Source organism: uncultured Sphingomonas sp. (genome assembly GCF_964244265.1).
GTDB lineage: Bacteria > Pseudomonadota > Alphaproteobacteria > Sphingomonadales > Sphingomonadaceae > Sphingomonas.
Genome location: NZ_CAXTHV010000004.1, coordinates 57,040 through 113,493, shown reverse-complemented (window position 1 = coordinate 113,493; position 56,454 = coordinate 57,040). Strand labels below are relative to the sequence as shown.

General features: G+C 66.0%; 50 protein-coding genes (1 of these 50 only partly in view). 20 read left to right on the top strand and 30 right to left on the bottom strand.

All coding sequences use genetic code 11. From position 1 onward, the window contains the following. The 6 genes from ACFE7K_RS02840 to ACFE7K_RS02815 all read right to left on the bottom strand — a co-directional run. Positions 1–681 carry the 5' portion of a hypothetical protein gene (locus tag ACFE7K_RS02840; RefSeq protein WP_375396646.1) on the bottom strand. Its footprint begins 684 nt before the window's first position, so only the first 681 of its 1,365 coding nucleotides appear in the window; its start codon is at positions 679–681; its stop codon lies beyond the left edge, outside the window. A 44-nt stretch (positions 682–725) separates the two neighbouring features. Then, positions 726–3,635: a TonB-dependent receptor domain-containing protein gene (locus tag ACFE7K_RS02835; protein ID WP_375396645.1), complete on the bottom strand. Its 2,910-nt coding sequence runs from the start codon at positions 3,633–3,635 to the stop codon at positions 726–728. A gap of 203 nt (positions 3,636–3,838) precedes the next feature. Continuing rightward, positions 3,839–4,795, bottom strand: coding sequence for an amidohydrolase family protein (locus ACFE7K_RS02830; protein WP_375396644.1), 957 nt, complete (start codon positions 4,793–4,795; stop codon positions 3,839–3,841). Then, on the bottom strand, positions 4,711–5,601 hold the full coding sequence (locus ACFE7K_RS02825) for a phosphate ABC transporter substrate-binding protein (protein WP_375396643.1): 891 nt from the start codon (positions 5,599–5,601) through the stop codon (positions 4,711–4,713). The genes ACFE7K_RS02830 and ACFE7K_RS02825 overlap by 85 nt, the downstream gene beginning before the upstream one ends. Before the next feature lie 118 nt (positions 5,602–5,719). Continuing rightward, positions 5,720–6,739, bottom strand: coding sequence for an ABC transporter substrate-binding protein (locus ACFE7K_RS02820; RefSeq protein WP_375396642.1), 1,020 nt, complete (start codon positions 6,737–6,739; stop codon positions 5,720–5,722). Then, positions 6,739–8,241: an MmgE/PrpD family protein gene (locus tag ACFE7K_RS02815; protein ID WP_375396641.1), complete on the bottom strand. Its 1,503-nt coding sequence runs from the start codon at positions 8,239–8,241 to the stop codon at positions 6,739–6,741. Before ACFE7K_RS02815 ends, ACFE7K_RS02820 begins: the two co-directional genes overlap by 1 nt. Before the next feature lie 131 nt (positions 8,242–8,372). On the opposite strand from ACFE7K_RS02815, the gene ACFE7K_RS02810 reads away from it, so the two are divergent. Then, on the top strand, positions 8,373–9,608 hold the full coding sequence (locus ACFE7K_RS02810) for a LysR substrate-binding domain-containing protein (RefSeq protein ID WP_375396640.1): 1,236 nt from the start codon (positions 8,373–8,375) through the stop codon (positions 9,606–9,608). A gap of 107 nt (positions 9,609–9,715) precedes the next feature. Further along, positions 9,716–10,444 carry an IS6 family transposase gene (locus tag ACFE7K_RS02805; protein ID WP_375396639.1) on the top strand — a complete coding sequence of 243 codons (729 nt, stop codon included), beginning with the start codon at positions 9,716–9,718 and terminating at the stop codon, positions 10,442–10,444. Between the two features lie 164 nt (positions 10,445–10,608). Here the strand turns inward: ACFE7K_RS02805 and ACFE7K_RS02800 are convergent, their stop codons facing one another. Genes ACFE7K_RS02800 through ACFE7K_RS02775 form a run of 6 tightly spaced genes read right to left on the bottom strand, consistent with a single transcriptional unit; the run spans position 10,609 to position 17,418 of the window. Further along, entirely contained in the window at positions 10,609–10,731 is a 123-nt protein-coding gene (locus tag ACFE7K_RS02800) for a hypothetical protein (RefSeq protein WP_375396638.1), read from the bottom strand. Then, positions 10,728–11,696 carry a fumarylacetoacetate hydrolase family protein gene (locus ACFE7K_RS02795; RefSeq protein WP_375396637.1) on the bottom strand — a complete coding sequence of 323 codons (969 nt, stop codon included), beginning with the start codon at positions 11,694–11,696 and terminating at the stop codon, positions 10,728–10,730. Before ACFE7K_RS02795 ends, ACFE7K_RS02800 begins: the two co-directional genes overlap by 4 nt. Further along, positions 11,693–13,303: an FAD-dependent monooxygenase gene (locus tag ACFE7K_RS02790; RefSeq protein ID WP_375396636.1), complete on the bottom strand. Its 1,611-nt coding sequence runs from the start codon at positions 13,301–13,303 to the stop codon at positions 11,693–11,695. Before ACFE7K_RS02790 ends, ACFE7K_RS02795 begins: the two co-directional genes overlap by 4 nt. 39 nt (positions 13,304–13,342) lie before the next feature. Next, positions 13,343–14,275 carry a VOC family protein gene (locus ACFE7K_RS02785; protein WP_375396635.1) on the bottom strand — a complete coding sequence of 311 codons (933 nt, stop codon included), beginning with the start codon at positions 14,273–14,275 and terminating at the stop codon, positions 13,343–13,345. Further along, the gene (locus ACFE7K_RS02780) at positions 14,268–15,125 is read right to left on the bottom strand and encodes a fumarylacetoacetate hydrolase family protein (protein ID WP_375396634.1); all 858 of its coding nucleotides are present in this window, start codon (positions 15,123–15,125) and stop codon (positions 14,268–14,270) included. The genes ACFE7K_RS02785 and ACFE7K_RS02780 overlap by 8 nt, the downstream gene beginning before the upstream one ends. A 28-nt stretch (positions 15,126–15,153) precedes the next feature. After that, complete coding sequence (locus tag ACFE7K_RS02775) at positions 15,154–17,418, bottom strand: TonB-dependent receptor (protein ID WP_375396633.1); 2,265 nt, start codon at positions 17,416–17,418, stop codon at positions 15,154–15,156. A 135-nt stretch (positions 17,419–17,553) separates the two neighbouring features. Between ACFE7K_RS02775 and ACFE7K_RS02770 the strand changes: the two genes are divergently transcribed. Further along, positions 17,554–18,462 (top strand): LysR family transcriptional regulator, encoded by a 909-nt coding sequence (locus ACFE7K_RS02770; RefSeq protein ID WP_375396632.1) that lies wholly within the window; start codon positions 17,554–17,556, stop codon positions 18,460–18,462. Between the two features lie 22 nt (positions 18,463–18,484). On the opposite strand, the gene ACFE7K_RS02765 is transcribed toward ACFE7K_RS02770, so the two are convergent. Further along, the gene (locus ACFE7K_RS02765) at positions 18,485–19,411 is read right to left on the bottom strand and encodes a 3-keto-5-aminohexanoate cleavage protein (protein WP_375396631.1); all 927 of its coding nucleotides are present in this window, start codon (positions 19,409–19,411) and stop codon (positions 18,485–18,487) included. A 250-nt stretch (positions 19,412–19,661) separates the two neighbouring features. Here ACFE7K_RS02765 and ACFE7K_RS02760 point away from each other — a divergent pair, with 250 nt between their 5' ends. Next, complete coding sequence (locus ACFE7K_RS02760; protein ID WP_375396630.1) at positions 19,662–20,891, top strand: MFS transporter; 1,230 nt, start codon at positions 19,662–19,664, stop codon at positions 20,889–20,891. Here the strand turns inward: ACFE7K_RS02760 and ACFE7K_RS02755 are convergent. Further along, the gene (locus ACFE7K_RS02755) at positions 20,888–21,460 is read right to left on the bottom strand and encodes a TetR/AcrR family transcriptional regulator (protein ID WP_375396629.1); all 573 of its coding nucleotides are present in this window, start codon (positions 21,458–21,460) and stop codon (positions 20,888–20,890) included. The genes ACFE7K_RS02760 and ACFE7K_RS02755 overlap by 4 nt on opposite strands. Positions 21,461–21,535: 75 nt before the next feature. On the opposite strand from ACFE7K_RS02755, the gene ACFE7K_RS02750 reads away from it, so the two are divergent. From ACFE7K_RS02750 to ACFE7K_RS02735, 4 genes are read left to right on the top strand one after another with little or no spacing between them, the layout of a single operon-like run. Continuing rightward, complete coding sequence (locus ACFE7K_RS02750; protein ID WP_375396628.1) at positions 21,536–22,219, top strand: glutathione S-transferase family protein; 684 nt, start codon at positions 21,536–21,538, stop codon at positions 22,217–22,219. Next, entirely contained in the window at positions 22,216–22,839 is a 624-nt protein-coding gene (locus tag ACFE7K_RS02745) for an NAD(P)-dependent oxidoreductase (protein ID WP_375396627.1), read from the top strand. The genes ACFE7K_RS02750 and ACFE7K_RS02745 overlap by 4 nt, the downstream gene beginning before the upstream one ends. A gap of 3 nt (positions 22,840–22,842) precedes the next feature. Then, positions 22,843–24,036, top strand: coding sequence for an MFS transporter (locus ACFE7K_RS02740; protein ID WP_375396626.1), 1,194 nt, complete (start codon positions 22,843–22,845; stop codon positions 24,034–24,036). A gap of 24 nt (positions 24,037–24,060) precedes the next feature. Further along, positions 24,061–24,702 (top strand): DsbA family protein, encoded by a 642-nt coding sequence (locus ACFE7K_RS02735; RefSeq protein WP_375396625.1) that lies wholly within the window; start codon positions 24,061–24,063, stop codon positions 24,700–24,702. 19 nt (positions 24,703–24,721) lie between these two features. Here the strand turns inward: ACFE7K_RS02735 and ACFE7K_RS02730 are convergent, their stop codons facing one another. Continuing rightward, complete coding sequence (locus ACFE7K_RS02730; protein ID WP_375396624.1) at positions 24,722–25,615, bottom strand: AraC family transcriptional regulator N-terminal domain-containing protein; 894 nt, start codon at positions 25,613–25,615, stop codon at positions 24,722–24,724. A gap of 137 nt (positions 25,616–25,752) precedes the next feature. Between ACFE7K_RS02730 and ACFE7K_RS02725 the strand changes: the two genes are divergently transcribed. Further along, entirely contained in the window at positions 25,753–26,508 is a 756-nt protein-coding gene (locus ACFE7K_RS02725; protein ID WP_375396623.1) for an SDR family NAD(P)-dependent oxidoreductase, read from the top strand. 22 nt (positions 26,509–26,530) lie between these two features. On the opposite strand, the gene ACFE7K_RS02720 is transcribed toward ACFE7K_RS02725, so the two are convergent. Beyond that, positions 26,531–26,938 carry a hypothetical protein gene (locus ACFE7K_RS02720; protein ID WP_375396622.1) on the bottom strand — a complete coding sequence of 136 codons (408 nt, stop codon included), beginning with the start codon at positions 26,936–26,938 and terminating at the stop codon, positions 26,531–26,533. Between the two features lie 142 nt (positions 26,939–27,080). Between ACFE7K_RS02720 and ACFE7K_RS02715 the strand changes: the two genes are divergently transcribed. The 5 genes from ACFE7K_RS02715 to ACFE7K_RS02695 all read left to right on the top strand — a co-directional run bounded on the left by ACFE7K_RS02715 (position 27,081) and on the right by ACFE7K_RS02695 (position 31,118). Beyond that, positions 27,081–27,683, top strand: a complete 603-nt coding sequence (locus ACFE7K_RS02715) for a TetR/AcrR family transcriptional regulator (RefSeq protein ID WP_375396653.1) — start codon at positions 27,081–27,083, stop codon at positions 27,681–27,683. 192 nt (positions 27,684–27,875) lie between these two features. After that, complete coding sequence (locus ACFE7K_RS02710; RefSeq protein WP_375396621.1) at positions 27,876–28,283, top strand: alpha/beta fold hydrolase; 408 nt, start codon at positions 27,876–27,878, stop codon at positions 28,281–28,283. A gap of 255 nt (positions 28,284–28,538) precedes the next feature. Further along, on the top strand, positions 28,539–28,682 hold the full coding sequence (locus ACFE7K_RS02705; protein ID WP_375396620.1) for a hypothetical protein: 144 nt from the start codon (positions 28,539–28,541) through the stop codon (positions 28,680–28,682). Beyond that, positions 28,679–29,941 carry an MFS transporter gene (locus tag ACFE7K_RS02700; protein WP_375396619.1) on the top strand — a complete coding sequence of 421 codons (1,263 nt, stop codon included), beginning with the start codon at positions 28,679–28,681 and terminating at the stop codon, positions 29,939–29,941. Before ACFE7K_RS02705 ends, ACFE7K_RS02700 begins: the two co-directional genes overlap by 4 nt. 394 nt (positions 29,942–30,335) lie before the next feature. Continuing rightward, positions 30,336–31,118 carry an SDR family NAD(P)-dependent oxidoreductase gene (locus ACFE7K_RS02695; RefSeq protein WP_375396618.1) on the top strand — a complete coding sequence of 261 codons (783 nt, stop codon included), beginning with the start codon at positions 30,336–30,338 and terminating at the stop codon, positions 31,116–31,118. Between the two features lie 27 nt (positions 31,119–31,145). On the opposite strand, the gene ACFE7K_RS02690 is transcribed toward ACFE7K_RS02695, so the two are convergent. The 7 genes from ACFE7K_RS02690 to ACFE7K_RS02660 all read right to left on the bottom strand — a co-directional run bounded on the left by ACFE7K_RS02690 (position 31,146) and on the right by ACFE7K_RS02660 (position 40,365). After that, positions 31,146–33,011 (bottom strand): flavin-containing monooxygenase, encoded by a 1,866-nt coding sequence (locus ACFE7K_RS02690; RefSeq protein WP_375396617.1) that lies wholly within the window; start codon positions 33,009–33,011, stop codon positions 31,146–31,148. Positions 33,012–33,125: 114 nt separating this feature from the next. Then, the gene (locus tag ACFE7K_RS02685; protein WP_375396616.1) at positions 33,126–34,403 is read right to left on the bottom strand and encodes an MFS transporter; all 1,278 of its coding nucleotides are present in this window, start codon (positions 34,401–34,403) and stop codon (positions 33,126–33,128) included. A gap of 68 nt (positions 34,404–34,471) precedes the next feature. Then, positions 34,472–35,656, bottom strand: coding sequence for a serine hydrolase domain-containing protein (locus ACFE7K_RS02680; RefSeq protein WP_375396615.1), 1,185 nt, complete (start codon positions 35,654–35,656; stop codon positions 34,472–34,474). A 37-nt stretch (positions 35,657–35,693) separates the two neighbouring features. Further along, positions 35,694–37,892: a TonB-dependent receptor gene (locus tag ACFE7K_RS02675; RefSeq protein WP_375396614.1), complete on the bottom strand. Its 2,199-nt coding sequence runs from the start codon at positions 37,890–37,892 to the stop codon at positions 35,694–35,696. Positions 37,893–38,012: 120 nt separating this feature from the next. After that, complete coding sequence (locus ACFE7K_RS02670) at positions 38,013–38,795, bottom strand: enoyl-CoA hydratase/isomerase family protein (protein ID WP_375396613.1); 783 nt, start codon at positions 38,793–38,795, stop codon at positions 38,013–38,015. Further along, complete coding sequence (locus ACFE7K_RS02665) at positions 38,788–39,225, bottom strand: Zn-ribbon domain-containing OB-fold protein (RefSeq protein WP_375396612.1); 438 nt, start codon at positions 39,223–39,225, stop codon at positions 38,788–38,790. Before ACFE7K_RS02665 ends, ACFE7K_RS02670 begins: the two co-directional genes overlap by 8 nt. A gap of 3 nt (positions 39,226–39,228) precedes the next feature. Continuing rightward, on the bottom strand, positions 39,229–40,365 hold the full coding sequence (locus ACFE7K_RS02660; protein ID WP_375396611.1) for a thiolase domain-containing protein: 1,137 nt from the start codon (positions 40,363–40,365) through the stop codon (positions 39,229–39,231). 179 nt (positions 40,366–40,544) lie between these two features. Between ACFE7K_RS02660 and ACFE7K_RS02655 the strand changes: the two genes are divergently transcribed. Continuing rightward, entirely contained in the window at positions 40,545–41,066 is a 522-nt protein-coding gene (locus ACFE7K_RS02655) for a hypothetical protein (protein ID WP_375396610.1), read from the top strand. A 7-nt stretch (positions 41,067–41,073) separates the two neighbouring features. Here the strand turns inward: ACFE7K_RS02655 and ACFE7K_RS02650 are convergent, their stop codons facing one another. Both ACFE7K_RS02650 and ACFE7K_RS02645 read right to left on the bottom strand, forming a co-directional pair. Then, the gene (locus ACFE7K_RS02650; protein ID WP_375396609.1) at positions 41,074–42,045 is read right to left on the bottom strand and encodes an acyl-CoA dehydrogenase family protein; all 972 of its coding nucleotides are present in this window, start codon (positions 42,043–42,045) and stop codon (positions 41,074–41,076) included. Then, on the bottom strand, positions 42,042–43,199 hold the full coding sequence (locus tag ACFE7K_RS02645; protein WP_375396608.1) for an acyl-CoA dehydrogenase family protein: 1,158 nt from the start codon (positions 43,197–43,199) through the stop codon (positions 42,042–42,044). The genes ACFE7K_RS02650 and ACFE7K_RS02645 overlap by 4 nt, the downstream gene beginning before the upstream one ends. A 94-nt stretch (positions 43,200–43,293) precedes the next feature. Between ACFE7K_RS02645 and ACFE7K_RS02640 the strand changes: the two genes are divergently transcribed. After that, positions 43,294–44,073 carry a TetR/AcrR family transcriptional regulator gene (locus tag ACFE7K_RS02640; protein ID WP_375396607.1) on the top strand — a complete coding sequence of 260 codons (780 nt, stop codon included), beginning with the start codon at positions 43,294–43,296 and terminating at the stop codon, positions 44,071–44,073. Between the two features lie 6 nt (positions 44,074–44,079). Here the strand turns inward: ACFE7K_RS02640 and ACFE7K_RS02635 are convergent, their stop codons facing one another. Continuing rightward, positions 44,080–44,520 carry a nuclear transport factor 2 family protein gene (locus ACFE7K_RS02635; RefSeq protein WP_375396606.1) on the bottom strand — a complete coding sequence of 147 codons (441 nt, stop codon included), beginning with the start codon at positions 44,518–44,520 and terminating at the stop codon, positions 44,080–44,082. Beyond that, the gene (locus ACFE7K_RS02630; RefSeq protein WP_375396605.1) at positions 44,517–46,157 is read right to left on the bottom strand and encodes an AMP-binding protein; all 1,641 of its coding nucleotides are present in this window, start codon (positions 46,155–46,157) and stop codon (positions 44,517–44,519) included. The genes ACFE7K_RS02635 and ACFE7K_RS02630 overlap by 4 nt, the downstream gene beginning before the upstream one ends. On the opposite strand from ACFE7K_RS02630, the gene ACFE7K_RS02625 reads away from it, so the two are divergent. The 3 genes from ACFE7K_RS02625 (at position 46,156) to ACFE7K_RS02615 (ending at position 50,628) form a co-directional block, all read left to right on the top strand. Continuing rightward, positions 46,156–47,727: an NAD-dependent succinate-semialdehyde dehydrogenase gene (locus ACFE7K_RS02625; protein ID WP_375396604.1), complete on the top strand. Its 1,572-nt coding sequence runs from the start codon at positions 46,156–46,158 to the stop codon at positions 47,725–47,727. The genes ACFE7K_RS02630 and ACFE7K_RS02625 overlap by 2 nt on opposite strands. Beyond that, positions 47,724–49,148: a malonyl-CoA decarboxylase domain-containing protein gene (locus tag ACFE7K_RS02620; protein WP_375396603.1), complete on the top strand. Its 1,425-nt coding sequence runs from the start codon at positions 47,724–47,726 to the stop codon at positions 49,146–49,148. Before ACFE7K_RS02625 ends, ACFE7K_RS02620 begins: the two co-directional genes overlap by 4 nt. Positions 49,149–49,383: 235 nt before the next feature. Further along, on the top strand, positions 49,384–50,628 hold the full coding sequence (locus ACFE7K_RS02615) for an MFS transporter (RefSeq protein WP_375396602.1): 1,245 nt from the start codon (positions 49,384–49,386) through the stop codon (positions 50,626–50,628). 303 nt (positions 50,629–50,931) lie between these two features. On the opposite strand, the gene ACFE7K_RS02610 is transcribed toward ACFE7K_RS02615, so the two are convergent. Next, positions 50,932–53,331 carry a TonB-dependent receptor gene (locus tag ACFE7K_RS02610; RefSeq protein WP_375396601.1) on the bottom strand — a complete coding sequence of 800 codons (2,400 nt, stop codon included), beginning with the start codon at positions 53,329–53,331 and terminating at the stop codon, positions 50,932–50,934. A gap of 305 nt (positions 53,332–53,636) precedes the next feature. Here ACFE7K_RS02610 and ACFE7K_RS02605 point away from each other — a divergent pair, with 305 nt between their 5' ends. After that, positions 53,637–54,560 carry an SDR family NAD(P)-dependent oxidoreductase gene (locus ACFE7K_RS02605; RefSeq protein WP_375396600.1) on the top strand — a complete coding sequence of 308 codons (924 nt, stop codon included), beginning with the start codon at positions 53,637–53,639 and terminating at the stop codon, positions 54,558–54,560. Between the two features lie 40 nt (positions 54,561–54,600). Here ACFE7K_RS02605 and ACFE7K_RS02600 read toward each other — a convergent pair whose 3' ends face one another. Next, entirely contained in the window at positions 54,601–55,365 is a 765-nt protein-coding gene (locus tag ACFE7K_RS02600; protein WP_375396599.1) for a class II aldolase/adducin family protein, read from the bottom strand. Positions 55,366–55,376: 11 nt separating this feature from the next. Further along, a complete protein-coding gene (locus ACFE7K_RS02595; RefSeq protein ID WP_375396598.1) occupies positions 55,377–56,417 on the bottom strand; it encodes a TauD/TfdA family dioxygenase in 1,041 nt (346 codons plus the stop codon). Positions 56,418–56,454: the final 37 nt, after the last annotated feature.

Sequence of the window (56,454 nt, the reverse complement as noted above, 5' to 3'; positions counted from 1 at the left end):
GGTCACGGGGTCATAGCCGTTGGCGGGAGCAAACATATCTAGTCGCTCGTCGCGCACCTTGCCCGCGATCGCGGGGTCGATGGCGCTCATCTGGTGGAACGCGCCCAGCGTCGCATCGAGAAAGACGATACCGTCCAGACGGGCAAGTCGCTCGAGTCCGCGGGTGGGGCATGGATAGATCTTCGCCGGGTCGGAGCAGAAGCCCGGCCCCTTCTCCGACACTCCCCCATACAGGCCGACGAGATGTCCGCCACCGCTGTGGCCGACGAGCACCACCTTCTCCACTCCGGCGAGCGAGCGCAGCCAAGTAACGGAGGCCGAAATGCTGGGAAGATATTCCTCAGGGTCGGCTTCGCCGTAATCCGCGTTTCCACGATAGTTCAGCATCAGCGTACGGTAGCCGCGGCTCGCCATTTCGCGTCCGAGCTCTGCGTTGAAATTGTTGCGGCTGGGATGCGTGAAGATCAACGTCACTCGCGGGTGACTGAGGTCGGCTGGTATGTAGAGCAGGCCCTCGCCCTGGCCCGGCAGTCGGACGTATTGGGTATGGTAAGCGGACGTGTCGACCGGCCCGGGCTTGACCGACCGAGAAGCGCCCCCGTCGTCCTCCTGTGAATGGACCGGCGCTGCGCCGAGGAGGAGCGACAACGCCGCCGCGATGAACATACCTGCCTCACGCATCGTGCTTTCCTCTCAAACGCTCCGATTCGCTCGGCAAGGGCTCATCAGATCTTGACGCGCAGACCTGCTACGAAGGACCGGCCGAGTGGATCATCGCCGATCGCCCAGCCGCCCATGGCGCCTGGCGTGGTGCTGCCCGGTGGCGCGGCGGGCGGCGGATCCTTGTCGAGAAGGTTCTGGACGTTGAAGAACAGTTCGCTGTCGCTTCCTCCAGCACGGAACCGATAGGAAAGGTTGAGGTCCACGTAGGTGACTGCCGCAACCTTGCAGCAAGCGACCGTGATCGTGTCATCGCCGCTCAGCCGGAGCGGATTGCGGTAACGCTCCTGCAGGTCGATGCGAAAGCCCTTGGCGACCTCCATGGACTCGGTCAGCGTCACACGCACCGACGGACTGGCGATGAGCGGTGCGGGACCATAAGCGGTGCCGCCCATGTCGATATTCGATAGGCCCGGCTGCGCATAGATAGTGTGGGGCTGCCAGGTGACGAAGCCCCGAAAGTTGAATGGCTTGCCAAAGATTGGTGTCCGGTATGCTGCTTCGACGTCCACACCCTTGGTGTTGATGCTGGAGATGTTGATGTTGTACTGCCGCCACGCGGTGACGATGTTGGCAGCCGTCCTATCGGTGTAGTTGAGCGGCCGGTCCTGCAGCGTACAATAGTTGCTCGTGCCACCGCTTGCATAGCAAGTCTGCTGGACAACCGAGTCCTCGCCCTTGACCTCGACAATCGCGTTGTCGACGCCGATGAAGAACGCATCGACCGTCAGGCTGAACCGGGGCAGCCAGGTCGGCTCGTAAACGAAGCCGAACGTCTTGGTATGGCCGATCTCGGCGATCAGGCTGGGATTGCCAGCGCGGAAGCTCGGCACGGTCGGCTGCGCACCGGTTAGCTGATCGACTGCAGTCGTCGACTGGACCGAGGCCGGCGCGAACAGATCATTGAGCGTCGGTGCGCGAATATCGCGCGAGATCGTCCCGCGCAGCCGCAGCGCCGGACTGAAACGCCAGTCGATACCGCCCTTCCACGTCCAATAATTACCGCTTGTGCTGTACTGCGTGTAGCGGGCGGCGCCGTTCACCGAGAGAGATTGCGCGATCACTGAGTCTCGTAGCAGCGGCACCTCGACCTCGGCCGCAGCCTCTTTCACGGACACGCTGACCTTCGAGCGTGGCGCAAAGGCATTGGCCCACAGCAACGTGGTCGCCCGGCAGTTGAAGCGCAGACCGGTGCAGTTCGCTAGCGTGTTGGCGTTGGCGTCAGTTTCGGATTCGAAGCTGGTCCGGCGCCATTCGGCCGAGAGCGCCGTGTTTACCGGCCCCGCCCAGGTATCAAAAATCCGACCCGAGACGGAACCGTTGATGTCGACCGTCTGCGAATGAGCAGTGTAATGCGTCGTGGTGAGAATGTAGTCGAGCGCCGCTTGACTAGCCGAGGTCGGGCCAAAGATGTTGAGCGGGACACAATCGGGTCGTGCGCCGGTCAATGCTGTGTTGCAGACGATCTGGCCGGTGGCGGGATTTACCACCGCGTCCAGTGCGGCCGAGAGCCGCTCATTATTGATGTTGTACGCAAAATTATTCTTGAGGGTGGTTCGGCCATAATTTCCAGACAAGTCCCAGCGCCAGCCGCTGATGCGGCCGTCGAAACCACCGTTCACTATGATCTGGTCTGATGAAATTCGCGGATGTAGCGTCGGTGCTTGGCTGAAGATCTTGCTGAAGCCGAAGGTTGTCTGGTTGGCATTCACCAGCTGCGTCCGATACGCAACAGGCAGGAAGGCGTTGTCGCGGCTGATCGTCAGGCCAGTTAGCGAGGGCCAATTAAAGCTCAGCTCGTTCTCCTTCTTGTCGCGCGCCGCCTGGAAGTGCGCACGGGTTGATCCGCCAAGATCGAGGTCGGCGCGGAAATAGGCTTGATCGAAGGTCAGCGGTGCAACCAGCGATGCCGATTGATAATAACCATCGCCGCCGACTTCGGCCGTCCTAGTCGAAGTTGGAGTGCCGTGGACGAAGGCGCTGAGAACACCATCGGTGCGAAACTGCTGACCGTTCAAAATGCCGCTGGTGACGAGCCCGCCGAACGTTGCCGAGTTATTTCGGACATTGGCGGTTAGAATGTATGGGTCGGCCGAGGTGCCGGTGCCGACCACCGCATATTTCCGGTTCCAGTCACGCGAAAAGCGGTCGAGGATACCGCGGGTATCGTAATGTTCGTAGCTGGCCATCACGTGCAGCCGACCGTCGAACAGCGTCGTCCCGCCGGCGATGCCGGCCTTCCAGTTCTTGTTGTCGCCGAGTTGAGTCTCGCCGGCCTGCGCTTGGAGCTTGATCCCGTTGAAATTGCGGTCGGGGATGAAGTTGACCACGCCGGCGACCGCATCGGAGCCATAAACCGCCGAGGTGCCGCCGGTGACGACCTCAACCCGCTGAATCAACATCTGGGGAATGATGTCGACATCGACGACACCGGTTATGGTGGTTGGCGCCACGCGCTGCCCGTCGAATAGGATCAGCGTTCGGTTCGCACCCAGATTCCGCAGGTTGAGCTGGTTCGACGCCGGGCTACCGGCCCCGGCAGCACCGGAACCGATCGGGTTCGACTGCTGACCGCGCGAGCCCGAGAAGACCGGCAAAGTGTTGAGGCCGTCGATCAGCGTCGTTGGGCGCGAGACGGCCAAGTCCTGCGCCGAGACCACCGTCACCGGAGTCGGCATGTTGTTACCGTTCGTCACGATGCGCGATCCCGTCACGACAACATCGCCGGTCGGGTCAGCCGACGGCGCGGACTCCCGCGCGTCCGCAGGCGTTGCAGTAGCGACGGGGGGCGACGTCTGCGCGGTTGCCGACGCCTCGACGCCCGCAGTGGGGGCCACCTGCGCCGATGCAGCAACCGGGCTTGCAGCAACGCTCGTGCCTGTCATCAGCACAGCCCATAACTTCTTGGTCGTCATGCTCTCTCCCCTACTGCGCTCGTCGACGCGTCATCTGCTTTCGACGGGATTGGCCATTCTGGCTCTGTTTTCTGCAAACGAAGGCGATGGCGTGCACCCGATCGGCACACGACATCATCTTGCACTCTTCTATAAACCGCTAAATCACACTTCGGGACTCAGCCCGTCATTCGATCTGCACTTCGGCATTCGATCTTGCGACTTTAGCGCTGGCGATCAGCCAATGCGGGATAGAGGCGCTGGGCCGTCCGGGCAAAAATCCAACTGCGATCGTCGTCAGACAGGCCGACGCAGGCCGCTTTCGCGCTCGCTATGATCTCGCTCAACGTGCCGGGGGCGGAGAGATAGTTCGACCCCCAGGCGATGCGGTCGGCACCGAAAACGCTTACCAGCCGCGTCATGAAGCCGACCGGTTCAGCTTCGCCCTTCACCATCGAGTCGAGCCCCGATCGCGTGTACTTCAGGTACAGGTTGGGAAAGCGAGCCAGATCGAAATAGCTGTCGGCGGCGCGATACGGCGCCCCATCGGCGATTGGCGGACGGCCTAGATGATCGATGAAGAGCCGCACCTCCGGAAAGCGCGCGAGGATCGTCTTGATGTGTTCGAGGCTTTCATCGCGCGCATTGACATTCGTCGCGACGGAAATGCCGAGTTCGGCGGCACATTCCCACGCTGGCGTCACCACCGGATCGTCTATCCGCAGCCAGTCTTTCGCCATCGTGCTGCCGCGCGCGTAAATGCGCATCCCCGTCATCCCTCGCGCCACCCAATAGCGCATCAGATCCGGCGCCTCGGGCGCGGTGACGTTGACCGAGAACACGCCGGTGACGCGGTCGCTCCGACCCGCGATTGAGTCGGCGACATAGCTGTTGTCGAAGCCGTAGGTCGTCGAGCTGTGGACGATCGCCGCCTTGTCGACTCCGGCCTCATCCATGGCAACGATGAGGCTTTCGATCGTCGCCGACCGTTCTTTGGACCAATCCGAGCGCTTTCCGCCGAGCGGATCGGGCGGATAGCGCTCGACGTCTGGCGAGGTGATGTGCGGATGTGTATCGATGATCTGCGAACTCATGGTCAGGCGCCCAGCCCTGCGGTGAGGTCGGTGAATAGCTCGTCGACAGTGAGGCGGTGGGGGATCAGCCGCTGCTCGAACGACCATTCGATTGCAAGCTCGAGTGCCTTGCGGTTCGCCTCGAGTCCGATCGGCGGAAAGATGTCGGGGAGCGCATCCGCCGCAGCCGCGCGGCTCTCCACCAACATGCGGAAGATTTCGCGCACCGCTTCGGGATGAGCACGAACAACATCGTCGTGCACCGTGAACATGTGGTTGATCGGCACGACGTGCTCGCGCTCATACCATTGCTTCGCCGCCGCCTTGGCATCCGGGATCAGCGTGGCGATGCGCGAATCTTTGGGCATGTCGCCGCCCATCATGATGGCGGTCAGTTCTCCGTCATAGAGAAGCTGCGGCAGATTGCTGCCTGCGGGAAGTCGCTGGCAATTGCCCGGTTCGTGGAATTCGGAAACGTGTGCGTCCTCGATGGTCATCCATGTGACCTTGTTTAGATCGACGCCATATTCATGCTGCAGTACGCCGCGAACCCACAGCCCGGTGGTCTGCGCATAGGTTCGCACGCCGACCTTCTTGCCTTCGATGTCCTTGGGGCCGATCGCGGCCCGGTCCGTGTCATAGGCGATGCAATGCTGCTGGAACCGGCCGGAAATCGGGATGGGGAGCAACGTCCACGGCTTTCCATACGCCTTGGCCTGCAGATAAGTGATGATGGCCAGCTCGCCCGCGTCATAGCCTTCACCACGCAGCATTGCCTTAAACGCGTTATTGGCGGCCTTCGGCCCGCAGAAATCGAGCTCTACGATAGGCGAGGTGACGCGCCCGTCCCGCATCGCCGCCGTGACCGGATAGTCGGCGAGGTTGGTGCGGAGCTTGAGCATAGTGGTGGCCATCGGACTGGTCTTCCGTGCAGCAGGCTTCCGCTTGCGCCACGGACCTATCCGCGAGGCAATCGAGCCGAGGTTACTTGTTAAACGCGAGCCGGTGGTTACATCCCGCCAGCCAGTTTCATTAGGTCTTGTTGAGCAACTTCAACGCATCCTTGGCAACCGATGCGTCGACCACGCGGTCATAAGGCAGGATCGATTTCTGAGCATCGAAGCTCATGTTGATCTTCTGCATGTAGGCCAGGCGGTCGGGCGATAGGATCAAGTCGGTGGCGAAAGGCTTCGCCTTTTGCAGGAAGACCCACTCGGCTTCGTGTTCAGCGTCCGGTACGCTCGCAAAGACCGACTTGCGCGCCTTGAGAAAGGGTTCATGCGCGCTCGGCTCGCTCAAAAATGCGAACAGCTTGGCATAAGCGGCGAGCGTCCTGACGATCTCGTCGCGCCGGGTCTCGATCGCGTGGAGCGATGTCCAGCCGGCCTGATAAGTGAAGTCGGGCAACTCTTCGGAGAAGTCGCCGTGCTCGACGAGATGCACCTTATACGCGGCCGCGTCCGGCACATAGGAGGCAGGGCCCGCTCCGGCGTCAACCGTGCCCGCCCGCACGCCTTTGAACACGTCGGTGTTCGAGCCAAGGTTGATGAACTTCACCGCAGCGACATTGACGCCGTATTTTCGCAGCGTCGTGACGGTCAATTGGTGGATCAGCGACCCGACCGCGCCGATGCCGACATTCTTGCCCTCCAGATCCTTCAGCGTGCGGACATTGTCCTTGCTGCTGAACAGGGCGAGCATCGGTCGAAGTGTGGCGGCGTTGATAATCCGGATGGGGGCACCACGCTCGACTGCGGGGAACACCTGCGCAAAGCCCGATATCGGCACCACGTCGACCGAGTTGCTGATCACGCTCGCCATAATCTTCGCGCCATCTGACACCGGGATAATTTCGGGGTGCAGCCCGAACGATTCCAGAAATCCCTGCTGCTTCATCAGCGCGCTCATCGTCAGGTTGAAGCTGCCGGATGCGCTGCCGATGCGAATGGCGCCGTCGCCAGCTTGCGAGCGTCGCCCGCACGCACTCGCCGCCAGTGCGGCAGCGACCCCGAACTGCGCGATGGCAATCCGGCGGTTGATTAACGGGCCCATCATAATCTCCGCGTCAAAGGCTTTAGCAGGGCGACAAGCTCGCCCAGGTCGGGAGCCCTGTCGATAGCGAGAATGAGGTCGCGGGCGCGGCTCGCGTTTGCCTTGCCAATGACTGCGTCCGCGAGATCGTGGAACTTGGCGTCGAGCTCGCGCTCGGTCGCGGGGTTCTGGATGGTGCCCGGCGGATACGGCATCTCGACTCTCTGCGTGCTGCCGTCGGCCAACGTCACTTCCATGTAGCAGCCCAGGATGTCGCTGCCCTTGCTGGTCAGCGCCGGGTCCTCGACCACCTTGATCTTTTCGATGAAGGCGAGCGCAACGGGATCGCGAAAACGGCGCTCCTCGAAATCCTCGATCCGCACGTCGCCGTCGATGATGGCGCGCGCAACGCAATAGGGCGCGCTGTGATCGGCGTGCTCGCGGGTGTTGATGGCGTGATCGAGAAAACCGCGCTGCTGGCTGTAGCCGAAGCTGCTGAGATAGAGCCGCACCGCGCGGACGTTCTCTGCCCGGACGCCCTTGTCGCGCAGCGCAAGCGCGGCGGCGATCGGCGCCTGCGACGTGCCGATGCTGGGCCACATCTTGAAGTTGCTCTTCATGATCTGGAAGTCGCCCGTTCGGGTGCGGAGCAAATCCTCCTTGAGCCCGCGACTTACAAGCGCGCCATAGCTGAATTCGCCGTCCATGATGGTCAGCGGATATTGCAGGCCCGCCCGGCTGAGCAGCGCCGCGAAGGTGCCGAGCCGCACCGCCATCGCTTCGGCCGCCCCCTTTGCCTGGGTCAGCTCGTCGCCGGCGCGCACCTCCGACAGTGTGTTGGCGTTTGATGCGGCGATCGCCATCGCATTGGCGATGCCTCTGGCGTCGAGTCCCAGCAGTCGCGCGGCGCAGGCGGCCGATGCATATTGCGCTTCGATCGAGGGCATATCGAAGCCGGTCCGCTGCGACGCATCGCGAATGCGGATATGAACGTCATAGCCGATCGTCAGCCCAAGGATCAGGTCCTTCCCCGACAGGGACTTCAGTTCGGCAACGGCAAGTGCTGCGGCGAGATTGATGCTCGGGTGATGAGGATAGCCGAGCGCGGCATAGTCGTTGAAATCAAGGTAGCGGATCTGCAGCGCGTTAACGAATGCCGCTTCGTCGCAGGAGGTCTTCCAGCCGGTGCCGATCACTGTCGCCTGAGGGCTGCCTCCACGGTCGCGAAGCACGCTGCGTAGTGCTTTGACCGGCTTCCCGTCGACAGCGCCGATGGCGCAACCGAAGGTGTCCAGCAACAGCGCCTTTGTCTTGAGTACAGTGGCTAGAGGTAGGTCCTCGTAGCGGGTCGCTGCGACCCAAGTACCCATGTCTTCAAGCACCGTGGGACCGTTGCGTTTCGCTCTCGCTGGCTTGACCTCGTTACCTGCTGCGGCTTGGGCAAGGGCGGGACCGGCGGCTGCCGCAAGCAATCCCGCGCCGCCGTGGCGCATGAACTGCCGTCTGGGTATGGCTTCTACCATCCGATCCTCAACCCCTAACACGCCCGGCTTTTTCGGACGTCCGCTTTTTCCGGCACACCTACCTTGGGGCACGCTTCGGAAATGCCCAACATCGTTCTATCGGTGAAATATAAGAATTAGAGAATCGTGGCATGTCTCCCTACGACCTGAATCTGCGTCACCTGATGGCGCTTAGCGCGATAAAATCGCTTGGCAGCCTTAGCCGCGCGGCTGAGGCAGTGCACCTTTCGCAGCCGGCACTGACGCAAGCGGTGGTCAAGCTGGAGACCATGCTGCAGCATCGGCTCTTTGATCGTAAGCGCGACGGCATCACTCCCACCGCAGAGGGACTTGAGCTGATCGAGCGCGTCGACCGCGCCGCCAACGAACTCGCGATGGCGTTTGCGCAGGCGCGCGCGGCCAATGCTGCACGGCGCATGCCCAACGAGCGCGCCATGCTGTTGCGGGTCAGTTTTACCCACCTGCGGGCGGTGATCGCCGCAGTGCAGGGGGGCAATTTTGTCCTAGCAAATCGCGAGACGGGGATCTCTGCCTCCGCCATCCACCGCGCCGTCCGAGATTTCGAACAGATTTCAGGCATGACGCTGTTCGAGCGTCGAGGACGGTCGGTGATCCCCACCGACGACGCACGCCTTGTGGCCGGCGCGGCGCGGCGGGCGGTGGCGGAGATTGCGGCGGTAATGGCCGACTTCGATCTGCGCCGTGGCGCGGCAGGTGGTCGAGTTTCGATCGGAGCGATGCCGGTGGTGCGCGCGCGGCTGATTCCCGAAGCCGTGGCGAGCTTTCACGCCGCGCAGCCGAATGCTGCGACCTCGATCTTCGACGGGCCATACAATGAATTATTCGCGCGGCTGCTGGGTGGCGAGCTCGACATGATCGTTGGGGCGCTTCGCCTCCCCAATCCATCGACGGATATCGTTCAGACGCCGCTCTACAAGGACCCCTTCGTGGTCGTCGCGCGCAGTGACCACCCACTGACGAACGCAACGCACTTCGATTTGCGCTCGCTCACCGCCTTTCCCTGGATCATGGCGGGTAAGACTGCGCCCAAGCGCGTAGCGTGGGAAAAGATGTTTAGAGAAGCGAACATCCCACTTCCGGTCGTAGCCGTCGAGTGCAGTTCGATCCTCGCCATTCACGCGCTTTTGCCGCAGGCCGATTGGTTAACGATCCTGTCGCCGGAGCAGGTCATTCGCGAAATTGAGGGCGGCCGACTAGCGACATTAGGGCCACCGCTGTCGGACGGTGCTGGCATGATCGGCGTAACGACACGCGCAGGTTGGCGTCCATCGTCACTCCAAGCGCAGTTCCTGACCCACCTGAACGCCAAGGTAGCCGAGCTGAAACGAGCGGGGCTGGAGGCTTAGCTTAACCGCAGATGGCGGAGTTCTGTCGGTCGTGTGCGCCAGCTGGTAAGCGGGCTCTTTCAGACGAAGTGCACCGGCTGGTAAGCGGACCGCATTAGGCGCACACCATGCCCCGCCCGCGTGAGCCTGCTAGCCCGTTCCTTCGCTTCAATTCGTCGCCCGAGGTCATCCGGCTGGTTGTGATGATGTACGTGCGCTTCCCGCTAAGCTTGCGCAACGTCGAGGACCTGCTGTTCGAGCGCGGCATCGACGTCTGTCACGAGACGGTGCGGATGTGGTGGAACAGGTTCGGGCCGATGTTCGCCGGCGAGATCAGGCGTCAGCGGGTAAGCCGGATGCGCGGATTCCGCCACTGGCGATGGCACTTGGATGAAATGTATGTGAAGCTCAACGGCGAGATGGTCTACCTCTGGCGAGCCGTCGACCAGGAAGGCGAGGTGCTCGAGAGCTTCGTCACCAAGACCCGTGACAAGGACGCGGCGCTTACCTTCATGAAAAAGGCGCTCAAGCGCCATGGCTCGCCGGAGACGGTGACCACGGACGGGCTGCGTTCCTACCGCGCCGCGATGAACGAGCTAGGCAATGCCGAAAAGCAGGAGGTGGGACGCTGGGCCAACAACCGGGTCGAGAACAGCCACCTGCCGTTCCGACGACGAGAGCGCGCGATGCTCAGGTTCAGGAGGATGAAGACACTCCAGAAGTTCGCCTCGGTCCATGCCAACGTCCACAACCACTTCAATCTCGAACGCCACCTCGTCGACCGCACCCCCTACAAGGAACGCCGCGCGCGGCCCTGGCAGCGTGGCAGCTGGTCGCGAGCTAGGCCCCCGCCCTAAAAGCCCGAGTACCAGCCTGTGGAGACGGGTTCGCATTAGACTGACAGCACCGCCAATCGGTCTGGTCTGCAAACGCTGCGCGGCTATTTATCGCTGAAACCCCGCAAAAAATGCGGGTCTGATGCCTGCCGGAAGGTACCGCAGAGAAAAGTCGGCCATGCCAATCAAGGCATCAGCGGCTGCGCGTGATAGAGGTTGGCGATCAGCGATCCGGTCGCGACCGCGATCGCGACCATGAGCATCCGCCCCGTCTTTTGGTCGGCCCGTTCGCTTGCCTGCGCGATCACCGCGGAACGATGCGGTGGTCGAGCACCCCGAAGACGGACTCTCCGGCAGCGTCGAACGCCTCGATCCGCACCCGCTCGCCGAAATCCAGAAATGGCACGGGCTCGACGCCCGCGATCGTGTCGAGCCCGCGGCGCTCGGCGATGCAGGCCGATCCGACCGTGGCGGCATCGGCGTTCGAAACCGTGCCTGATCCGAGCACGGTGCCCGCGCACAGATCGCGCGTCGCCGCCGCATGAGCGATCAGCCGGTCGAAGCCATAGGTCATTTCGCCGCCATGGGGTATGCCGAAGCGTTCGTCGCCCCGCGTGACCGTCACCGCCAGGTGGACGTGGCCGTCCGCCCAGGCCGGGCCGAGTTCGTCCGGCGTGACCGCGATGCCAGACAGCGCCGAAGGCGGCTTCGCCTGAATGAACCCGAAGCCGCCTTTCATCTCCTCCGGCCCGAAGGCACGCAGGCTCCAGTCGTTGAGCAGCAGCACCAGGCGAACGTGATCCAGCGCGTCGGCCGGCGCGGTGCCGAGCGGCACCCGATCGACGATCACCCCGAACTCTGCCTCGAAATCGATGCCGTCTTCGGTCGAGCGGAACGGTACGTCGCCGTGCGGCGGGTAGAACCGGTCGGACAGACCCTGATAGATCAGCGGCGGGTCGACAGGCGTGCGCCGCTCATAGCGCCACGCCTCGGCGAGGATGAAATTGTGCGCCAGGAACGCCGAGGCGTCGAGGAATTGGTAAGCGCGGGGCAACACTGCGGCGAGGCTTGCCGGATCGAGCGGTACAGCCCCGGCAGCGGTGCCGTCGTTGAGTGCGCGATATTGCGCGTCGAGCGCCGGCGCGACCGCGTCCCAGTCGTCGAGCGCCGTCTGCAGCGTGACTGCGGCCTCGGCCGGCACCGCGTGCGTCAGGTCGCGCGAGACGATCAGCAGGCGACCGTCGGCGCCCTCGTTGCGGCTGGCGAGCTTCATCGCGCGGTCACGCGCCTGAGCGCGGCGGTCGCTCCTTCGGCGTCGGTCCCATCGCCGGTCCACGCGACATGTTCGTCGGGGCGCACAAGTGTGAGCGCGTGCGGATAGAGTGCCGCGACCGCCTCGCTTTCCAGCGGCAGGACATCTAGCGGTATGTCAAGTTGCTCCGCCGCATCCCGGAATGCGGCAATATCGGCGCTTCCGCCCGAGCGGTCGAGCAACGTGAAGCCCTTGCCGAAGCGGTCGTACAGCGACACGCCCGGTGCAAGCCACAGATGCGGCGCCAGGGCGCCGGGCGCAGCGACAGGATCATAATCCTCGGCGGACGGCGGCGGCAGTTCCCCGTCGCCTGCGATGACCGGCGAGCCGCTATAGTGATAGCCGAGCACCATGCCGATGGTGTGGAACTCGCGCCGCTTCTGCCCCACCACATGCGGTGCCAGTGCGGCGCGCGCGGCGTCGCCCGCTGGCGTATCCGCCTCCATTTCGGGGCGGACCATGTTGGCGCTCAGCACCGCATAATTGGCGACCGATTCGTCGATCGTCCACTGGTGCACGCGCCGCCGCTCCCATTCGTAGCTGTCGAGCAGCGCACCGCCCGCCCAGCCGTGCAGCACCGCGTCGAGCTTCCAGCCAAGGTCGACCGCGTCGGCGATACCCATGTTCATGCCGTACCCCCCGAACGGAGGGTGCAGATGGCACGCATCGCCGGCCAGGAACACGCGGCCCTCGGAATAGCGGTCGGCGATCAGCTCGTGCGCATACCACGGGTCAACCGCAACCAGCCGGAAGGCGACCTCGCGACCGATCGTCCCGGCGATGAAGCGGTGGATTTCCTCGTCGTCCATCCCGCTTACGCCCTCGGGAAGCTTCTTGGCGGCGTACCACAAATCGCCGATCGGGCCGAGGATGCCAGGGCTGTCCTCGTTGATCGTCCAGTGCATGATCCCGCGCGGGCTCGGCGGATCTTCGTTCAGTTCGGGGATGTCGAGCACCATATTGTAATTGGCGCCGTAGGCATGGCGGCCGGTCATCGTCGCGCCGATCGCCTCGCGCACGCCGCTGCGCGCGCCGTCCGCTCCCACCAGGTATCGCGCTTTTATGATCGAAACTTCGCCGCCGGTGGTTCGGACTTCGGCGGTGACGCCGTCTTCGTCCTGCGTGAAGCCCACCAATTCGGTGCCGTAACGAAACGCGACCCCGGGGATCGCCTCGGCGCGCGTCTTCATCACCCGTTCGACCAGATATTGCGGAATCCACTCGCTCGGCTCGGAAAAGCGCGAATCGTCGGCGCATTCGTTGCCGCGGAAATAGATGTTGGGCAGCGTCGCGATATGATGGCCATAGAGCCGGGTCTGGAAGACGATGTCGGTCGGCAGGTCGGCGAGGATCGGCGAGGCGGCGCGGACGGCGTCGGCGATGCCCCAGCGCCGCAGATGCTCCAGTGAGCGCATGTTGAGCGTTTTGGCGCGCGGTTGCGGCCCGCGCGTGTCGTCGCGCTCGATCAAGGTGAGCGCATTGCCGCGCAGTCCGAGTTCGAGTGCGAGCGACAGGCCGACCGGCCCGCCGCCGATGACGAGCACGTCGGTGTCATAGTTCTGGTCCATGTCGGTTCCGTGACTTGCCAAAGCGCCGCGGCGCAGGGGTCAGTTGAGTGCAGTCTCGTAATTGCGCACGAAATCCTCGGGCGGGGGCGGACCCCATTGGTAAAAGGAATCCTCGCCCGGATGGTCGGCGCCGGGCCAGTCCATCGTCGCCGGGATGAAGTCCATGTCCGCCGAATATTCCGAATAGCTGCCCCACGGATCGCGGACATATTGGAAATAGTTGGACCCGAGCACGTGCCGGCCCAACCCCCAGCCGCGCGTGTAGCCCGCGGCCTCCATCTGCATTGCGCCCTGGCCGACTTCGGCGACCGTCGCGACGTCCCAACTGCAATGGTGCATGCCCGGCCCGTCCGAGCGGGCGAGCGCGACCAGATGATGGTCGCTGCCATAGGGGCCGTGCATGAACGCCACGTCGTCGCCGGAGCGGTCGGACAGCCGCAGTCCCAGGCGGCCGCCGTAGAAGTCCATCGCCTCGGGCACGCCGCCGGTAAACAGCGCAATGTGCGCCAGGCGTCGCGGGCGGACCTTGATGTTGCGGCTTCGTGGACCGGCGCCGCGATGCTCATGGAAACGCGCCGGCAGGTCGAAGCTGCTCTTAGTATCGGGGGAGGATTTCGGCGCGACCGAGATCTCGACCGACAGGCCGTCAGGCGCGCGGCACCAGATCGCGTTGGAGGCGGCATCGGGCTGCTCGACGCGCACGTCGGCCAGCCGCGCGGCGATCGCCGGCAGGTCCCGTTCGTAGAGGCCGAAGCGGATCGACAGCAGCTTCTTGGCCGGACCGCCCAGCACGTCGGCCCAGACATGGTCGTTGCCGGCGGTGCGCAGCAGCAGCCGGTCCTCGCGCCGCTCGACGTCGAGCCCGAACGCCGTGTAAAACCTCTCCGCCTCGGCCAGATCGGGCACGGCAAGCGTGAAGTGATCGAGCGAATGGACGCCGACGCGGGTCGGGTCGGGAGCGGCCTCAGGCATCGGCCACCACCGGATTGGAGAGGATGCCGATGCCCTCGATCTCGATCTCGCAGACCTCGCCCGCGCGCATGAAGCGCTGCGGCTTGCGCGCGCCGCCGACGCCGGCCGGCGTGCCGGTGATGATGACGTCGCCGGGCTCCAGCGCCATCGCCTCGCTGATCGAAGCGATCAGCGTCGCCACGTCGAAGATCAACTGGTCGGTCGAGGATTTCTGCATCACCTCGCCGTCGAGCCGGGTCTCGATCTTGAGTCCTGATGCGCCGGGGGGCAGCGCGTCGGCGGTGACCATCACCGGCCCGAACGGACCGGTGCCGTCGAAATTCTTGCCGATCGTCCATTGCGGGGTGCGCAGCTGATAGTCGCGAATGCTCGCATCGTTGAACGCCGCATAGCCCGCGACATGGTCGAGCGCTGCCTCCTTGGCGATGTAGCGCCCGGCGGTGCCGATGACGACCGCCAGCTCGCCCTCATAGTCCAGCGCGGCCGAGACGCGCGGCAGGCGGATAGGCGCGCCCGGCGCGACGACCGATGCGGCGAAGCGCGAGAACAGGGTAGGCACCTCGGGCACCGCCATGTTCGATTCGGCGGCGTGATCGGCATAGTTGAGCCCGACACAGAGGATTTTGCCCGGCAGCAACGGCGGAAGCAGCGTCACCTGGGCGGGATCGACCGGCTGTCCCTGGTCGCGCAACGCCGCGCCGGCGGTGGCCAGTGCATCGCCGCCGGCCTCGACCAGCGACAGCAAGGTGCCCGGATAGCCGGGCTGGCCCTCGACCACCCCGACATATCCGTCGCCCGAATCGACGGCGAGGCCGACGCCGGCCTGCGTGCGATAGCTCATGAACTTCATGATGATTCTCCGAGTGTCGAAAGAGGGATCAACGGCTGAACTTCAGCTGGATCATGACGGTCCGGCTCTCCTCCGGCACGCCGAAGACGGCACCGGGAATATTGGGCACTGCAGAGGCGAAGGAAATCGAGGTGGCGTTGGCGAGGTTGCGCCCGATCAGCGACAGCTCGACCCCCAGATCGCGGTCCTTGATCCCGATGCTGCCGTTAAGCGTGTCGAACGTCGGGCCGAACGGCACCGCTGCAGGATTCAGCTGGTGCGATATCGCCGAGCGGTGCGTGACGTCGCCGGCGATGGTCAGCCCGTAACGGTCGCTGAGCGACCCGTCGTAGAAGAACGCGGCCTTGCCGGCGAGCCGTGGGGAGCGAGGCATGCGATTATCGAGACCAGGCGTCTGGTCGAGGTTGCGCGTGCGGGCATAGGTTCCGTCGAGCGTGAAGCGCAGCGCGTGCGTCGCCTGCCACAGCGCATCGAGCTCGGCACCGTCCGAGGCGACGTGCACGTTCTGCACCACGAACACCGAGCCGTTGAACAAATTGTTCTGGAAGTTCTCGACGCGGGTGTGGAAATAGGCGGCGTTGAAGTGCCACCGGCGCCCCGGGCCTTCCAGCTTTAAGCCGGCCTCGATCGTGCGCGCGACCTCGGCCGCGTAGGGCGCATTGACGGGAATGGCGAAGTCGGAAAAGCCGCCGCCCTTGGTGCCCTGGCCCCACGATGCGTAGAGCATCAGCCGCGACGTGGGTTTGTACTGGACCGTCCCCGAGCCATCGAGCGAGGTTTCGGTGCGCGACAGGTGCGTCAGGGCATAGGGCGGATATTGGACGGTCGTGAAGCTGCCGGGGGTGATCAGCAGACGCTGCATGTCCACGCCCTTTGTCTCGCTCGTATAGCGAATGCCGCCGATCACGGTCAGCCGGTCGGTGAGCTTCAGGCTGGGCTGGGCAAACCCCGAGTAGGTATCGGTCGTCTGGTCGAAATAGGCCTGGAACGCGCCTTGCGGGTTGACCGGATAATGCACGCTTTCGAACAGGTCCTGGTACAGCTTGTTGTGCACGTAGAGCCCGCCGACCAGATACTGGAACGCGCCCCCGCCGCTCGACGACAGGCGCACCTCCTGGCTGATCTGGCTGCCGCGAATATACGCGCGGTCGTCGTAATAATTGCCCGGCGTATAGTCATAGTCGATGTAGCGCCGCTGCCTGAATTGCGAATAGCCGGTGATCGAAGTGATCGTGCCGAAGCCCAGGTCATAATCGATCGTGCCCGTCGCACGGTCGCTCCACTGACGCAGCCGTGTCGGCCCGTTGACGTTGTACGTCGCATAGTGGTTGTCGAGATTGGTCTCGTAGGCGCTGGCGTATCCCGCCGCCGTGAACAGCGCGAGGGCGGCGGCGTTGCCGACGATGAACTCGGCCGGAAGCCCGGTGTTACGCAGGAATTCGTGCGAGTAATTGGCGGTGACCGTCAGGGCGGACGCCGGCTTCCACACCGCCGTAACGCGCCCCGCACCCTCGTTGGTCTGGCGCGCATCGCTTTCCGCGGGGGCTTTCTGCACGCGATTGATGAGGTAGCCGCCGAGATCCTGATACTGCCCGGCGACGCGGATCGCGAGGTTCGAGCCGAGCGGCACGTCGACGCCGCCCGACAGCGTCGTCGAGTTGCGGTTGAATTCGTAGCCGGCGGTTGCGTCGACCGCGAAGCGGTCGCCGGGGCGGCGGGTCTGCAGCGTGATCGCGCCGAGGCTGGTATTCTTGCCGAGTACCGCGGCCTGCGTGCCCTTTACCACCTCGATCCGCTCGACATCGAACAGCGACGACAGGAAATCCGCGCCGCGCGCCGCATAGACGCCATCGACGAACAGCGCCACGCCTTGCTCGAACGACACCGGCCCGGGCGCAGTGCCGAGGCCGCGGATCGTCGCGTTGGCGGTGTTGTTGGGCGGACGCTGGATGATCACGCCCGGAACCACAGAGCCTAGCTGCTCGATGGTCGAGATGCCCGAGCGAATCAGCGTTTCGGCCGACACCACCGACACGGTCGCGGGCGTATTCTGGACCGAGGAGGTGCGTTTGAGTGCAGTCACCACGATATCGGCCCCGGTCTGATCCGCGCGCGCGACCGAGGTGCCGGACTGGCTGCCGGGCAAATCCTGCGCGCCGCGTGGCTGCGCCGGGCTGACGCCTTGTTCGGCGGGCGTGCTGTTGGGCGACTGCTGCGCCCAGGCCGGCACGGCGATTCCGGCAAGCGCGGTCGTCGCGACCAGCCGGGCGAGCGTCATCGAGCGAATGTGCATAACCTTCCACCTCTCCTGTTCCGCCTCGGATCGAGCGGTTGGCGATACCATCGGCAGTCGACGACCCGTTGACCAATTGATACCGATCGGCGTTTACATTCACGAAAACTATAGCGGGAGACGGTGATGGTGAACTTGCGGACCTTCGACCTCAACTTGCTGCGCATCTTCGAGGCGATCAACCGCGACGGCAGCGTTTCCAAGGCGGCGGACAATCTCGGGTTGTCGCAGCCGGCGGTCAGCAATGCACTGAACCGGCTGCGCCGGCACTTCGACGATCCGCTTTTCGTACGTACGCAACGCGGCATGGAGCCGACGCCCAAGGCCGAACAGCTGGCGCTCGCGGTGGACCGCGGCATGACGACGATCCGCGCCGGACTGAGCGCGGGAGTGAATTTCGAGCCGGCGCGGTCTGAACGGCATTTCACCTTGCTGATGACCGATGTGGGAGAAATTTCTTTCTTGCCCGTCCTACTCTCCGAAGTGCGCCGACATGCCCCCGGCATCGACGTCAGCGTCATGGAATCGGGGCTCGCGGGCTATGAGGAGTTGCTCGAGAACGGCATGGCCGATCTTGCGATCGGCCGGATCAGGCTGGCGGAGACGCTCTCCTCCGAACTGATCCACTCGAGCCCCTTCGTCGTCTTGCTCAGCCGTGCCCACCCCCGCCTCGGCACGGCACCCGATGGCCGACCGATGCTCACTTACGACGACTATCTGGCCGCGCCGCACGTGCTCGTCAGACCGCGCGGCGCCTCGGGGGATCCGATTCTCGAAGCGCTGGGTGCCGACGCGGCGAAGCGGCGCATCGGTTTGTCCATTCCGCACGCCACGGTACTGCCGATGATCATCGGCGATTCCGAGCTGATCGCCACGGTGCCGGAGGTGTGCGCGCAAAACCTGATCGCAAGCGGCAAGCTGTGCCAGGTCGACGTGCCGTTCCAGATCGAGCGAAACTTCGTCTACCAATGGTGGCACAAGCGCAATACGGCGGACCCCGGGCATCGCTGGTTGCGCGGCGTCTTTGCCTGCGCGGGGATCTAGCAGCGATCGCAAGCTGGCGACGCTAGGACGCCACCCGGTCGCCGCCTTTCAGCCCAAGCATCGCGCGCGCCTCGGCGGGGGTCGCGGGCTCGTGACCCATCTCGTGCAGGATGCGCACGATCTTGGCAACCTGCTCGGCGTTCGAAGCGGCAAGCGTGCCGCGCGCGATCATCAGGCTGTCCTCCAGCCCGACGCGGACATTGCCCCCCATCAGCGCCGCCTGGGTCAGGAACGGCATCTGGTGCCGTCCGGCCGCGAGCACCGACCATTGGTACGTCCCGCGCCCAAACAGCCGGTCGGCGGTCGCCTTCATGAACGTCAGATTCTCCAGGTCGGGGCCGATCCCGCCCATGATCCCGAAGATCATCTGGATGAAAAACGGCGGGGTGACGAGCCCGGCATCGACGAAATGCGCCAGATTGTAGAGATGCCCGACATCGTAGCATTCGTGCTCGAACTTGGTGCCGGACTCCCCCATCCGTTCCAGGATCGTGCGGATGTCGCGAAAGGTGTTGCGGAAGATATAGTCGTCGGAATTGACGACATAGGCCTGCTCCCACGGATGCTTCCACGCGGTGATGCGGTCGGCGGCCTGGAAGAACGCGAAGTTCAGCGACCCCATGTTGAGCGAGCACATCTCCGGCCGGAACCGGAGCGCGGCGGCGAGCCGCTCGTGCACGCTCATCGTGACCGCGCCGCCGGTGGTGATGTTGACGACGGCATCGCTGCGCTGCTTGATGACGGACAGGAAGCGGGCATAGACGTCCGGGTCGCCGGTCGGCGAGCCGTCCTCGGGATTGCGCGCGTGGAGGTGGATGATCGCCGCTCCCGCTTGCGCGGCAGCGATGGATTGCTCGGCGATCTGCTCCGGCGTGACGGGCAGCGCATCCGACATGCTCGGCGTGTGCGCCGATCCGGTCACTGCACAGCTGATGATGATCTTGGCCATGATTCCTCTCGCGCCACACCCCTCCCGGGTGCGTGTCGCCGACACCCGTGCCGTGCGGCGGCGGGCGAGACAAATCAACGCAGCGGCCCGACACCATTGATCGCCGAAATATCGCAAGCGGCATAGAGATTGCCTGCGGCATCATTTTCGATGATACATTGCCGGCGGCCGGGTGATTTGCTCAGCCGCCCCGTAGGCGCGACACCCGCATAGAGCCGCGCAACGACGCGGCGACGGAAGAGGATCCGGCATGCATCATCGACCGATTGCGCGGCAGGGCGACCCCGCCGCCATGTCGTCCGGCGCGGCGCCGGTCACGATCTTCCTGTGCTGCGCGATCGCCTTTCTCGATGGGGCCGATACCCAGGCGGTAGCGATCGCCGCACCACTGATCGCGCGTGATCTCGCGATCGGCCCCGGGGCGCTCGGCGTGATCTTTTCCGTCAGCCTGCTCGGCGCCGCGCTCGGCGCGGTCGGTTGCGGATCGCTGGCCGACCGTTTCGGGCCAAAGCGGGTCCTGCTGCTGTGCACCTTGTGGTTCGGCGGCTTTCAATTGGCAACCGCGCAGGTCGACGGCTATGCCCCCTTGTTCGTGCTGCGCTTCCTGGCGGGCCTCGGCCTCGGTGGTGCCGCGCCCTGCTTCCTGGGGCTAGCGGCGGCACAGGTCGCGCCGCGGCATCGGGCCCGGCTGCTGGGACTTTTATGGGGCTGTTTCCCGATCGGCGGTTTCGTCGGCGGCTTCGTCAATGGCTGGATCGTCGAGCATCGCGCCTGGCAGACGGTCTTCACCGTCGGCGGCGTCGCGCCGCTGGTCGTCGCCGCGCTCCTGGCGGTGCTGGCGAACGAGGCGCGGCGGGCCGTCGCGCCATCCGGCGCCGCATCGCCGCGCGGCGATCCCTTCGCGCTCTGGCGCGACGCGGCGCTGCGCCGCCGCATGACATTGTTGTGCTGCATCGGCTTCGGCGCGTTCGGAACGCTGGCCGGGATCGTCGTCTGGATGCCGACGATCCTGGTCGGCGCGGGTTTTCGTCCGGGGCAAGGCGGGGTGGCGCTGTCATGGAATGCGGTCGGCGCGCTGGTCAGCATGACCTCGGCCGGCTTCCTGCTGGAGCGCTTCGGTGCGCGCGTGCTCGCAATCGGCTTTGCGGCGGCGACGCTGCTGATGATCGGCCTCGGTCTGTCGCTGGGTTCGCTCGTCGCGGTGGCCGCCTGCATGGCATTGCTCGGCGTCGCGCTCGGCGTAGCCGCATCGGGTGGTATCGCGGCGACCGGCGCATCGCTGCCCGCTGCCTTGCAGTCGAGCGGACTCGGCTGGGCAATGGGCATGGGTCGGCTGGGGCAGGTCGCGCTGCCCTTGCTGATGGGTCTGGCGTTGCAGCGCGGTATCCCGGCAGGGTTGGTGCTGGCGGTGAGCGCCGCCCTGCCGCTGGCCGGCGCGCTCGCCGCGCTGCGGATATCTGCCACCGTTCAAAACCGCTAACCGCGCAGCAATGTCGCAGCCGCACGCTTGGCCGAACGTCCCGGCTGGGCCACACCTTTCAGGTATGCCTCGGTGACCGCACCGTCGAGCAGGAGAACGATCTGGTCGGCCAGCTCGGCGCGGTTCGCGCGGGTGTCGTTGATCAGCCCGAAGACATGGTCGCGGAGCGAGCTCTTGTAGGCGTGCACCAGCGCGTAGACCGGGCCTGACGGCTCCGCGGGCTGAAGGCTTGCGTGGATGAAGGGGCAGCCGCGATAATCCGGCTCATGTGACTTGCCATCGAGGTGGTCGAACACGGCGAGGATACGCTCTTCCTCGGATCGACCCTTGGTCTCCATCTCCCGCAATTCGTGCAGCGTCGTCTCCGCCAGCTCCGAGTAGACGGCCAGGATCAGTGCCTCTTTAGAGGCGAAGTTGTTGTAGAGCGTCATCCGCGCGACGCCCGCGCTGTCGGTCACGTCGTTGATGCCGACATTGGCCGCACCGCGCCGCATGAACAGGTCGCGGGCCGTCGCCAGCAGGCGTGTGCGCCCGGCCGGCTCGCGAGCCTTGGCATTCGATTCCGCCATTTGCGGTCTCCTCTTGATAAAGATCGTCCGAATATTAGATAGACCGATATACCTAGTTACTCAAGGAGGCCGTCGATGGCCGAGATCAAATTCTGGTTCTCTCCGGGTGCCTGCTCGCTCGCCCCGCACGTGCTGCTCCACGAGATCGGCGTGGCGTTCGAGGCGGTGACGACGAACGTGTTCGACGGCGCGCAGCTGACCGCGGCGTTCGCCCGCATCAACCCGAAGCAGCGGGTGCCGGTGCTCGCGCTCGACGGGCAGGTGATCACCGAAGTGCCGGCGATCGCCACCGCGATCGCCGACCTCGCCCCGGAGCGGCACTTGATGGGACGCACGCCGCTCGACCGCGCGAAGATCTATGAGTGGATGAGCTGGCTGTCGGGCACCCTGCACGGCCAGGGGTTCGGCGCGCTGTGGCGGCCCGAGCGGTTTTCCGACGATCCGGACGTTTTCGACAGCATCCGCGCCAAGGGCCGGACGATCATCGCCGACTGCTTCGACGCGATCGAGGGCAAGCTGTCGGGGCCGTATTCGACCGGAAGCGCCTTCACGGCCGCCGATCCGTACCTGCTGGTCTTCTATCGCTGGGGCAACGGCATCGGCTTCGACCTGCCGGCGACACACCCCCATTACACCGACTTTGCCCGGGCGCTCGTACAGCGGGCGTCGGTCGCAGCGGCGATGATCGCCGAAGGGATCGCCGATCAGGCGCTCACGGACGACCCCGCCACCCGTTCAACACAAGGAAGCATATCATGAAGATCGCCCTTATCGGCGCCACCGGCTTCGTCGGCAGCGGCATCCTGTCGGAGGCGCTGGACCGCGGCCACGACGTCACCGCGATCGAGCGTAATCCCGACAAGCTGCCGACGCATCGCAGGTTGAAGGGCGTCAAGGCCGATGTGGCCGATCGCGCGGAACTCGCGTCGCTGGTCGCCGGACATGATGTGGTGATCAGCGCGTTCAATCCGGGCAAGGACGCGAGCGGCACCGGCACGCGGTCGATCATCGATGCCGTCAAGCAAGCGGGCGTCGCGCGCCTCGTCGTCGTCGGCGGCGCGGGTTCGCTCGAGGTCGCGCCGGGGCAGCGCCTGGTCGACCAGCCCGAGTTTCCGGCGGAGTGGAAGGACGGATCGCTCAAGACAGCCGCGTTCCTGGAAGACCTGCGCGGCGAGACCGAGCTGAACTGGACCTTCCTGTGTCCGGCCGCGATGATCGCGCCGGGCGAGCGGACGGGCACATACCGCGTCGGCGGCGACCAGTTGCTGACGGGCGACGATGGCCAGAGCCGGATCTCGATCCCGGATTACGCGGTCGCCATGCTCGACGAGGTCGAAACGCCACAGCATCCCCGTCAGCGCTTTTCGGTCGCGTATTAAGCGATGACGGGCGCGGCCCCAACGCAGCGCACCTGGTCTCCGGGCGTCGTCCACACCGTGCTGGCGCTGGGCGGCTTCGCGATCGGCACCACCGAGTTCGCGACGATGAGCCTGCTGCCGGCGTTCAGCAAGGGGATGGGCGTCGATGCCCCGACCGGCGGCCACGTCATCAGCGCCTATGCGCTGGGCGTGGTGGTGGGGGCACCGCTGTTCGCGGTGCTCGGCGCGAAGCTGAGCCGGCGCAATTTGCTGGTGATCCTGATGGGCTGGTTCGCGCTGGGCAATGCGTTGAGCGCGTTTGCGCCGAGTTTCGGCGCCCTGCTCGCGTTGCGCTTCGTCACTGGCCTGCCGCACGGCGCCTATTTCGGGGTCGCCGCGCTGGTCGCGGCAGGGCTTGTGCCGGAAGCGCGGCGAACGGTGGCGATCGGGCGGGTGCTCACCGGGCTCGCCGTCGCCACGATCGTCGGCGTGCCGCTCGCCAATCTGGTCGGCCAGTGGCTGGGATGGCGCTGGGGCTTCGGGGTGGTGGCGGCGCTCGCGGCGCTGACGGTCGCGCTGGTGATGGTCGTCGTGGCCGCCGATCGGCCGGACAAGGACGCCTCCCCGCTGCGCGAGCTTGGCGCGCTCAGGAAAGCGCAAGTGTGGCTGACGCTGGCGATCGGCGCGGTCGGATTCGGCGGCATGTTCGCGGTCTATACCTATCTCACCGCCACGCTCTCGGCGGTCACCCACGCGTCGGCCTATGCCGTCCCGCTCGTGCTCGCGGTATTCGGCGTTGGCATGACGGTGGGCAATTTCGTCATCCCCCGCTTCGCCGATCGCGCGCTGATGCCCGTCGCGGGCGGGCTGCTCGCGTTCAGCGCGGTTGCGCTGGCGATCTATCCGTTCGCAGCCACGCATCTGTGGTCGATCACGATCGTGGTGGCGGCAATCGGCATCGGCGGCGCGCTCGGCGCGGTGCTCCAGACGCGGCTGATGGACGTAGCGGGCGACGCGCAATCGCTGGCGGCAGCACTCAACCACTCGGCGTTCAACACCGCCAACGCGCTCGGCCCCTGGCTCGGCGGGCTCGCGATCACCGCCGGCTACGGTCTGACCTCGACCGGCTGGGTCGGCTGCGGCCTCGCGCTGGGCGGCCTCGCGATCTGGGCGGTCGCGCTGCTCGTCGAACGCAGCGGCACATCCAGGTCTGACTGATCGATACCTTGAAAGGAACACGACATGCGCTCTCTCCTCTATCTTTACGATCCGCTGTGCGGCTGGTGCTACGCCGCCACGTCCGGCATCGCCCGTCTGCGCGCCGCGGGCGTCGTGGTCAGCCTGCGCCCCACGGGCCTGTTCTCCGATCCGGGCCGCGTGATGACGCCCGAGTTCGCGGACTATGCCTGGAAGAACGACCAGCGCATCGCCGCGATGACGGGGCAGACCTTCACCAAGGCCTATCACCGGCAGGTCCTGCAGGCACCGGGCACGGCGTTCGATTCGACCAACGCGATTCTCGCCCTGACCGCGGTGGCGATCGACTCGCCCGACGGTGAGGCCGATGCGCTGCGGGCCGTGCAGGAGGCGCGCTACGTTGCCGGCCGTGACATCACCGACATCGCAACGCTCGGCACGATCCTGACCGAAGCCGGTTATCCGGGCGCCGCCGCCGCATTCGACGCCCGCGCGGCGACGCTGTTGTCGGCCAACGCCGCCCGCCTCGCGGCGGGCCAGGCGTTGATGCGCGAGGTCGGCGGGTCGGGCGTGCCGACGCTGGTGATGGTCGATGGCGCCAGCCGGCGGCTGCTCGACAGCGACGCGCTTTATGGTCCGTCAGATGGCCTGCTAGCGCGATTCGCGGCGACACTTGCGCTCGCATAAGACCGAGCGCCGGTGCGGGTCAGGCCGCCGCCCTGGTACGCGCCTTCACCATCTTCAGGTCGCGCGCGGGCGGCAGGCCGAACATGCGCCCATAGTCGCGCGTGAATTGCGGAACGCTCTCGTAACCGACATCGTGGGCGGCACTGCCGATGCTGACGCCATCGGTCAGCATCATGCGCCGCGCCTCGATCAGTCGCAGCTGCTTCTGGAACTTGAGCGGCGTCAGCGAGGTGATGCTGCGAAAATGCTCGTGGAACGAGGACGCGCTCATCCCCGCCGCCTCGGCCAGCCGCGCGACGCGGAGCGGGCCGGCGAAGCCTTCGCGGATCACCGCGACCGCACGGGCAACGCGCTGCGCATGGCTGTCGGCGACGCCCAGGCTGCGGATCGCGCCGCCGTGGCGCCCGGACAGCAGCCAGAAATGCAGCTCACGGATCAGCTGTACCTCGAGCACCGGCCGCGACGCCGGGCGATCGAGCAGCCGCAACAGGCGCAGTGCCGCGTCCGCCACCTCGCGCTCGGTCGCGTCGACCCGCACCGGCGTGTCGGCGACGAAGGGCGCCGAACCCATCTCGACGACCAGCCCCTCGATCACGGCCGGGTCGAGGTCGATCACCACCGCGATATAAGGCTGGCCCGCGCTGGCCTGCGTGATCTGGCTGACGGTCGGCACGTCGGCGGTGATCAGCAGCGATTCGCCCGCGCCGAAATCGAACGCGCTGCCGCCCATGACGACCCGCTTGCGCCCCTGCCGGACCAGCGCGACCAGCGGGCGCGACACCGCATAATGCAACACGGTCGGCGCGATTTCGCGCAGGACCGTCAGGCCGGGAATCGGCGTGCGGGCGACCCCGTCATCGTCGGCATGGCTTTCGGCGTAGCGGCGGGCGCGATCGAGCAGCGTGTCGTCCATGCAGCGGATGTGGCCGTATTCGCGTCGGCCGGCAACGGGTTTGGAGGATCGGGCAAGAAGCGGCGAGGAACCGGCAACACGCAGGTCGCCGCATCCGCCATATTCGAAATATCGCACGACCAACCGAAGGACAGCCCGTGACCACCATCTCGCTCGTGACCGGAGCCAGCCGCGGGCTGGGCCGCAACACCGCCATCAGCATCGCGCGCCATGGCGGCGACGTCGTCCTGACCTATCGCACCAGCGCCGAGGATGCCATGGCGGTCGTGGCGGAGATCGCAGCGCTGGGCCGCAAGGCCGTCGCGCTGCCGCTGGACGTCGGTGACCTCGCGTCCTTCCCGGGCTTTGGCGAGCAGCTGCGCGACGCCCTGACGACCCTGTGGAACCGCGACAATGTCGATCACCTCGTCAACAATGCCGGCCACGGCGTCATGGCCAGCATATCCGAGACGACCGAAGCGCAGTTCGACGCGTTGTTCGACGTCCATGTAAAGGGCGTGTTCTTCCTCACCCAGGCGCTCGCGCCGCTGATCGCGGACGGCGGACGGATCGTCAACATCTCGAGCGGCCTGACGCGCGTATCGTTTCCTGGCTTCTCCGCTTATGCCGCGGCCAAGGGCGCGGTCGAGATTCTCACCGTCTACATGGCCAGGGAGTTCGGCAGCCGCGGCATCACCGTCAACACTGTCGCGCCCGGCGCGATCGAGACCGACTTCCTCGGCGGCGCGGTGCGCGACACTCCCGATTACAACAAGGGGTTCGCCGATATGACCACGCTCGGCCGGGTCGGCACGCCGGACGACATCGGGCCGATGGTCGCCAGCCTGCTCGGCGCCGACAATCGCTGGATGACGGCGCAGCGCATCGAGGTGTCGGGCGGGCAGACGATCTGACGGCAGTGGATATGCGTATACGTTATAGCTGCGATGCCAGCTTGCCCGCGCGTTGCGGTGCCGCGATCAGTTGCTCGACCAGTTCGGGCGTCCACTGGACATATTCGACGACGGCGCCGTCCCGATGACGCGCATACATCATGCGGCCGGTCGGCACCGCGGCGATGTCCTGGGTGATCTCCGCCCCGGCGTCGACAAGCAGCGCCCGCGTCTCGTCGATGTCGGTCACGATCCAGGGACCGAGGCTGCCCCGGATCGGTGCCAGCGCATCGTCCGTCCCGCCGACGATGAGCACATCGCCGATTCCGATCAATTGCCACGGATCGAAGCGGAAGCGCAAATGCGGCTCGCTCGCGTGCAGCGGGCGCAGGATGCGGAGCGTTGCCTCCGCATCGTTGGTGAAGATGCGGGTATAGGTCTTGAGGATCATGTCGGTTCTCCAGCATGGCAAAGCCGCAGGCCTGTGCGGGTGCGAGGCCGCCGCGCCGTTGCCACTGGTGCTTTTCCTGATTGCTATCGTTCGCTAAAGAACATGGCGACAGCGCAGGTCAAGAGGTTATTTAGTGAACGATATGGATTTACGGGGGAAGTCACGCGGAGGACGACCGCGCGGCTTCGATCGCGACGCCGCCGTCGCCACCGCGATGGCGCTGTTCTGGCGGCACGGCTATGACGGCGTGTCGATCGGCGATCTGACCGAGGCGATCGGCATCGCCCCACCCAGCCTCTACGCCGCCTTCGGCAGCAAGGCGCTGCTTTATGGTGAGGTGCTCGACCGCTACGCCACCGGCCCGGGCGCGCTGGACCTGTCGATCCTCGACCAGGCGGCCGACCTGCGGGACGGCGTCGGCGCGGTGCTGGCCGCAGCGATCGCATCGGTATCCGCCAGCGGGCAGGCCTGCATGATCTTCAACGGCATGCTGGCCTGTCACCGCGACCACGACGCGCTCGCCCGCGACCTCACCGAGCGCCGTGCGGCATTCGAGAGGCAGTTGCAGGACAAGCTCGGTCGCTGGGTCAAGCCGGCGGAGGCAGCGTCCCTAGCGCGCTATATCGTTGCCGTCATGCAGGGCATGTCGGTCCACGCGCGCGACGGCGCCACGCTCGCCGAGCTGGCGAGCATCGCCGATCATGCCAAGGCTGCGCTACCGCCGTCGCCACATCATTTGGCATGAACAGGCCATCCCTCCCTCGCGTCGCTGTCGTCGACCGATATCGCAACATAAAAAGTTGCATGAGACAGGATAGTCGCCTGTCGGGTGTGCTCCACATCCTGATTCACCTTATCGAGGCGGAAGCGGCGATCCCTTCCGAAAAGCTGGCGTTGGCGATGTTATCTGCGCGCCGGATCGGGCGCGACGACGATCGTGCTGCTGCACGGCTGGCCGCAAAGTTCGCACGAGTGGCGCCGCGTCATGCCGCTGCTGGCGGATCGCTTCACGGTCGTCGCGCCGGACCTGCCGGGGATCGGCGGACCGGCCGGGCCGGCGGGCGGCGCGGCGGCACCGGTCGCGGCGTTCGGGAAGGCGGCGCTCGCCATAATGACACGGCTCGGCCGACCATGGCGCTGGTCGCGACCGGTCCAAAGTGGCGGCCGTCGAATGACGCGGGGACCGCAGGTGCGAGCAGCGCCGGCGCTCACCCTCGCCATCGGCGCGGCAAATCCCCGCGCTGTCGCTGATCTTGCGTTTCTCGGCGAAGTCGGTCTTCACCAGCATGGCGACCGCCTTGGTCACGCGGTTCCCACCCCGGCGCTGCTCTCCGCCAGAGGGTAGAGGCTGCCGCGGTCGCGGTGGGCGGCGGTGGCGTGCAGGATGGATGCAGCTCGTTGAGCTTGGGCATGAGGGCTCTCCAAATGCAGTTGGAGGCGGAAAGCGCGCCGCCTTGCAGACGCGGAGGAGCGGAATTCCGCTAGAGAATGGCCGCTTTTCTAGGCCGGCGCCAGCCCGCCTTTTACGCCGCCGATGCGCCGTGACGAAACGTGCTCCATCAGATGGCGCCCCCGCCGCCCATCCGCCGGGTTGCACTCGATGGAATTTGCCAGCATCGACAGGGTTGTGGAGAACGAAACCAACAAGCACGACAACATCGTGAGCAGCGGCGTATATGACATCTACAACGAGCTGCGCCTGATCGGCACACGCCCGAACCTGCGCCATCGCCCCAGCGAATGACACCTGATCGAACTCCGCAAGAAGGGCGCGCCAAACGCGGCCCGCTTATCAGCCGCCGATGGCTGGTCGTGCTCGCCGCCGCGGTCGGCATCTCGGTTTCCTCGGTCAACACCTATTCGCTCGGCGTTTTCGTGCGTCCGCTGGAGGCCGAGTTCGGCTGGAGCCGATCCAACATCATGTTGGGGTTGACCATTTCCGCGATCGCCGGGACGCTATTTGGACCACTGGTCGGCCTGATGGTCGACCGCGTCGGGCCGCGACGGATCGGCATCCTCGGTGTTTTCGCTTATTGCGTCACCACGGCGCTGCTGGGGTTGGCGACCAGCTCAATCTTTAGTTGGTGGGGATTGTGGGTGCTAGTCGCCTCCACCGCCGCCCTCATCAAGCCCATGGTATGGACGGCGCCGATCTCGGCCTTGTTCGACAAGGATCGCGGACTGGCGATGTCACTCGCCCTCGCCGGTACCGGCCTTGCCTCCGGCTTTGCGCCATTATTGGCGGAAACCCTGATCGACAGCATCGGTTGGCGTGAGGCCTATGCCGTCATCGGGCTTGGCTGGGGGCTGGTCGCGCTGCTTCTGCTGGTGCCTTTCTTTCATGGCGACGATCACGGCCGCCGCGCGACCCGAACATCGATTTCCACGTCCGCAAGTCTCTCCGGCCTGACGGCGGGCCAGGGTTTCCGCACGAGCTGGTTTCTCAAGCTTTTCCTGACCACGCTGCTCGCCACCATGCTGATCATCTCGATGATGGTGAACATCGTGCCGATGATGCGCGACGGCGGCCTGTCGTCCGGCACCGCCGCGCGGATCGCCGGCATCGCCGGGCTCGCCTCGATCATCGGACGGATTTGCACCGGGCTGCTGCTGGACCGCGTGCACGGCCCCTGGATCGGGGGGGGCGTGCTGCTGCTGCCCGCCATCGCATGTGCCACGCTGCTGGCTGCCGGGGTGCAGGTCTGGTCGTCCATCGCCGCGGTGATCCTGCTGGGGCTCGCGATCGGCGGTGAGCTCGACATCGTTGCATATCTCGCGTCGCGCTATTTCGGGCGGCGTAGCTACGGCACGCTGTTCGGCGCCATTTCCAGCATGCTGAGTGCGGGCACCGCCATTGGCCCTCCGCTCGCCGCCTACGTGTTCGACCGGAGCGGCAGCTACGCGATCTGGTGGTGGCTGATGATCCCGACCAGCGTCACCGCCTCGCTTCTAGTGGCGTCGCTCGGCCGCTACCCTGATTATGAGCAGTCGCCCTGCCCATGAAAGCCGTCGGTTACGCGCTGACGCAGCACCGCCGTCCGAAGAACTCGAGTGCCTGATCGCGCGGGCAGGGAGCGGCAGAAAGCGGATGCTCGTTCCGCGCCTCTCGCATGGCGAGCCGCCGGCGATGCCACTCGCCCCACAACGCGCGCTAGGCTCGACGGAGACAGGCGCGCATCGCGACCGCAGCCCGACATTACCGATTTCGCGCCTGCAGCCTTGTCGACCCGACGACGTCTCGCCCAGTCCGGCGGCACCATGGGGGTGCGATCGTCATGCACCCAATCGCAGGACGCGCGGCGGCGTCGCCTGATCCTGCGCGACAAGTATTCCGCTGCCCGCGACGACGGCTCCCAACAGTCTTGTCGCTCCCGGCGCGGTTCGCCATCGTCGTGAAATGATGGTGACAACAAACCCCACCCCTCTGCGCGACTTGTCCGCGCTCGGCTTCCGTCGGCGGGAGCTGGTGGTGGTCACGGGCGCCGGCAGCGGGATCGGCGAGGCGACGGCACTGATGGCGGGCGCATCGGGCCTCGCGGTCGCGGCGTGGGATGTCGACGCCGCCGCCGCCGAACGGACCGCGGCGTCCATCCGCCACAGCGGCGGCATGGCGATTGCCGCGGCGGTCGACGTCGGTGAAGACCGCGCGGTGGTGGCGGCGTGGGACACGTCGCAGGTGCTCGGCCCCTGCCGCTACCTGGTCAACAATGCCGGGCCGTCCGTGAAGACCATCGGAGCGTTCGAGCAGCTGCTGTCACTTGCGGTGGGCAGCGTCGAGCGGGTCACGCGCACCTGGCTGGAGCGCCATGCCGATGCCGCTGCCGCCGTCGTCAACCTCGCCTCGACCGCCGGCAATTTCCACGGCGCGGGTACATCCCCCGCCAGCCAAGCGTTCTACCCGGCGGCAAAGGCGGCAATCGCCGGCTATACCCGTTTCCTGGCGACGCGCTACCGCGGCATCCCGCGCGCCAACGCGGTCGCCCCCGGCTTTACCCTGACACCGCGCACCGCGGCGAGCGTCGACGCGCCCAACATCCGCGACGCCATGACCCGGATCCCGATCGGCCGCCCGGGTACGGCAGAGGAGATCGCGGCCGCGATCCTGTTCCTGCTGTCGCCGGCCGCCAGCTACGTCAACGGTGTGCTGCTGCCGGTCGACGGCGGGTGGATCACCGCCTGACGCGGTATGCCGGCCTCGGCACCGCCGTCAGTTCGCCGGCTCGCGCGACGCGGTCAGCGCGAGGCCCGGCAGCTCGCCCGAGGCGCGCCAGTCCGCCAGCACCCTGAAATAGGCTGCCGCGCCCTTACCGTAACCAGCGCCGCGCCTAGCCAAATCGGTATTGATCTGCCCTTCGAGGTTGAAGATGCCTGGCGTGCAGCTTTCGAGGAAGTCGGCGTTCAGACGCGACAGCTCGATGATCGTCCGGACCCACTCGGCTTCGCCCTCGGCCGTCACCTCAACGCGCTCGGCCCCGCGCTCCTGCGCGGTGCGCAGGACGTAGGCGACCTGCGTCGCCTGCTCGTCGAGCAGATGCGTAAAGTTGGCGGGCAACGCCGCCTGCACGAACATGAGGAAGAACAGGTTGGGGAAGCCATGAACGAAGATGCCATGCATGGTCGACATCCCGCCGCCCCATTTTTCCGACAGGGTGAGCCCATCCTTGCCGATGATCTCGTAACCGGTGCGGCGGCGGAACGTGGTGCCGATTTCAAAACCGCTCGCGAAGATCAGGCAGTCGACCTCATATTCGACGCCGCCGACCACCACACCGCGTTCGGTGATCCGCTCGACACCCCGTCCGTCGGTATCGACCAGCGTCACGTTGTCGCGGTTGAAGGTCTTCAGATACCCGTCGTGGAAACAAGGCCGCTTGCAGAACTGCCGGTAATAGGGCTTGAGCAGCTCGGCCGTCTTCGGGTCTTCCACCGTGCTCTGGATACGGCGGCGCAGCTGTTCCATCTTCGCGAAGTCGGCGATCTCGATCCGCTGCGCGTCAAGTGTGCTCGCGGCGCCCGCGTCGAGCTCGCCCGCGCCGCCGCGCAGGGTGGAGCGGAGCAGGCTGGCGATGATCTCCGTCCAGCCGTCGTTGACGAGATCGCGATCCACCGCCTCGCCCGACGTGATGGCGTTGAAGTTCTCACGTCGTTCCTTCTGCCACCCCGGCGCAAGGCCTCGGGCCCAGCCGCGGTCGGTCGGGCGATCGTTGCGCACGTCGATCGAGGAGGGCGTGCGCTGGAAGACATAGAGGTGCTTCGCGCTCGCGCCGACGTGCGGGATGCATTGCACGCCGGTCGCACCCGTGCCGATGATGCCCACACGCTTGCCGGCCAGACCGTCGAGCCCGCCCTCGGGTCCGCCGCCCGTGTAGTCATAGTCCCAGCGACTGGTGTGGAACATGTGGCCCTTGAAGCTCTCGACGCCGGGTATGCCGGGCAGCTTGGGCTTGTTTGCCGGGCCGTTCGCGACCACCACGAAGCTTGCCCAGATCACATCGCCCCGGTTGGTCGATACGCGCCAGCGTCCGCGCCCCTCATCCCAGCGCGCCTCCGCCACATCGGTCTGGAGCAGTGCCCGGTCGTACAGCCCGAACTGCGTCGCGATGCGCCGGCAATGCTCCAGGATTTCGGCCGCTGGCGTGTACTTCTTGCGCGGCATGAAGCCGGTCTCTTCCAGGAGCGGCAGGTAGATATAGGATTCGACGTCGCACGCCGCCCCAGGATAGCGATTCCAATACCAGGTGCCGCCGAAATCGCCGCCGCGTTCGATGACACGGATATCGTCATATCCCGCCTCGCGCAGCCGCGCCGCCGCGAGTAGCCCGCCGAAGCCGCCGCCGATGATGACGACGTCGTTCTCCTCCTCGAGTGCGCCACGCTCCAGCCGCTCGACATAGGGGTCTTCCAGAAACGCCGCGAACTCGCCCGTCAGCTCGACATACTGCTTGTTGCCGTCGGCCCGCAGGCGCTTGTCGCGCTCCTCGCGATAGCGGCGGCGGAGCATATCTGGATCGAATTCCAGCGAAACCGGGCTCTCGCCTTGGTCCAAGACTACCGCCGTCAGATCGACCGCCATTCGCCTCTCTCCTCTCAGCTTCGGTACTGCCGCCGACGTCGGCCGTGGGTCGATACCGATCGCGCAACCGTTTTTCTGGAACGCGCTATACTTTTTAGGAAGCCCCCCGGTTTGTCAATCTTGCGATAAATCGTTACACCCCTGCGCGTAGACGGCGCTCTGCCGCACCGCCGCGACGCGCGCTAGCGCCAGGCCGATCAGCGAGGTCGCTACCAGCACGACCGCGATCGCCTGCCGCACCATCTTCTCGTCGCCGAACACATGGTCGGTGATCAGCGCGATGCAGAGCGGACCGAGGCCCGATCCGATCACGCTGGCGACGACCTGGTACATCGCCATGGTTCGCCCGCGCGCGGTCGTCGGCACGCTCTCCGGCAGCACGGCGAGGGCGGAGGTCGCGAGAAACGTCGTCAGAAGGATGCAGGCGGCGTAGGCGAAAAGGGTCGGCGCGAAGGCCGTGAGGCTCGCAAGGGTCAGCCCCACGAGGATCTGCGCCGCAAAGGCGAGCATGACGAAATGCAGGCGTCCGCGATCTCGACGGGTGCGCGCCATCGAGTCACTGATCCAACCGCCCAGCACCGGGCCGAGACCGCCGATCAGCAGGTGCATGAGTCCGAGCGAAATGCCTACGTGGCTCGCACGCATATCGTATTCGCGCATCATCATCGTCGCGAGCCAGGCGCCGCTGCCGTAGGCGGCGAGCAGATTGAGCCCGAACGCGCCGAGCAGGCAGGCGACGATCGCTCGTCGACCGGCGAGCACCCGGCCGATGTTGTCCGGCTGGACGGAGGCGGGTGCTGCCGCGCCGCGCCGCGTCGGCTCACGCGCAGTCAATACTAGCGCCGCGACGATGAACCCGGGCAGGCCTACCGCAATATACGTCAGCTGCCAGGGCGCGAAGGATTGCAGCGGCGCCGGTCGCGCCTGCTCGAAGCCATCGAGGAGTATGCCGCCGAGGCCGGTGGAAGCCGCGATGCCGAGGCTGCCGCCCGCCAGCAGCAACCCCATGACCCGTCCGTGCAGCCGCTGAGGAAAGCAGTCCGCGACGATCGACACGGACGCGGGCAGCAGGCATGCCTCGCCGACGCCGACGAGCGTGCGGGTGGCGAACAACCAGCCATAGCTGCTCGCGAAGCCGCTCAGCACGGTCATCAGGCTCCACCCCGCGACGCCGAAGGCGATGATGTTGCGACGGTTGAGGCGATCGGCCAGCCGCCCGATCGGATAGCCGGCGAGAAGGAAGAACAGCGAAAAGGCGAGCCCCTGCAAAAGGCTGACCTGCACGTCGGTTATACCGAAGCTCGCCTTCAAGGACGGAACGAGCAACGCCATGATGTTGCGGTCGAGATTACCGAGAACCCAGGCCAGGACCAGGACGACGACCAGCCACACCTGCCACGGCGCAATCCGGACCGGCGGCTCCGCAGTGTCGGCTGCCGCGGGCGGCACGATCGAAGAGATCATGCAAGGTCGTCCAGTGCTTGATAGACGAGCTGCTTCAGTCTTCGCCGCAGCGGGTGCGCCGGACGAGCCATCGTCTGGGTCATGAAGACACAGGTCAGCCGTTGCGCGGGATCGACCCAGAAGTGGCTGCCTGCAGCGCCGCTCCAGCCGTAATTGCCCGCTGTCCCCGGTGTTTTCTCGGCAACCGGATCGATCACCACGGACCCGAAAAGATTGAAGCCTATGCCGGCCGCGAACGGCTCGCCGAGGATCGGCCGTCCGAACGCGCCGAGCTCCGCGCCACCCGGCAGATGGTTGGCGGTCGCGAAGGCCATCGTCGCGCGGGAGAGCAGCCGTACGCCCTCGACCGTGCCGCCATTGCACAGCATCCGCGCGAAGCGGCAATAGTCGTCGAGCGTCGATGCGAGACCGGCGCCCCCATAGCAGCCCGTCGGCTCTTCCAGGATGCGCGCGCCGGCGGCGGCTTGCAGCGTCAATCCGCCATCGCGGAGGTAAAGCGAGGCCAGCCGCCCCGCCTCGCTGGGCCGAACCTGGAACCCCGTGTCGTTCATCCTCAGCGGCGCAAGCAGCCGCTCGGCTACGAACGCGCCGAATTCCTGGCCGCTCAGCACCTCCACGAGGCGGCCGAGCACGTCACTTGCGACCGAATAATTCCACGCGGCACCTGGGCCGAACAACAGCGGCATCGTCGCGATCCGGCGGCAAGCGATCGCCAGCGGCAACGACTGCAGCCCTGCCCAATCGAGCCCCGCTTCACGATAGAGCGCATCGACCGGATGTTCGGCCGCCGCCGCGAACGTGAGGCCGGCGGTGTGGGTGAACAGGTGCCCGACGCGGATCGGCTCGGTGACCGCCGCAATGTGATCGTGCGATGTGCTTTCGACGAACCGACGCGCGCCCGCGAATTCGGGCAGATAGGCCGACAACGGATCGGCAAGATCGAACGCCCCCTCTTCCCATAGCATGAGCGCTGCCGTTGCCGTGATCGGCTTGGTCATCGAATAGATGCGCCAGATCGTGTCCTCGCAGACTGGCGCGCGCTGCTCCAGCGAGCGCAGGCCGAAACCGCTCCGATGGACCAGCGCGTCCTCGTGTGTCACCGCGACCTGCCAGCCGGCAAGCTCGCCTCGCTCGACGCACCCCCGGAGGTATGCGTCGAGTCTTTCGAAGCGTCCCGTCACGCCCGCAATCGACCTCTTTTGAGGATGATGCGATACGTCAAAAGTTGAACCCGAAACGTGCACCGATCTCACGCGGGCGAGCATAGGCGCCGGAGAATCCTGCCGTGGTGGCACCGCCGCTGGTCAGGTATTTGCGATCGGTAAGGTTACGGCCGAAGACGCCGATATTATACTTGTCGTTCGGCGCGCGCCATGTCGCGGTCGCATTAAGGATGAACAGACTGGGCTGACCGAACCGATGGCCGGGGATCCACTCGAACCGCGTCTTGTAATAGCCATTTGCATCCAAGTCGAACTTGCCGCCACCCAGATCGATGGTCTTTCCGAGTCCGAAGTTGGCCGTCCATCTGGGCGAATATGGCATTCGGGCGCCGGACAGATCCGTGACGAGCTGTGTAGCACCCAACCCGTCGGCGCGCGGAACATAATCGATGGCGTTCGGAAATCGCGAGTATTGCGCGACCGGGAGGTAGCTTACGCCGAGATTGGCGCGTGCGCTGCCGCCAAGCCGTGCATCGGCCTGCAATTCGCCGCCGCGAGTCTTGGCACTGGCTGCATTGAGCAGAATGTTCGTGCCGAGTGCGGGATTGAACGTATTGAACACCGTCAGTTGGATATCATTATATTTATAGTCGAATGCTGCCAGCGTGACGTCGAGCCACGACAATGGACGATCCTTCAGACCGATTTCCCATGCTCCGAGCGTTTCCGGCCGCACCGTGGTCAGCGGCACCGTACGGACCGAGCCGTTGAACTGCCCGCTCTTGAACCCCGTCGATCGCGTCAGATAGATCATGCCGGTGTCGTTGTATTTGAAACGAGCCGTTGCTCGATAGCTGACGTTATCGAACGAGAGCTTGCCGTTGGACGGCCCCAGCGCGACGTTGAGCAGATTGGACACAGACGCGGTCTTGCTCTCGCTCGTGTAGCGCAGGCCGCCGATCAGCGTGAGCCGCCCGATGTCGAGATTGGCCTCGCCGAAAACGGCATTGCTGGTCGTGTTGACGAACGCGCCGGTGTTGGAAGTCACCACCGGTGGGCCGAGCACGGTGCGCACGCCATTGGCAACCGCGCTCAACGGCGCGCTGCTCAAGCCGCTATACGGTGTTTTCGCCCCGGCGTTATAATAGAAATAGCCGACGATCAGGTTGAACGGCCCGCCGAACTTGGTCGATCCGATCACTTCCTGGGTGGTGACGTTCTGGATTCCGTCCGCAAACGAGATCGTCAGCGGCAGGTTCGTCCGATCGACGTCGAAATTGTAGCTGAGCTCGACGCGTCGGGTCGAGGTGGTGGACTCCAGCCCGAATCGTCCCAGGTCCCATGTCACGGTGGCAAAAGCGGTGGTCGAGTTGGAGCGCTGGAACCCCTCGAAGTCGAGGGACGTCGTCAACGGCTCCGTGGCGACGACGACGCCGGCAACGTTGCGGAAGCCGAGCAATCCCTGCTGCGGCACGGTGGTCAGCTCCTGCGAGCTGCGCGTCTTGCTGCGCTCGAAGCCGACGACGGCCTTCAGGTCCGGCGTCGGTTGCAACAGCAGCTTGCCGCGGATGTTGAAGCTGCGCACGCGTGCCAGCTTGCCACCGTTCCAGGCGGGATTGATGTTCCGGACATAGCCGCCGTCGTTGTAGAAATAGCCGTTGAGGCTGACGGCCAAGCCTGGCGCAATGCCGGTCTCGCCATAGGCACTGACCTCGGTCGCATCGAGCCGCGGACCGTAGGAGACCATTCCGCGCAGCGCCGGTTCGGAGCCGGGGTCGCTGGTGATGATGCGGATCGCGCCGCCCGTCGCGTTGCGGCCGAAGAGTGTTCCCTGCGGTCCCTTGAGCACCTCGATACGCTCGATGTTCATGAGGTTGAACGCGTTGGCGCCGGGGCTGGATTGGTAGACATTGTCGACGTAGATCGCGACGTTCTGCTCGTCCCCCGAACCGCCGCCGGCGAAGCCGCCGATGCCGCGGATCGTCGGGCGGAACTGAAATCCCGAATTCTGTGTGACGATTCCGGGGGTGACCTGTTGAAGGTCGCGCGTGCTCAGCAGCCCGGCGCTGGCGATCCGATCGGCGGTCACGACGGAGATGGAGATCGGCACGTCGCGCAGCCGCTCCTCGCGCCGTTGAGCGGTGACGACGATGTCACCGCTGGCGCCGGTATCCTCGTCCTCGGTCCCGACGCCGTCGCCCGATGGCGGCTTCTGCGAGTCTTGCGGGGGTGTGGCGACATTTTGCGCGATCACAGCCGTTGGCGCAATCAACGCCAAACACGCAATCGGTGCTGTCAACTCACGCATCTGAACGTCCTCCCACCTTGGTTGTTGTGTTCTTGGATGTGCTTCGGCCGCCCCGGTCCGGGCGGATCATGGTCGCGGCCACGCGTTGCGGAATATCGGCGCGCGCTTCTCGGCGAAGGCGCGCGGCCCCTCGTGGATGTCACCGGAGAGCAGCACCCGGTGCGCCACGGCCTCGTAAAGCCCCTGCTGCTCCGCGAGCATCAGGTCGCGCCAATATTTGAGGATCTTCTTCGTGCCCCAGACAGCCGTCTGGGAATTGGCCGCGATCGTCGCCGCCTTGCGCAGCGCCTCGTCCATCAGCACCTCGGGTGCGACCAGCTTCTGCACCAGCCCGAGCCGATAGGCATCCTCGGCCGGCAGGCGGTCGCCGGACAACAGCATATCCATCACCGCACCGATCGGCATCAGTCGCGGCAGGACACTGACCGCGACACCGGCGATCACACCCAGCTTCACTTCCGACAGCCCGAACCAAGCGTTGGTGGAAGCGATGCGGATGTCGCAGGAGATCGCGATCTCGCACCCACCGGCAACCGCCAGGCCGTTGACGGCGGCGATAATCGGCTTCTCGCTGTCGGACAGGCCGGCAAGATCAGGCCAACCGTGAACCGGGAAGCGCGTGCCTTCCTCGACCTCGACGGCCATATTCTTGAGGTCTGCGCCCGCGCTGAACGCCTTCTCGCCCGCCCCGGTCACGATCCCGACATACTGCTCCGGGTCGGCATTGAACGCGCGCACCGCCTCTGTCAGATCGGCCATCATCGCGCGAGTGAACGCGTTGTGCGCCGCCGGGCGGTTCAGCGTGAAGATCGTTGTGCGCCCCTCGCGAGCGACCACAATGTCAGACATGGGCATTCTCCCCGCCGGCCGCCGGTACGAAGCGATAGAGTGTCCAGCCCTCGCCGGCGTCGTAGAACTCGATCTGGACGGCCATGCCGATGCACACCGCCGCGGGCGCACACCCGGTCAGATTGGCGATCATGCGCGGCCCCTCGGCCAGCGCCACATGGGCAATGACATACGGTATGTCGGCCTGGTAGGCGAGGGTCGGCCCCCGGTGCACGACGGTGTAGGTATAGACCTCCCCGCGCCCGGACAGCGGCTGCCACTCCCATTCTTGCGAGCCGCAGCGCGGGCAGATTTCGGTCGGAATGAAGCGAAGGTGATCGTTCGGGCAGCGCTGCACCAGCAGCAGGTGCTCGCGCAGCCCGTCCCAGAACGGCCGGTGAAGCGGGGGAAGGTCGCCGGGCGGCAGAAAACGACGGTCGAGCTCGCTCATCGCTCAGTCCCTCGCCAGCACGGCGGCGAAATGGTTCTGGAACACGCCGCCCATGCCGTGGACATAGCCCAGCCGTGCGTCGTCCACCTGCCGCGCGCCGGCAGTGCCGCGCAGCTGTTCAACCACCTCGATCAACCCGAACGTGCCCGACAGACCTGCATGAGTGCAGGACAGATAGCCGCCGCCGGTGTTGGTCGGCAGCCGTCCGTCGATCCGCAGCGCGCCACCCGCGACGAACGGCCCGCCCTCGCCCTTGGCGCAGAAGCCGGCATCTTCCAGACCGATCACGACATTGATCGTGAAATGGTCGGAGATCGACACGACGTCGATCTCGTCACGCACAACGCCCGCCATCCGGAAGGCCGTGTCGGCGGCAACCCCGCCGTTGAAGGTCGTGAGGCTCGGCAGCGAGCCCGGGTCGAGATAGGCGTGAGCCTGCCCATAGCCGAGCAACCGGACCTTGGGCCGGGTGCGGTCGACGCGCTCCGCCTCCGCCACCACCACGCAGCCGGCACCCTGATTGACGATGCAGCTGTCCAGCAGATGCAGCGGCTCGGCGATCATCCGCGACGCGAGCACATCGTCAACGGTTATCGGCCCCTTCGGGCCCATCACCGCGTGGGGATGCAGCGTCGCGCCGAAGCGCTGGGCGACGGCGACTTCGGCGAGCTGTTCGGACGTCGTCCCGAAGTCGTGCATATGGCGCATGGCGATGGCGGCGTGGTCCGCGACGCGGGTGGTCCCCCACAACCATTCGTAAGGCGTTCCAAGTTTCGCCATGTGGAGAATGGCGGCGTTGCGGTCGGCGCTGGTATAGCCGCTGCCCTGGCCCGCACTGACCGTCGGCAGGATGATGACGTCGGCCACGCCGTGCTCGATGGCCCACACGGCGAGACCGACGCCGGCTGCCGTGCTCGCGGCCCCGACGGCGGTCGAACTCTGGAAGCGAAGCGGTCGCCCGAGCAGGTCCGCCATCGCCGCGCCCGGCAACCCGGCGCGGAGACCGACGCCTTCAGGCGCGGGGCCAATCAGGCCGTCGATATCCGTCAGCGTGAGCCCGGCGTCGGCGACCGCGCCCTTCGCGACCTCCCAATATACGTCGGGCTGCGACCGCTGCGACAGATCACCCTGCGGCGTCATGTAGACGCCTGCGATGACCGCCGATCGAGTGCCGAATCGTCCCACCATCTCTCCACTGCGCTATCCGCCGCGCTTAGGAAGAGACTGACACTGCCGGCATGAACTTGCAATGCGTTCCGGTATTGTGAGAGAAAAGATTTCATCCACCTTTTAAGAGGCGGCGCGGAAAGCGGAATTGTATGGAAGATCTCACCATTCAACTCGGCTTCGGCCTCATGCCCGGTGGCCGCAGCTACGAGGTGGCACCGCGCCCGCAGCCACCGCACTGGACGCACGCCGGCTTCTTCTACGGCGCTGAAACCTCCCAGGATCCTACGGCGGTAGCCGGCGGTGGCGGGCTAAGGCTGAGCGCGCGACCACGCACACCGCCGATCGGGCGGGTCGATGAGAATGACGCTCTGTGGCTGGTCCTCACCAATCCGGTGGCGGGCGCCGAGGATGCGTTCAACGACTGGTACGACCATCGCCACATCCACGACGCGCTGGCGGTGCCCGGGTTTCGCTCGGCGCGCCGTTATCAGGTGTTGACCATCGCGGGAGGATCGCAATCCTATGGCTATGTCGCGCTATTCGGCATCGACCCTGTCGATCCCGACGCGGCGATCGCCGAAGCGCGTGGCCGTGCCGGCACCACGCTGATGCCCAATCCCGGCTATCTCGCGCCGGGCGCTCTGACGGTGACATTGCGGCCGCTCGACTGACGCGACATCATTCCGCCTCCACGCCAGCCGGTGGGGGGAATGCGAGCAGCGCGGCGAGGTGCGTCGATCGGCCGCCGACGGTACGCGCCATCAGGTGCGCCCTTTTTAGAAATACATGGACGTCGCATTCGGCGGTGAAGCCAATGCCGCCATGGACCTGGATCGCCGCTTCGGCATTCTCGATTGCGGCTGCGATGGCGGTGGCCAGCGCTGCCGCCACTTGGAAAGGCGCGGCGTCAGGCGTGCAGGCGATCGTGGCTCCCGCGAGCTTGACCTGGGCTTCGGCGGCATAGGCGCGCAGGCCCATGTCGGCACAGAGATGTTTTACCGCCTGGAACGCGCCGATGGGCTGCCCGAACTGCTCGCGCACGCCGGCATAATCAACTGCCAAGTCACGGCACGCGGCCGCCATGCCGGCGAGCATGGCTGCGATCAGCAGCAGCCCGCGCTCGGCGGGCACGCGCGAGACGATCCGGCCGAGGTCCAGCCGTCCGGCCTCGATCACAACCTGATCGTCCAAGGAGTCGACCGGCCGGCCTTCAAACGCTGCCACCGGCATCAGCGAAATCGCCTGCGGTTCGAACAACAGCAGATCGGCCGCACCTGTGCGGTCGACCGCGAAAAATCGCCCACCGCGGGCCGGAAACGCCAGAGCCGCGCGACGGCGGCCTGCTAGCAGCTCGGCACACACCTCGGGAGCGGCGATGGCGGCGGCTAGCGTGGTCGCCAGTGCGGTGACCGGCGTCAGGTGGCGACCGGCGAGCAGGTGCAGCAGCACCTCTTCGGCGACACCGAGGCCCAAGCCGCCCCGCTGCTCAACTACACCGACGCCGAACCAGCCCCAGTCCGCCAACGCGGCGTGAACGTCACCGCCATGCGCGCCGTTGCGCAGGCGTGACACGGGCGCGCTCGCCTCCAGCAAGTCCGCCGCGCTCTCCACAATCTGCCGCTGCTCATTATCGGCGCGCAGGTCGATCATGCCGCTTTTCCCTGACGCGGCAGACCGAGCACCCGCTCCCCGATGATATTGCGCTGGATCTGCGACGTGCCGGCGGCGATGGTCAGCTTGAAGTCCTCAAGATAGCGGCGCGGCCACTCGTCGAACGCTTCGCGATCGAGCGCCTCGGGACCGAGCACATCCATCGCCAGCGCCGACGCGCGTCGGCCGAGCTCGGCGAGACACAGGCGGATATACGATCCCTCCGCGGGCGCGGAGTCGCGGGCGATCAGCAGATGGACCATCGCCTGAAGCGCCGCTGCGTCGGCGCGCGCCTGCGCCAGCCGTTCCCCAAGGGCGCTGCCGTCGAGCGCGGGCAGCGCGGCGCGCGCATAGTCAATCAACTCGTCGATGCGCCGCGCCGTCTCGATCGCGACCGGAAAAGACGCCGCGCCGCGTTCGAAGCTCAGCAGCGACATGGCGACGTCCCAGCCGTTGCCGAGGCCGCCGACGACGCTCGACACCGGCATGCGAACCTCGTCGTAGAATACCTCGCAGAAGTCGGTGCCGCCCGCGATGTTGCGGATCGGCCGGACGTCGATACCGGGCAGCGACATGTCGCAAATGACGAAGGTCAGGCCTCGGTGGCGTCGCGACCCAGGCTCGGTGCGGATCAATAGCTCCTGATAGGAGGCATACAGTGCGTAGCTGGTCCAGATCTTCTGTCCGGTGACGACGATCTCATCGCCCTCCACCACCCCCCGCGTGCGGATGCCGGCAAGGTCCGATCCCGCGCCCGGCTCGGAAAAGCCCTGACACCAGATCGCGTCTCCGCGCAGGATACGGGGAAGGTGAAATGTCTGCTGATCCTCCGTGGCGCGCGCGATCAGTGTCGGGCCGGCGTGTTGAAGCGCCACGAAGAAGCTGTTGCCGGTGTGGTCGGGCGCGCCGGCGCGCGCGGATTCCTCATACCAGATCAGCTGGCGCGACAGCGGCAGGCCGCGTCCGCCATAGCGCTCCGGCCAGGCAATGTGACCCCACCCTGCGTCGAACTGCCGCCGCCGCCACGCAACGTCGTAGGCACGTTGGGCGTCGCCGGTCCGGTGTGGCCGTCGCTCACGCGGAATGCTCGCCTCCAGCCAAGCACGCGCCTCGGCCCGGAAGACGACGTCCTCAACCGTTTCGCCAATCCGCACAATCCTCGCTCCTGCGGAAGCGCCACCAACCGCGCCCGATAAAATGGAATGCCTTCCAATCTTGCTTATTTGCCTTTCGCGGTCAATTGGTCAAATGCTCTCTCATTCCTGCCGGGAGCAGGGCGACGTGCCGGAGAGCCGGATGAGCAGGCGCGAGCAGGCAAAAGCGGGGCGACGCTCGCGGATCGTCGCGGCGGCGCACAATCTCATCTCTGAAGCAGGCGTGGATGCCCTGTCGATGAAGCAGGTCGCCGAGCGCGCGGGCGTCAGCCTGTCCACCGTCTACAATCTCTTTGATTCCAAGGAGGCGGTGCTGACGCAGGTATTCGTCGACACCTTCGTCCTGTACCGTGAGCTGGTGTTCGAGCGCGCCTCGAATGATCCTTTCGAACTTCTGTTCGAGTCGGTCGACATCGCGGCCGAGTTCTACGAAGCCGAACCAGCCTTCTATCGCTCCATGGTATGGCTGGTAGGCAAGGAATCGGCCGTCAAGCTTACCATTCAGCAGCCGCGCCTCGAATTCTATGCCGACATGGTGCAGCGGACCATCGATGCGGACCTGCTGCGACCGGGAACCGAGCCGCGGCTGGTCGCGGCGCTCATCTCGCCGCTCTACAGCCTTGCCTATCAGCTGTGGGCGGCCGGAACGGCAAGTATCGACGAATTCTGCATTCGGGCAAAATTCGGAATGCTCGTGGCACTGAAGGCCTTTGCTCGTCCGGAAGCGCTGCCGACATTTGATGCCCTAGCCCAACCGCTCGAGAGCTGGCTGGTGGCGCAGCTCGGCGTCAGCCGTGCGCGGCGGGGGATCGTCCCGCTCCAGCGGCTGCGCGACGCGCGAGGCGAAGCGGTCGCCGCGATGGCGGACTCGTAAACTCCGTCATGTCGACGACGCCCGTTTCGAGCCCGGCGAATGCTCAACCCGCGTGCGCTCCAGCCGCCGAGAGGTGATGAGCCAGGCGCCATCGCGACAGGCGTAGGTCTCGTGATAAAATCCCCAGCCGTGTAGCCAGTGCTCGTCGCCATCCTGCAGCCAGTAACGCCGGTCCTCCATCGTCCAGCTGCCGCTCGCGATCTCGTCGGAGCGGATGGCGATGTCGGGACTGTAAACGTGGTGGATCGACGTAACCCCCGCCGTTTCCGCGCGCAACGCCGCCATCATCGCATCGCGGTCGCCCGCGTCCTTGAAGAAGTCGGAGACGTGCTCGGGTGCATGGCAGGCCTGATATGTTTCCCAGTCGCGGGCGTCTAGCGCGCGGACCCGCCGCGCGACCAGCCGCTTGATCTCCTCGATCGCCAGCAGCCGTTCGAGTTCGGTCATCGCCGCTCTCGCGCTATGCGGACGCCGACCGCCTCGCGATCCCATGCGTCGGCTCCGATCCCCACCTCGCGCAACAGGTGCTTCATGACGCGGGCACTTGGCGTACGCGGCAGATCGACGACGAAGCGGAGGTAGCGCGGCACCATATAGTGGGCCATCCGAAGACGAAGGTGCTCGATCAGCGCCTCCGGGGCGAGCGCCTCGCCGGGTTTCAACACGACTACCGCCAGCACGTCCTCCTCGCCGAGCGGGCTCGGCACGCCGATCACCGCCACGTCCTTTACCGCCGGATGGCTCGCGATCTCATCCTCCACCTCGACCGAGGAGATGTTTTCGCCGCGCCGACGGATGGCATCCTTCTGCCGGTCCACGAAATAAAAACGACCCTCCGCGCTGCGGCGCAGCCGGTCGCCGGTATGGAACCAACCATTGCGCCACGCCGCCGCCGTCGCTTCCGGCATCCGCCAATAGCCCGGCGAGATGGTCCAGGGCCGGTCCGCACGAACGATCAACTCCCCCGCCTCGCCCTCCGGCACCTCGCGATCATGCTCGTCCACCAGCCGCGCCTCGTAACCCTGCCGCAGCCGCCCACAGCTCGCCGGATCGGTCGGATTGATCTCCGACACGATCGGAATCGACAGTTCCGACATGCCATAGGAGGTGACCACGTCGACCCCGAAGCGTCGCGCGAACCCCGCAGGATCGGATACCAGGGGTGACATGGAGGCGAGCCGCAACGTATGGTCGCGGTCGTCGGGGCGCGGCGGCTGATCTTCCAGAAACCGGGCAACGGCGCCGATCAGGACGCAGGCGGTAGCGCCGTGATCCCTGACCGCCTGCCAAAACGTCTCGGTGCGAAACCGCTCCAGCAGTGCCACCGAGCCGCCCAACAGCAGCATTCCATAGACCACGCGCGTGCCACCAACGTGGAACAGCGGCGTACTCGCAAGATAGACATCCTCCGCCGAAAGCCGGCCGCTGGACGTTGCGAGCACCATGTCGTGCATCTGCACATAAGTGACGATCGCCCCCTTGGAGGGACCGGTGGTCCCGGAGGTGAACAGTATGAATTGCGGTTGCCAAGGCTCGACCGTGATGTCCGGAACCGCGTCGGGATCGGCGCCGTCCATGCATTCCGCTAGCGTCAAACGGCCCGGCCCGGCGTCTCCCCTCGCAACGACCAATTGCCGCAGTTCGCCCAAGTCGATCCCGTCGAGCCGATCGGTATAGCCGGCATCGATCACACCGACGCGGGCGCCGCTCAGCGTCACCAGATGCTGAAGCTGCGCGCCGCGCACGGCGGTGTTGAGTGCGGCCAGCGCGGCGCCGAGCAGGTTTGCCCCGAACCACGTCCTGAGAAAATCGGGGCCGTTGGGGAGCAGCACCAGGACCGGGTCGCCCGACCGGACGCCCAGCGCGGCCAACCCAGCCGCCGCGCGACGGGCGTGCAGCAGCGTGTCGGCATAGGTCCAGGCCTCACCGCCATCAAATCGAACGAACACCTTGTCGGGATGCGTTCTGGCGCGGCGTTCGAGCAGGTGCCGCAGGACGCATTCGTCGCGGCTGGGCAGCTCCCGCGATTGCCATTCCCAACGCTCCGCATCGCGCCTTGTCGCCTGGTCCCCATCCTCGATCATGTTCTCCCGCCGCTCTCCTGTCCGCGCGTGCGTTACGTGCATCATTGACGCGGTCTCGCCAATCGAAATATTGGAACATATTCCAATTGGCAGACACGCGACGGAGACCCGGATGAGCAGCCATGACGCCTACGCCTCCTCGCTGTTCATCGACGGCCGCTGGCGCGGGGCAGCGTCGGGAGAGACGTTCGACGTGCGCAATCCCGCGACCGGTGATGTCGTCGCTGCGGTCGCGGCCGGCGGCCGTGACGACGCGCGCGAGGCCATCGAGGCGGCGGCGCGGGCGCTGCCCGCCTGGTCGTCACAGACCGCTTACGAACGGTCGGCGATCCTCTATCGCGCATGGGAGTTGCTGACGGCGAATACCGAGCGGCTCGCGCGCATCCTCACCACCGAGCAGGGCAAGCCGCTCAAGGCGGCGCGGACAGAGGTGAAATACGCCGCCGACTTCCTGATCTGGTTCGCCGAGGAGGCGAAGCGGGTCTATGGACGCACCATCCCTTCCCCACGCGGTGACCAGAGGTTCATGGTGCTGCAGCAGCCGATCGGGGTCGTCGCTGCGGTGACGCCGTGGAACTATCCAATTTCGATGATCACGCGGAAGGTGGCACCGGCGCTGGCCGCAGGCTGCACGATCGTCTTGAAGCCGGCGGAGGACACGCCGCTGTGCGCGATCGAGATGTTCCGCCTGCTCGAAGAAGCCGGCGTTCCCGCCGGGGTTGCCAACCTAATCACCGCCGGGTCGCCTCAGCCGATCGGCGACGAGTTCGTCACCAACCCGCTGGTGGGCAAGATCACCTTCACCGGCTCTACAGCGGTCGGCAAGATGCTGGCGCGCGAAGCGGCAGACCAGATGAAGCGCATCTCCCTCGAACTCGGCGGCCACGCGCCGTTCATCGTGTTCGAGGATGCCGATCCGGTGCACGCCGCCAAGGGAGCGGCGCTGGTCAAGTTCCTGAACACGGGACAGGCCTGCATCAGTCCCAACCGCTTTTACGTTCACGCCTCGATCCACGACGCCTTCGTGGCAGCGTTCGCAGACCGCGTCAGCCGCCTGCAGGCAGGGTCGGGAATGGACAAGGACGTGACAGTGGGCCCGCTCATCAATGAGCACGCGCTCCGCAAGATGGAACGGCAGGTGGCCGACGCTCGGGCCAAGGGCGCGAGGATCGCCGCCGGCGGCGCTCGCCTCTCCGGACCGGCGGTGGACAAGGGGCTGTTCTTCGCGCCGACCGTGCTCACCGATGTCACCAAGGACATGCACATCTACCGCGAGGAAACGTTCGGTCCGATCGGCGCGGTCTGCACATTCGAGGACGAGCAGGACGTTGTGCGTGCCGCAAACGACACGCGGTACGGCCTCGCGTCCTACATCTACACCCGCGACCTGGCGCGAGCGCTGCGCGTGAGCGAAGCGCTGAAATTCGGCATGGTGGGTATCAACGACATCAACCCTACCGCCGCCGCCGCACCCTTCGGCGGGGTGAAGGAGAGCGGCCTGGGTCGCGAAGGCGCGCAGGAGGGGATCATGGAATATCTCGACACGAAGCTCCTCGGCATCAGCTTATGAACGCGTCGCCGCAGATCGAGGAGCGCGCGCGCGGTGGCTGGGGATGGCTGTGGCGGCGGCTGGGCGGGCGCAGCGAAGCCGCCCTCGCCGGCCCGGTGGAACGCTGTGTAGCCACAGCAGAGCTGCTCCTCGCCGAGAGCAGCGACGGGCAGGCCGTGCACATCGCAACGGCGCTGAGCGACATGCTGGCCGCCCTGTCGGCGGACGAGATGGCGCTTTTTCTGCAGCGACTGGCGTCGGCCTTCGGTCCCGACCATGCGCGGCTGCAAGCCGCCGTGAATGATTACCTGAACCAGCCAGACGGCGCGTCGGCGGCATGGATCGGCGCAGCCGCGCAGATGCGCGCCGTCGAGTTGCTGCGGCGGCTCAACATGACGCCGGGCGCCACCGCGTTGATCGTGGCGCTGCGCGCCGAGATGTTGCGGCTCGGTCGCAGTGAAGCCGCCGTGGCACTGTTGGCCGAAGAAACGCGGCAACTGCTCTCCTCTTGGTTCAACCGCGGCTTTCTGCGTGCGGAGAAACTCGACTGGCAGTCGCCGGCCGCGGTGCTGGAGAGCATCATCCGCTTCGAATCGGTCCATGCCATCGATGATTGGGACAGTTTGCGCCGCCGCCTCGATGGCAATCGTCGCTGCTTCGCCTTCTTCCACCCCGCCATGCCGGGCGTACCGCTGATCTTCATCGAGGTCGCCCTGACCGACGGCATGAGCGACCGGGTGGGTCCCATTCTCGACGGCGACGACCGGAACGTGCCGCTCGACGCGCCGACGCATGCGATGTTCTACTCCATCAACAACTGCCATCGCGGGCTGGCGGGTATCAGCCTGGGCGACCTGCTCATCAAGCAGGTCGTGCTCGATCTCAGGACCGAGTTCCCGTCGCTGAAGTCTTTCGCGACGCTGTCGCCGATCCCCGGCTTCCGGACATGGCTTACCGAAGAGTGCCGCATTGGACGCGTATCCGATCTTCCGGAGGCGCTGCTCGACGCGCCCGACCTGCTCCACGACGGCGGCGCAGCAGGTCCGCTGCGTGACCCGCTCACGCTACTGTGCGCGCGCTATCTGAGCGGGCGAACCGCCAATGGCGGTTCTGCAACGGTGAGCGATCCTGTGGGGAGGTTTCACCTGTCGAATGGCGCGCGACTGGAGCGGATTAACTGGTGCGCCGACCCGTCGCCGAAGGGGGTGCGGGAAAGCTTCGGCCTGATGGTGAATTACCGTTACGTACTCGACACGATCGATGCCAACCATCGCGCCTTTGTCGGTGATGGCCGGGTGGCGATTTCGTCCGGCGTGGCGGCCCTGCTCGATCCGCCGTCCGTGTCGCGGCGCATCGCGCGGACCTCCGCCTGGATCAAGACGGCGCCCCGCCCGACGTCCAGGACGACGACGCCTCCCGCTTCATCACGGCATTGTCCTTGACGCGCTATCGCACTGACGAGGACCAGATCGCGCTAACGCCGAACCTTGACGGCGCGATCGTCTGGATGCCTCGATCACGGCGTTTGAAGGAAGCGGCGGCGTATCGCCGCGCCGACATGGCGATCGACCAGGCCGGTCAGCCGCGGCGGGTCTGTAGGGGGAGAGGTTGAATGGCAGGGGATGACGTTCGGGAGCGCGATACAGGTGGCGTCCGGCTTCGCGCCGAGACCGCGCGATGACCGCCGAGCCGCCAGCGCGGCCTTTTTTCGGCTGGCGGATGGTCGCGCTCGCCTTCGTCACCTACAATCTCGGGCTGACCGTCGTTATCAACGCCTTTGGCCCGGCGCTTCCCGCATTGCAGCGCGAGCTGGGCCTGTCGCGCGCAGCCGCGTCGCTGCCGTTCGGCGTGCTGCTATTGGCCATGGGGACGCTGGCGCCGCTGGTCGGCAACCTGACGAGCCGGGTCAGGCTGCGGACGCTGATGACCGTGGGCTGCATGGCGCACGCGACCGGCTTCGCGCTGCTCGCCTTCGCGAACAACCTGTTGACGGTGCTGGTGCTGTTCGGGCTGCTGATCGGGTCGGGCTGTTGCCTGATGGCGGTGATCTCGGCGCCGACGCTCATCAGCCGCTGGTTCGAGCGCGACCGCGGCAAGGCGCTGGGGTTCGGTCTCGTCCAGGTGTTTGGGATCGCGGCGGCGCCCCTCGCGGCCTGGCTGATCGGGCAGGGCGGGCGGCAGCTCCTGTTCCTGGCGCTCGCCGGCGTGTTCGTCTGCGCAATTCCCGTCATGCGCCTCGCGATCGAGCGGCCCGAGGATGTCGGCCAGTCCCCCCGCCGCGACCCCGAACGGGCGGACGCGCCCGATGCGCCCGCGCTCGCGAGCCACGGTGCCATCCTCTCCGACCCTGCTTTCTGGCTCATCAGCTTCGCGATCGGCATCGCATCCGCCGCCGGCACCGGGTTCACCGCGCACGGACCGGCGATGGCGATCGCCAAGGGCCTGGCGCCGACGCTCGCCTCGACCATGCTGTCGGGGGCGGGCATCGGCGCGCTGGTCGGCGCGATCGCCTATGGGTGGCTGATCGATCGCATCGGGCCGTTCCACGCGCTGACGCTGGCCCTGCTCCAGATCGCCGTCACCTGGTTCGCCTTCTCGCTCGCCACCGCGCCGGCGGCGCTGATGGTGCTATCCGTGTTGATGGGGGCGGCGATGGGCCCGGCGATCACGCTGCACAGCGCGTGCATCGGCGAGCGCTTCGGCGCGGCGTCGTTCAGCCGCGTCATCGGCTATAGCTATTTCACCAAGATCCCGTTCATGTTCGGCGCGGCGCCGCTGGCGGGCAAGCTCTACGATCTGTCGGGCAACTACGCATCGACCTATGCGACGGCGATCGCGGCGCTGCTGACGGCAGCGGTGGCGGCAGCGGTCCTCGCGCTGCTCGGCCGCGCGCCGCGAACGCAAGTCGCGCCGGCGGTCTGAGCCAGCCGATCCGATCGCACCGACAGCGACGTCTCATCTCGCGCCCGGATCACGGCGTCCGCCATCGCGGCGGCGCCGCCATTGCGACGCAGCTCGCGGTCGAATCTATCGGCTCGACGATGGCAGGATGACGCAGACTTTCGACACGCGCGTCGGGTCCATCTGTCGCTATCGGATGACGATGCGCTGGGTGAGGCATCGGGCTATTTGCATCGGGCGAGAACCGCGCTGACGATCGATCACGTCACGGCGAAGCGATCGCACGACACGGAGCGTCCAGGCGCTCGCGTGCCGTCCGGTCGATCAGAAGGTGACGTTGATGCCGATGCCGTATTCGCGCTGCGGCGCATATTTGACGGAATCGTCGCCGCGCGTATTAGCCACGAAATCGGTGCGGTAGAGTCTGTTGGTCAGATTGTTGCCGAAGATCGAATAGGTGACGCGCCCGTCCGTTGGGGTCCAGCCGAGCCGTGCATTCAGGATGAAGTACGGGTTTTCAGGTGACAGATTCCCCGGCTGCCAAAAGAACTTGCCGGTATAAGACCCATTGACGTTCGCGTTGAGCTTGCCGCCCGCGACGTCGCCTTCGTAGTTGATCCGAGCGTTGGCGGTCACCTTGGGCGCACGCACCATCTGGCTGCCCGATGCGTCGTAATTCGTGCGCGACGCCTTGTTGATGCCCGCCGTCGAGGGCGTGGCATTGTTGGCGGCGATCTGCGCATCCGTCAGCGGCGTGACCGCCAGCGCGGTGTTGTAGATGCCGTAATTCAGCTTCGGCTCATAGCTGATGCCGGTATTGAACGAGAAGCCGTTGCCGACGTTGCCGTCGGCCGTGAATTCCACCCCGCGCATCTTGGCCTTGGTCGCGTTGCTCAACGCGACGGTCAACGTGCCGTTGATGTTGACGTAGGACGAGAGCTGAATGTCCTTGTAGTCATAGGCGTATCCGGCACCGGTAAACGTAATGCCGGCGGCGCGAACCTTCGCGCCGATCTCGTACGCCTGGATCTTCTCCGGATTCACCGCAGGATTGGTCGGCGAATATCCGTTGAACACGCCGGACTTGAATCCGTTGCTGACCGACGCATAGACGTTGGCGTTGTGCGCGAAGTCGTAGCGGGCGACGGCGCGATAGGTCGTGCTGTTCCAGCGCTGTGCCTTGTCGTAGACGGTGGTGTTCGCGACACCGCCCAGGATGAGCTGCTGATAGTGGAAGGTCTTCTTCTCGGTGTTGTACCGGAGCCCCCCCGTAAGGTGCAGTTCCGGCGTGACGTTGTAGGTCAGCTCGCCAAACCCCGCGATCGCTTCGGTCTTCACATGGTTGGTGAAGTTCGACGTGATCCGGCTTCCCGCGACAGAGGACGAAGGAAGGCCGGTCAGGCCTTCCGCGTCGCCCAGACCCTGGCGAAAATAGGGGTTGCCGGCCGAGCCGTGAAAGTAATAGCCGCCGAGGAGCCATGTGAACGCCGACGCCGCGTCGCCGCCCGATAGATTGAGCTCCTGGCTGAACGCGTTCTCATATTGATTGAGCGCGTTCCAGCTGCTGGTCACGTTCGTCGCCGGCGTCGTCGGGAAGACGTAGGTGCCCGACAGGCTCGTACGATCCGTATCCGACTGAGAGACCACATGCACGCGGCGGAAGCCCGTCAGCGAGCGCAGCGTGATGTCGTCCGTCGCTTCCCAATGCGCGTCGAGGCTGGTGCCCCAGCCACGCAGGTCGGCCTTCGGCTGCGTGCTGCCGGCATAGCGGTTGGTGGTGCTGGGAACCACGCCGGGGACGGACGGGAACGGGTTGGCATTGTTGTTCACTTCCGAGATGAACACGCTGTCGTTCTGCTGGCTGAAGTCGTCGGCCGCGAGCACGGCCTCGAACCTGTCGGACGGCCGGAACAGGATCTTGCCGCGGACCAGATAGTTGTCCGGCGCGCCGTAATACCGGCCGGCGTTCGGGCCGCTGCCCTTGATGAAGCCCCTGCCCTTACGCAGCGAGCCCGAGAGCGAGGCCGCCACCGTCTCCGACAGACCGGTGGTGACATAGCCGTTGAGCCGGAGTTCGTTGAAGTTGAAGCCGTAGTCCGCGCCGATGTTGCCGCTGGAGTCGAACGATGGCTTGCGCGTGATGATGCGGATCGCACCGCCCGTGGCGTTGCGGCCGAACAAGGTTCCCTGAGGGCCCTTGAGAACCTCGATGCGCTCAATGTCGCTGAGATCGAAGAAGCCGGCGATCGGCGCGCCGACCGAAATGTCGTCGAGGTAGATCGCGACGTTGAGCGCATCGCCCGGAGACGTGCCGGACGACGCGATCCCTCGGATCAGCGGCAGGAAGCCGAAGCCGTTGTTGACGGTGACCAGGCCCGGCGTGGTCTGCTGCAGGTTGACCGTCGAGATGATTCCCGCCTTCTGCAACGTCTCGCCCTGAACCGCCGAGATCGACATCGGCACGTCGAGCAGACGCTCGGCGCGCTTCTGTGCGGTGACGATGATATCACCCGAATCCACCGGCGCCGCGGCCGGGTTCTGCGGCGGCGTCGCAGCCGTGGCCTGCGTCTCGACCGAGGGCGAGGCGGCGGCCTGCGGCGGGCTCGCGGCGGGGGCCTGCGTCTCGACCGGGGACGGCGCGCCCGTGGCTTGCGCGAACGCCGCCGCGGGGAGAGCCAGCAGCGCCATTGCGGCCACCCCGCCCATCAGAGCATTCCGTACCATTGGCCCCTCCATCCTTGCGCTCGCGCCTTGCCCCGAACGACGGCTCAGGAACGCGATTTTAACGAGCGCTAGCCGAGCGCCGCCGCGCCCGTCTTGATGTTGGACGACATGAAATCCACCCTTCCCGACATTGGTTAGTCCCGACGATAACTACCCGATGGAAGCTCGATTTCGCACGATTGGCGAGGCTGGATGTCGGCGCGGCAGCGCGCTAAGCCCTGGTGCCAAGGTCAAAGAGCGGGCTCGAACCGCCCTCGCCAGCCCTGACCATTGCAAGGCCATGGCGGGCAAAGAGGAGAGGCAGCATGGGTCCACTGGCGGGCAAGGCGATCGTCATCACCGGCGCGGGACGAGGCATTGGTGCTGCGTGCGCGCGGACCTGTGCAGCGCTTGGCGCAGCGGTGGTCGTGAACGATGCCGATGCGGCCTCCGCTCATGCGCGAGCAGCCGAGATCGCGGCGGCGGGAGGACGGGCGCTGCCCTTCCCGGCGGACGTGACCGACTGGGACGGCGCTGGCCGGCTCGTCGACGCCTGCGTCGATGCGTTCGGCGCGATCGACGGGCTGGTCAACAACGCCGGCCTGTTCGCCTTGGGACGGCTCGACGAAGCTCAGCCTGGCGTGCTCGAGCGACTGCTAGCGGTCAACGTCGTCGGCACGTTCAACTGCGCGGCGCATGCCGTGAAGCCGATGCTGGCGCAGGGCACGGGATCGATCGTCAACATCACCTCGGGCGCACACATGGGCATCCCGGCGATGAGCGCCTATGCCGCGAGCAAGGGCGCGGTCACCTCGCTGATGTTCACCTGGGCGATCGAGCTGGCGGGGAGCGGGGTGCGCGCGAACTGCGTGTCGCCGCTCGCCGCGACGCCGATGTTCGATCAGCTCGACGCGTATCACGGTACGAAGCGCGAGGAGGCCGGCCGGCCGATGACGGTGCCGCCGGAGGCGAATGCCGGCGCGATCGCCTTCCTCCTGTCCGACGCGGCAGCGGGCGTGAACGGTCAGACGCTTCGGGTCGAAGGCGACCTCCTGTCGCTGATGGCCCATCCGGGCGTGCTGCTCCCCTTGCGTCAGCGCGCGGCTGGGTGGGATTATGAGGCGATACGCGACATCTTCGCCGAGGAGTTCGCCGCGCGGCAGCAGCCGCTGGGCGTCATGGGCGTCGAGATCGCGGCCCATCGCCCCGCCTCGGCCTTCTGGGCGCAGGAACGCGGCGACACGGCCTGACGCCGGTTCGCCCGCAGCAGGGCGAGGGGGCAGCGGCCGGCTACGCCGCCCATCCCGGCTCCTGCCGCTCCAGCTTGCGCAGCATCGCCGGCCACAGCAGGTTCTGGGCGATGCCCGGGCCGCCGCGTGGGCCGATCGCGGCGACCTTGTCGCGCACCTCCTGCGGCACCCCGCTCAGCGGCCGGTTCATGCCGAGCGCGCGGACCTGGATGGTGCAGGCGGTCTCGAGGAAATACATGGACGCGAAAGCCTCGGCGACGCTCGGACCGAGCGCGAGCGTGCCATGATTGCGCAACACCATCAGCGTCTTGTCGCCCAGGTCGACCTGAAGCCGCGCGCGCTCGTCGAGGTCGAGCGCGACACCCTCATAATCATGGAACGCCATGTCCGCTGTCAGCAGCATCGCCGTCTGATTGAGCGGCAGCAGCCCCTCCTCCAGCATCGACACGGCGATGCCGTCGGCGGTGTGGAGGTGCATCACGCAGCGCGCATCGTCGCGCGCCATGTGGATCGCCGAGTGGATCACGAAGCCTGCCTTGTTGACCGGCCAGGGCGTCGTGCTGAGCACGGTTCCGTCCATGTCGACCTTGACGAGGTCGGCCGGCCTGATCTCCTCGAACAACATGCCGAAGGGATTGATGAGGAAGGCATTTTCTCCCGGCAGCTTTACCGAGATATGGGTGGCGATGGCGTCGTCCCACCCCATCAGCGCCACCAGCCGATAGGCAGCGGCGAGATCGCGACGGAGGTCGGCCTCGCCCGGCGGCGGTGCGGCGATCGGGTCGGCCTGAGGGGCAGTCGCCATGACGGTCTCCTTCAATCGAGCAGGCCGACCTGCACGTCGCGCAGACCAGTGAAGCTGTTGCGGCCGTGGGCGACCAGATGGTTGTCGAGCATCAGCACGTCGCCATGGCTCCAGGCGAAGCCGACACGGTGCGCGGCATAGGCGGCATAGACCGTGGCGAGCGGCGCTTCCGGAATCGGCGCACCGTCCCCGAACGTCACCGCATAGGGCAACGGCCGGCCGGCGCCATAGTGGCGGCGGAACAGCGCCGTCGGCGCCTCGCCCCAGCTCTCGGCGCGGATGATCTGGGTGGCGAGCTGGTTGAACCAGAGGCGTTCGCCCGTCTCCGGGTGACGGACGATGCCCGGCGCGACATAGGTGGTGGCGAGGCTGCCGTCCTCGAGCCAGCGCGGTTCCAGTCCCATCGCCCGACACTCCGCCAAAGGCAGGTCGCGGTCGCCGGCGTCAAACGCGTCCTGCCAGCTGCGGTGCATCACGTCGAGCGAGGGGTGGCCCATGCTGATTCCGTCGTCGCGGAAGTTGCGATGGTACATCACCCCGCGTCGCTCGACCTCGTCCAGGAAGGCAGGATCGATCGCTGCGGTGACCGCCCGCATGTCCGCCAGGAAGGTTTCGCCACCCGTGACGGAAGCAAGGCGGCAGAAGAAGGCGATTCGCGCCGGATAGCGCGGCAGATAGGCCATCTCCTGATGCAGGCCGAGCACCTGGTCAGCCGGCGCCTGGGTCGATTCGAAGACCTTGGGCGCGACCGCGGCGCGGGGCGCGGCGCCGGCGGTATAGCCGATCTTGGCGCAATCGAAGCCATCGAGCCAACGACCGAAGGCGCTGGTGTCGTAGAGCGCGAAGCCGCGAAACGCGAGCGCGCCCGTTTCGAGCAGCAGCGCATGGATCGCGGCCCGGTGCGCTGCGAACCAGGCGAGCGCCACGTCGGGGTCGTCGCGTAACGCACGTTCGCGTGGTTGGACGAACAGGGGCAGGTCGCGGCCCTGTGAGTAGGGCGTGAGCTGCACGTCGGTGCCGATCGTCGCCTGGTCCTGCGCCACCGTTGCCATGGGTATTCCTCCTCTCCGCGTCGATCTGTGCGCTACC

What these genes read in the sequence shown, in the direction of transcription:
- ACFE7K_RS02775 (WP_375396633.1), bottom strand. Translation starts at nt 17,418, where the DNA reads ATGCACATTCGCTCGATGACGCTCGCCCGGCTGGTCGCGACGACCGCG.
- ACFE7K_RS02815 (WP_375396641.1), bottom strand. Translation starts at nt 8,241, where the DNA reads ATGGTAGAAGCCATACCCAGACGGCAGTTCATGCGCCACGGCGGCGCG.
- ACFE7K_RS02765 (WP_375396631.1), bottom strand. Translation starts at nt 19,411, where the DNA reads ATGGCCAAGATCATCATCAGCTGTGCAGTGACCGGATCGGCGCACACG.
- ACFE7K_RS02665 (WP_375396612.1), bottom strand. Translation starts at nt 39,225, where the DNA reads ATGAGCGAGCTCGACCGTCGTTTTCTGCCGCCCGGCGACCTTCCCCCG.
- ACFE7K_RS02670 (WP_375396613.1), bottom strand. Translation starts at nt 38,795, where the DNA reads ATGTCTGACATTGTGGTCGCTCGCGAGGGGCGCACAACGATCTTCACG.
- ACFE7K_RS02810 (WP_375396640.1), top strand. Translation starts at nt 8,373, where the DNA reads ATGTCTCCCTACGACCTGAATCTGCGTCACCTGATGGCGCTTAGCGCG.
- ACFE7K_RS02825 (WP_375396643.1), bottom strand. Translation starts at nt 5,601, where the DNA reads ATGGCCACCACTATGCTCAAGCTCCGCACCAACCTCGCCGACTATCCG.
- ACFE7K_RS02625 (WP_375396604.1), top strand. Translation starts at nt 46,156, where the DNA reads ATGTTCTCCCGCCGCTCTCCTGTCCGCGCGTGCGTTACGTGCATCATT.
- ACFE7K_RS02745 (WP_375396627.1), top strand. Translation starts at nt 22,216, where the DNA reads ATGAAGATCGCCCTTATCGGCGCCACCGGCTTCGTCGGCAGCGGCATC.
- ACFE7K_RS02760 (WP_375396630.1), top strand. Translation starts at nt 19,662, where the DNA reads ATGCATCATCGACCGATTGCGCGGCAGGGCGACCCCGCCGCCATGTCG.
- ACFE7K_RS02630 (WP_375396605.1), bottom strand. Translation starts at nt 46,157, where the DNA reads ATGATCGAGGATGGGGACCAGGCGACAAGGCGCGATGCGGAGCGTTGG.
- ACFE7K_RS02805 (WP_375396639.1), top strand. Translation starts at nt 9,716, where the DNA reads ATGCCCCGCCCGCGTGAGCCTGCTAGCCCGTTCCTTCGCTTCAATTCG.
- ACFE7K_RS02620 (WP_375396603.1), top strand. Translation starts at nt 47,724, where the DNA reads ATGAACGCGTCGCCGCAGATCGAGGAGCGCGCGCGCGGTGGCTGGGGA.
- ACFE7K_RS02655 (WP_375396610.1), top strand. Translation starts at nt 40,545, where the DNA reads ATGGAAGATCTCACCATTCAACTCGGCTTCGGCCTCATGCCCGGTGGC.
- ACFE7K_RS02820 (WP_375396642.1), bottom strand. Translation starts at nt 6,739, where the DNA reads ATGGGCCCGTTAATCAACCGCCGGATTGCCATCGCGCAGTTCGGGGTC.
- ACFE7K_RS02715 (WP_375396653.1), top strand. Translation starts at nt 27,081, where the DNA reads ATGGATTTACGGGGGAAGTCACGCGGAGGACGACCGCGCGGCTTCGAT.
- ACFE7K_RS02660 (WP_375396611.1), bottom strand. Translation starts at nt 40,365, where the DNA reads ATGACGCCGCAGGGTGATCTGTCGCAGCGGTCGCAGCCCGACGTATAT.
- ACFE7K_RS02695 (WP_375396618.1), top strand. Translation starts at nt 30,336, where the DNA reads ATGATGGTGACAACAAACCCCACCCCTCTGCGCGACTTGTCCGCGCTC.
- ACFE7K_RS02610 (WP_375396601.1), bottom strand. Translation starts at nt 53,331, where the DNA reads ATGGTACGGAATGCTCTGATGGGCGGGGTGGCCGCAATGGCGCTGCTG.
- ACFE7K_RS02720 (WP_375396622.1), bottom strand. Translation starts at nt 26,938, where the DNA reads ATGATCCTCAAGACCTATACCCGCATCTTCACCAACGATGCGGAGGCA.
- ACFE7K_RS02755 (WP_375396629.1), bottom strand. Translation starts at nt 21,460, where the DNA reads ATGGCGGAATCGAATGCCAAGGCTCGCGAGCCGGCCGGGCGCACACGC.
- ACFE7K_RS02605 (WP_375396600.1), top strand. Translation starts at nt 53,637, where the DNA reads ATGGGTCCACTGGCGGGCAAGGCGATCGTCATCACCGGCGCGGGACGA.
- ACFE7K_RS02650 (WP_375396609.1), bottom strand. Translation starts at nt 42,045, where the DNA reads ATGATCGACCTGCGCGCCGATAATGAGCAGCGGCAGATTGTGGAGAGC.
- ACFE7K_RS02795 (WP_375396637.1), bottom strand. Translation starts at nt 11,696, where the DNA reads ATGAAGCTCGCCAGCCGCAACGAGGGCGCCGACGGTCGCCTGCTGATC.
- ACFE7K_RS02735 (WP_375396625.1), top strand. Translation starts at nt 24,061, where the DNA reads ATGCGCTCTCTCCTCTATCTTTACGATCCGCTGTGCGGCTGGTGCTAC.
- ACFE7K_RS02830 (WP_375396644.1), bottom strand. Translation starts at nt 4,795, where the DNA reads ATGGTCGTTCGAGCAGCGGCTGATCCCCCACCGCCTCACTGTCGACGA.
- ACFE7K_RS02750 (WP_375396628.1), top strand. Translation starts at nt 21,536, where the DNA reads ATGGCCGAGATCAAATTCTGGTTCTCTCCGGGTGCCTGCTCGCTCGCC.
- ACFE7K_RS02615 (WP_375396602.1), top strand. Translation starts at nt 49,384, where the DNA reads ATGACCGCCGAGCCGCCAGCGCGGCCTTTTTTCGGCTGGCGGATGGTC.
- ACFE7K_RS02730 (WP_375396624.1), bottom strand. Translation starts at nt 25,615, where the DNA reads ATGGACGACACGCTGCTCGATCGCGCCCGCCGCTACGCCGAAAGCCAT.
- ACFE7K_RS02705 (WP_375396620.1), top strand. Translation starts at nt 28,539, where the DNA reads ATGGAATTTGCCAGCATCGACAGGGTTGTGGAGAACGAAACCAACAAG.
- ACFE7K_RS02790 (WP_375396636.1), bottom strand. Translation starts at nt 13,303, where the DNA reads ATGGACCAGAACTATGACACCGACGTGCTCGTCATCGGCGGCGGGCCG.
- ACFE7K_RS02635 (WP_375396606.1), bottom strand. Translation starts at nt 44,520, where the DNA reads ATGACCGAACTCGAACGGCTGCTGGCGATCGAGGAGATCAAGCGGCTG.
- ACFE7K_RS02785 (WP_375396635.1), bottom strand. Translation starts at nt 14,275, where the DNA reads ATGCCTGAGGCCGCTCCCGACCCGACCCGCGTCGGCGTCCATTCGCTC.
- ACFE7K_RS02600 (WP_375396599.1), bottom strand. Translation starts at nt 55,365, where the DNA reads ATGGCGACTGCCCCTCAGGCCGACCCGATCGCCGCACCGCCGCCGGGC.
- ACFE7K_RS02640 (WP_375396607.1), top strand. Translation starts at nt 43,294, where the DNA reads ATGCTCTCTCATTCCTGCCGGGAGCAGGGCGACGTGCCGGAGAGCCGG.
- ACFE7K_RS02595 (WP_375396598.1), bottom strand. Translation starts at nt 56,417, where the DNA reads ATGGCAACGGTGGCGCAGGACCAGGCGACGATCGGCACCGACGTGCAG.
- ACFE7K_RS02780 (WP_375396634.1), bottom strand. Translation starts at nt 15,125, where the DNA reads ATGAAGTTCATGAGCTATCGCACGCAGGCCGGCGTCGGCCTCGCCGTC.
- ACFE7K_RS02700 (WP_375396619.1), top strand. Translation starts at nt 28,679, where the DNA reads ATGACACCTGATCGAACTCCGCAAGAAGGGCGCGCCAAACGCGGCCCG.
- ACFE7K_RS02740 (WP_375396626.1), top strand. Translation starts at nt 22,843, where the DNA reads ATGACGGGCGCGGCCCCAACGCAGCGCACCTGGTCTCCGGGCGTCGTC.
- ACFE7K_RS02835 (WP_375396645.1), bottom strand. Translation starts at nt 3,635, where the DNA reads ATGACGACCAAGAAGTTATGGGCTGTGCTGATGACAGGCACGAGCGTT.
- ACFE7K_RS02690 (WP_375396617.1), bottom strand. Translation starts at nt 33,011, where the DNA reads ATGGCGGTCGATCTGACGGCGGTAGTCTTGGACCAAGGCGAGAGCCCG.